56 protein-coding genes and 1 pseudogene (1 of these 57 running past the window's edge) are annotated in these 55,172 nt (G+C 66.3%); 39 read left to right on the top strand and 18 right to left on the bottom strand.

From position 1 onward, the window contains the following. The 3 genes in view from AC1DYK_RS10575 to AC1DYK_RS10565 are tightly spaced (each overlapping or abutting the next) and all read right to left on the bottom strand, a layout consistent with a single transcriptional unit that may run on beyond the window. Positions 1-114, bottom strand: the beginning of a protein-coding gene (locus tag AC1DYK_RS10575) for a c-type cytochrome (protein WP_478166243.1). It extends 531 nt beyond the left edge of the window; 114 of the gene's 645 nt are visible here — the first part of the coding sequence; its start codon is at positions 112-114; its stop codon lies off the left edge, out of view. Beyond that, entirely contained in the window at positions 111-488 is a 378-nt protein-coding gene (locus AC1DYK_RS10570) for a PQQ-dependent sugar dehydrogenase (RefSeq protein ID WP_478166242.1), read from the bottom strand. Before AC1DYK_RS10570 ends, AC1DYK_RS10575 begins: the two co-directional genes overlap by 4 nt. Further along, complete coding sequence (locus AC1DYK_RS10565) at positions 485-829, bottom strand: hypothetical protein (protein ID WP_478166241.1); 345 nt, start codon at positions 827-829, stop codon at positions 485-487. Before AC1DYK_RS10565 ends, AC1DYK_RS10570 begins: the two co-directional genes overlap by 4 nt. Positions 830-920: 91 nt before the next feature. Between AC1DYK_RS10565 and AC1DYK_RS10560 the strand changes: the two genes are divergently transcribed. Next, positions 921-1,832 carry a LysR family transcriptional regulator gene (locus tag AC1DYK_RS10560; protein ID WP_478157886.1) on the top strand — a complete coding sequence of 304 codons (912 nt, stop codon included), beginning with the start codon at positions 921-923 and terminating at the stop codon, positions 1,830-1,832. A 33-nt stretch (positions 1,833-1,865) separates the two neighbouring features. Here the strand turns inward: AC1DYK_RS10560 and AC1DYK_RS10555 are convergent, their stop codons facing one another. The 3 genes from AC1DYK_RS10555 to AC1DYK_RS10545 all read right to left on the bottom strand — a co-directional run bounded on the left by AC1DYK_RS10555 (position 1,866) and on the right by AC1DYK_RS10545 (position 4,157). Beyond that, positions 1,866-2,144 (bottom strand): hypothetical protein, encoded by a 279-nt coding sequence (locus AC1DYK_RS10555; protein ID WP_478166240.1) that lies wholly within the window; start codon positions 2,142-2,144, stop codon positions 1,866-1,868. Between the two features lie 508 nt (positions 2,145-2,652). Further along, positions 2,653-3,129 carry a GFA family protein gene (locus AC1DYK_RS10550; protein ID WP_478166239.1) on the bottom strand — a complete coding sequence of 159 codons (477 nt, stop codon included), beginning with the start codon at positions 3,127-3,129 and terminating at the stop codon, positions 2,653-2,655. A 623-nt stretch (positions 3,130-3,752) separates the two neighbouring features. Next, complete coding sequence (locus tag AC1DYK_RS10545) at positions 3,753-4,157, bottom strand: VOC family protein (RefSeq protein WP_478166238.1); 405 nt, start codon at positions 4,155-4,157, stop codon at positions 3,753-3,755. 311 nt (positions 4,158-4,468) lie between these two features. Between AC1DYK_RS10545 and AC1DYK_RS10540 the strand changes: the two genes are divergently transcribed. From AC1DYK_RS10540 to AC1DYK_RS10530, 3 genes are all read left to right on the top strand, one after another. Then, positions 4,469-4,759: a 2TM domain-containing protein gene (locus AC1DYK_RS10540; protein ID WP_478166237.1), complete on the top strand. Its 291-nt coding sequence runs from the start codon at positions 4,469-4,471 to the stop codon at positions 4,757-4,759. A 179-nt stretch (positions 4,760-4,938) separates the two neighbouring features. Then, positions 4,939-5,580 carry a hypothetical protein gene (locus AC1DYK_RS10535; protein WP_478166236.1) on the top strand — a complete coding sequence of 214 codons (642 nt, stop codon included), beginning with the start codon at positions 4,939-4,941 and terminating at the stop codon, positions 5,578-5,580. A gap of 166 nt (positions 5,581-5,746) precedes the next feature. Then, positions 5,747-5,929, top strand: coding sequence for a DUF3606 domain-containing protein (locus tag AC1DYK_RS10530; protein ID WP_478166235.1), 183 nt, complete (start codon positions 5,747-5,749; stop codon positions 5,927-5,929). Positions 5,930-6,102: 173 nt separating this feature from the next. Here AC1DYK_RS10530 and AC1DYK_RS10525 read toward each other — a convergent pair whose 3' ends face one another. Next, positions 6,103-6,609 carry a hypothetical protein gene (locus AC1DYK_RS10525; protein ID WP_478166234.1) on the bottom strand — a complete coding sequence of 169 codons (507 nt, stop codon included), beginning with the start codon at positions 6,607-6,609 and terminating at the stop codon, positions 6,103-6,105. 566 nt (positions 6,610-7,175) lie between these two features. On the opposite strand from AC1DYK_RS10525, the gene AC1DYK_RS10520 reads away from it, so the two are divergent. The 3 genes from AC1DYK_RS10520 to AC1DYK_RS10510 all read left to right on the top strand — a co-directional run bounded on the left by AC1DYK_RS10520 (position 7,176) and on the right by AC1DYK_RS10510 (position 9,645). Continuing rightward, positions 7,176-7,430 (top strand): ParD-like family protein, encoded by a 255-nt coding sequence (locus AC1DYK_RS10520; RefSeq protein ID WP_286664393.1) that lies wholly within the window; start codon positions 7,176-7,178, stop codon positions 7,428-7,430. Continuing rightward, positions 7,430-8,221, top strand: a complete 792-nt coding sequence (gene map / locus AC1DYK_RS10515) for a type I methionyl aminopeptidase (RefSeq protein WP_478166233.1) — start codon at positions 7,430-7,432, stop codon at positions 8,219-8,221. The genes AC1DYK_RS10520 and map overlap by 1 nt, the downstream gene beginning before the upstream one ends. A 182-nt stretch (positions 8,222-8,403) precedes the next feature. Continuing rightward, complete coding sequence (locus AC1DYK_RS10510) at positions 8,404-9,645, top strand: D-alanyl-D-alanine carboxypeptidase family protein (protein ID WP_478166232.1); 1,242 nt, start codon at positions 8,404-8,406, stop codon at positions 9,643-9,645. 26 nt (positions 9,646-9,671) lie between these two features. On the opposite strand, the gene AC1DYK_RS10505 is transcribed toward AC1DYK_RS10510, so the two are convergent. Then, positions 9,672-10,898: an acyl-CoA thioester hydrolase/BAAT C-terminal domain-containing protein gene (locus AC1DYK_RS10505; RefSeq protein WP_478166231.1), complete on the bottom strand. Its 1,227-nt coding sequence runs from the start codon at positions 10,896-10,898 to the stop codon at positions 9,672-9,674. A gap of 184 nt (positions 10,899-11,082) precedes the next feature. Then, complete coding sequence (locus AC1DYK_RS10500; RefSeq protein ID WP_478166230.1) at positions 11,083-11,823, bottom strand: sterol desaturase family protein; 741 nt, start codon at positions 11,821-11,823, stop codon at positions 11,083-11,085. A 1,405-nt stretch (positions 11,824-13,228) separates the two neighbouring features. Between AC1DYK_RS10500 and AC1DYK_RS10495 the strand changes: the two genes are divergently transcribed. Together AC1DYK_RS10495 and AC1DYK_RS10490 are read left to right on the top strand one after the other, a co-directional pair. Beyond that, positions 13,229-14,281, top strand: a complete 1,053-nt coding sequence (locus AC1DYK_RS10495; RefSeq protein WP_478166229.1) for a hypothetical protein — start codon at positions 13,229-13,231, stop codon at positions 14,279-14,281. A gap of 4 nt (positions 14,282-14,285) precedes the next feature. Beyond that, complete coding sequence (locus AC1DYK_RS10490; protein ID WP_478166228.1) at positions 14,286-15,503, top strand: hypothetical protein; 1,218 nt, start codon at positions 14,286-14,288, stop codon at positions 15,501-15,503. Positions 15,504-15,510: 7 nt separating this feature from the next. On the opposite strand, the pseudogene AC1DYK_RS10485 reads toward AC1DYK_RS10490, so the two are convergent. Beyond that, positions 15,511-16,024 (bottom strand): annotated as a pseudogene (locus AC1DYK_RS10485) (transposase); the annotation flags it as partial. 326 nt (positions 16,025-16,350) lie between these two features. Between AC1DYK_RS10485 and xdhA the strand changes: the two are divergent. From xdhA to AC1DYK_RS10430, 11 genes are all read left to right on the top strand, one after another. Further along, positions 16,351-17,934 (top strand): xanthine dehydrogenase small subunit, encoded by a 1,584-nt coding sequence (gene xdhA / locus AC1DYK_RS10480; RefSeq protein ID WP_478166227.1) that lies wholly within the window; start codon positions 16,351-16,353, stop codon positions 17,932-17,934. A 1-nt stretch (position 17,935) separates the two neighbouring features. Further along, positions 17,936-18,085, top strand: a complete 150-nt coding sequence (locus AC1DYK_RS10475) for a hypothetical protein (protein WP_478166226.1) — start codon at positions 17,936-17,938, stop codon at positions 18,083-18,085. A gap of 1 nt (position 18,086) precedes the next feature. Further along, positions 18,087-20,513, top strand: a complete 2,427-nt coding sequence (gene xdhB, locus AC1DYK_RS10470) for a xanthine dehydrogenase molybdopterin binding subunit (protein WP_478166225.1) — start codon at positions 18,087-18,089, stop codon at positions 20,511-20,513. A gap of 65 nt (positions 20,514-20,578) precedes the next feature. Further along, entirely contained in the window at positions 20,579-21,532 is a 954-nt protein-coding gene (locus AC1DYK_RS10465) for a LysR family transcriptional regulator (RefSeq protein WP_478166224.1), read from the top strand. A gap of 80 nt (positions 21,533-21,612) precedes the next feature. After that, positions 21,613-22,977: an NCS2 family permease gene (locus AC1DYK_RS10460; protein WP_478166223.1), complete on the top strand. Its 1,365-nt coding sequence runs from the start codon at positions 21,613-21,615 to the stop codon at positions 22,975-22,977. Between the two features lie 43 nt (positions 22,978-23,020). Beyond that, positions 23,021-24,562, top strand: a complete 1,542-nt coding sequence (locus AC1DYK_RS10455) for an ABC transporter ATP-binding protein (protein ID WP_478166222.1) — start codon at positions 23,021-23,023, stop codon at positions 24,560-24,562. Beyond that, positions 24,555-25,709, top strand: a complete 1,155-nt coding sequence (locus AC1DYK_RS10450) for an ABC transporter permease (RefSeq protein ID WP_478166221.1) — start codon at positions 24,555-24,557, stop codon at positions 25,707-25,709. Before AC1DYK_RS10455 ends, AC1DYK_RS10450 begins: the two co-directional genes overlap by 8 nt. Beyond that, positions 25,709-26,629 (top strand): ABC transporter permease, encoded by a 921-nt coding sequence (locus AC1DYK_RS10445; protein ID WP_478166220.1) that lies wholly within the window; start codon positions 25,709-25,711, stop codon positions 26,627-26,629. Before AC1DYK_RS10450 ends, AC1DYK_RS10445 begins: the two co-directional genes overlap by 1 nt. Before the next feature lie 51 nt (positions 26,630-26,680). Then, positions 26,681-27,850, top strand: coding sequence for a BMP family ABC transporter substrate-binding protein (locus AC1DYK_RS10440; protein ID WP_478166219.1), 1,170 nt, complete (start codon positions 26,681-26,683; stop codon positions 27,848-27,850). 68 nt (positions 27,851-27,918) lie between these two features. After that, positions 27,919-28,920, top strand: a complete 1,002-nt coding sequence (locus tag AC1DYK_RS10435; RefSeq protein WP_478166218.1) for an aromatic ring-hydroxylating dioxygenase subunit alpha — start codon at positions 27,919-27,921, stop codon at positions 28,918-28,920. After that, complete coding sequence (locus AC1DYK_RS10430; protein ID WP_478166217.1) at positions 28,920-29,972, top strand: adenosine deaminase; 1,053 nt, start codon at positions 28,920-28,922, stop codon at positions 29,970-29,972. Before AC1DYK_RS10435 ends, AC1DYK_RS10430 begins: the two co-directional genes overlap by 1 nt. Positions 29,973-29,987: 15 nt before the next feature. Here AC1DYK_RS10430 and AC1DYK_RS10425 read toward each other — a convergent pair whose 3' ends face one another. Further along, positions 29,988-31,340: a threonine/serine exporter family protein gene (locus tag AC1DYK_RS10425; protein WP_478166216.1), complete on the bottom strand. Its 1,353-nt coding sequence runs from the start codon at positions 31,338-31,340 to the stop codon at positions 29,988-29,990. Positions 31,341-31,509: 169 nt separating this feature from the next. On the opposite strand from AC1DYK_RS10425, the gene AC1DYK_RS10420 reads away from it, so the two are divergent. Further along, a complete protein-coding gene (locus AC1DYK_RS10420; protein WP_478166215.1) occupies positions 31,510-32,604 on the top strand; it encodes a BMP family ABC transporter substrate-binding protein in 1,095 nt (364 codons plus the stop codon). A gap of 9 nt (positions 32,605-32,613) precedes the next feature. Here AC1DYK_RS10420 and AC1DYK_RS10415 read toward each other — a convergent pair whose 3' ends face one another. Further along, positions 32,614-33,495 (bottom strand): LysR family transcriptional regulator, encoded by an 882-nt coding sequence (locus AC1DYK_RS10415; RefSeq protein WP_478166214.1) that lies wholly within the window; start codon positions 33,493-33,495, stop codon positions 32,614-32,616. A gap of 99 nt (positions 33,496-33,594) precedes the next feature. Here AC1DYK_RS10415 and AC1DYK_RS10410 point away from each other — a divergent pair, with 99 nt between their 5' ends. Further along, positions 33,595-34,197: a short chain dehydrogenase gene (locus AC1DYK_RS10410; protein WP_478166213.1), complete on the top strand. Its 603-nt coding sequence runs from the start codon at positions 33,595-33,597 to the stop codon at positions 34,195-34,197. Between the two features lie 12 nt (positions 34,198-34,209). Here AC1DYK_RS10410 and AC1DYK_RS10405 read toward each other — a convergent pair whose 3' ends face one another. Both AC1DYK_RS10405 and AC1DYK_RS10400 read right to left on the bottom strand, forming a co-directional pair. Then, positions 34,210-34,872 carry an acyltransferase gene (locus AC1DYK_RS10405; RefSeq protein ID WP_478166212.1) on the bottom strand — a complete coding sequence of 221 codons (663 nt, stop codon included), beginning with the start codon at positions 34,870-34,872 and terminating at the stop codon, positions 34,210-34,212. Then, complete coding sequence (locus tag AC1DYK_RS10400; RefSeq protein ID WP_478166211.1) at positions 34,869-36,014, bottom strand: glycosyltransferase family 4 protein; 1,146 nt, start codon at positions 36,012-36,014, stop codon at positions 34,869-34,871. The genes AC1DYK_RS10405 and AC1DYK_RS10400 overlap by 4 nt, the downstream gene beginning before the upstream one ends. Before the next feature lie 183 nt (positions 36,015-36,197). Here AC1DYK_RS10400 and guaD point away from each other — a divergent pair, with 183 nt between their 5' ends. The 4 genes from guaD to AC1DYK_RS10380 all read left to right on the top strand — a co-directional run bounded on the left by guaD (position 36,198) and on the right by AC1DYK_RS10380 (position 40,584). Beyond that, positions 36,198-37,487 (top strand): guanine deaminase, encoded by a 1,290-nt coding sequence (gene guaD / locus AC1DYK_RS10395; RefSeq protein WP_478166210.1) that lies wholly within the window; start codon positions 36,198-36,200, stop codon positions 37,485-37,487. Positions 37,488-37,541: 54 nt separating this feature from the next. Continuing rightward, entirely contained in the window at positions 37,542-38,108 is a 567-nt protein-coding gene (gene dcd, locus AC1DYK_RS10390; protein ID WP_286371529.1) for a dCTP deaminase, read from the top strand. A 67-nt stretch (positions 38,109-38,175) separates the two neighbouring features. Next, complete coding sequence (ypfJ, locus tag AC1DYK_RS10385) at positions 38,176-39,051, top strand: KPN_02809 family neutral zinc metallopeptidase (RefSeq protein ID WP_478166209.1); 876 nt, start codon at positions 38,176-38,178, stop codon at positions 39,049-39,051. Between the two features lie 75 nt (positions 39,052-39,126). Next, positions 39,127-40,584, top strand: a complete 1,458-nt coding sequence (locus tag AC1DYK_RS10380) for a DEAD/DEAH box helicase (protein ID WP_478166208.1) — start codon at positions 39,127-39,129, stop codon at positions 40,582-40,584. A 236-nt stretch (positions 40,585-40,820) separates the two neighbouring features. Here AC1DYK_RS10380 and AC1DYK_RS10375 read toward each other — a convergent pair whose 3' ends face one another. Then, on the bottom strand, positions 40,821-41,675 hold the full coding sequence (locus tag AC1DYK_RS10375; protein WP_478166207.1) for a symmetrical bis(5'-nucleosyl)-tetraphosphatase: 855 nt from the start codon (positions 41,673-41,675) through the stop codon (positions 40,821-40,823). A 23-nt stretch (positions 41,676-41,698) separates the two neighbouring features. On the opposite strand from AC1DYK_RS10375, the gene AC1DYK_RS10370 reads away from it, so the two are divergent. The 3 genes from AC1DYK_RS10370 to AC1DYK_RS10360 all read left to right on the top strand — a co-directional run bounded on the left by AC1DYK_RS10370 (position 41,699) and on the right by AC1DYK_RS10360 (position 45,671). Further along, positions 41,699-43,012 (top strand): hemolysin family protein, encoded by a 1,314-nt coding sequence (locus AC1DYK_RS10370; RefSeq protein ID WP_478166206.1) that lies wholly within the window; start codon positions 41,699-41,701, stop codon positions 43,010-43,012. Positions 43,013-43,113: 101 nt separating this feature from the next. Further along, positions 43,114-44,493, top strand: coding sequence for a type II toxin-antitoxin system HipA family toxin YjjJ (gene yjjJ / locus AC1DYK_RS10365; protein ID WP_478166205.1), 1,380 nt, complete (start codon positions 43,114-43,116; stop codon positions 44,491-44,493). A 44-nt stretch (positions 44,494-44,537) separates the two neighbouring features. Next, entirely contained in the window at positions 44,538-45,671 is a 1,134-nt protein-coding gene (locus AC1DYK_RS10360; RefSeq protein ID WP_478166204.1) for a zinc-binding dehydrogenase, read from the top strand. 41 nt (positions 45,672-45,712) lie between these two features. Here AC1DYK_RS10360 and AC1DYK_RS10355 read toward each other — a convergent pair whose 3' ends face one another. The 3 genes from AC1DYK_RS10355 to flgA form a co-directional block, all read right to left on the bottom strand. Beyond that, entirely contained in the window at positions 45,713-46,168 is a 456-nt protein-coding gene (locus tag AC1DYK_RS10355; protein ID WP_478166203.1) for a flagella synthesis protein FlgN, read from the bottom strand. Next, a complete protein-coding gene (gene flgM / locus AC1DYK_RS10350; RefSeq protein ID WP_478166202.1) occupies positions 46,165-46,443 on the bottom strand; it encodes a flagellar biosynthesis anti-sigma factor FlgM in 279 nt (92 codons plus the stop codon). The genes AC1DYK_RS10355 and flgM overlap by 4 nt, the downstream gene beginning before the upstream one ends. Positions 46,444-46,555: 112 nt before the next feature. Next, positions 46,556-47,260 (bottom strand): flagellar basal body P-ring formation chaperone FlgA, encoded by a 705-nt coding sequence (flgA, locus tag AC1DYK_RS10345; protein WP_478166201.1) that lies wholly within the window; start codon positions 47,258-47,260, stop codon positions 46,556-46,558. Between the two features lie 212 nt (positions 47,261-47,472). Between flgA and flgB the strand changes: the two genes are divergently transcribed. From flgB to AC1DYK_RS10295, 10 genes are all read left to right on the top strand, one after another. Continuing rightward, positions 47,473-47,880, top strand: coding sequence for a flagellar basal body rod protein FlgB (gene flgB / locus AC1DYK_RS10340; protein ID WP_478166200.1), 408 nt, complete (start codon positions 47,473-47,475; stop codon positions 47,878-47,880). 38 nt (positions 47,881-47,918) lie between these two features. Then, positions 47,919-48,314, top strand: coding sequence for a flagellar basal body rod protein FlgC (flgC, locus tag AC1DYK_RS10335; protein WP_478166311.1), 396 nt, complete (start codon positions 47,919-47,921; stop codon positions 48,312-48,314). 21 nt (positions 48,315-48,335) lie between these two features. After that, the gene (locus AC1DYK_RS10330; RefSeq protein WP_478166199.1) at positions 48,336-49,022 is read left to right on the top strand and encodes a flagellar hook assembly protein FlgD; all 687 of its coding nucleotides are present in this window, start codon (positions 48,336-48,338) and stop codon (positions 49,020-49,022) included. A 79-nt stretch (positions 49,023-49,101) separates the two neighbouring features. Further along, positions 49,102-50,310, top strand: coding sequence for a flagellar hook protein FlgE (gene flgE, locus AC1DYK_RS10325; protein WP_478166198.1), 1,209 nt, complete (start codon positions 49,102-49,104; stop codon positions 50,308-50,310). Positions 50,311-50,356: 46 nt separating this feature from the next. After that, entirely contained in the window at positions 50,357-51,100 is a 744-nt protein-coding gene (gene flgF / locus AC1DYK_RS10320; protein ID WP_478166197.1) for a flagellar basal-body rod protein FlgF, read from the top strand. 28 nt (positions 51,101-51,128) lie between these two features. After that, the gene (flgG, locus tag AC1DYK_RS10315; RefSeq protein ID WP_478166196.1) at positions 51,129-51,911 is read left to right on the top strand and encodes a flagellar basal-body rod protein FlgG; all 783 of its coding nucleotides are present in this window, start codon (positions 51,129-51,131) and stop codon (positions 51,909-51,911) included. A gap of 95 nt (positions 51,912-52,006) precedes the next feature. Then, the gene (locus AC1DYK_RS10310) at positions 52,007-52,678 is read left to right on the top strand and encodes a flagellar basal body L-ring protein FlgH (RefSeq protein ID WP_478166195.1); all 672 of its coding nucleotides are present in this window, start codon (positions 52,007-52,009) and stop codon (positions 52,676-52,678) included. Between the two features lie 2 nt (positions 52,679-52,680). Beyond that, entirely contained in the window at positions 52,681-53,877 is a 1,197-nt protein-coding gene (locus AC1DYK_RS10305; RefSeq protein ID WP_478166194.1) for a flagellar basal body P-ring protein FlgI, read from the top strand. 8 nt (positions 53,878-53,885) lie between these two features. Next, positions 53,886-54,878 (top strand): flagellar assembly peptidoglycan hydrolase FlgJ, encoded by a 993-nt coding sequence (gene flgJ, locus AC1DYK_RS10300; protein ID WP_478166193.1) that lies wholly within the window; start codon positions 53,886-53,888, stop codon positions 54,876-54,878. Positions 54,879-54,938: 60 nt separating this feature from the next. Beyond that, positions 54,939-55,172 (top strand): chemotaxis protein CheW (locus AC1DYK_RS10295; protein ID WP_478166192.1); only part of this gene is annotated, 234 nt, incomplete at its 3' end.

The raw sequence follows: 55,172 nt of genomic DNA, 5'->3' as shown, positions 1-55,172 counted from the left end.
CAGGCCGTAGTCGCCCGGGGCGCCCGGCTTGCCGCCCTGGGCAGCGGCGGGCAGCGCCGCGAGCCAGAACAGGGTGGTCGCAACGGTGATCGCGTGTCTTGCCGCTCTCTTCATCGGCCGCCGTAGCTGATGCGGTAGATGGCGCCGGCGTGGTCGTCGCTCACCAGCATCGAACCGTCCTTGAGCACCAGGAAGTCGACCGGCCGGCCCAGGTAGGCGTTGTTCTCGACGAAGCCGGTCATGAAGGGTTCGACCCGGGCGCCGCCCTTGCCGTCGGGCCAGGCGACCGCGATGTCGGCGTACTTGAGGGTGCGGTTCCAGGGGCCGTGGCGGGCGATGAACATCGCGCCCTGGTACTTGGGCGGGAACATCTTGCCGCGGTAGAAGGTCAGGCCGAGCGAGCCGGCATGCGGTCCGAGCAGCGCGGCCGGCTTGGCGTAGTCGTCGCAGTTCTTGCCCCAGCCTGTCGATGAGGGTCTTCGGGTCATGCTTGCCCTTCTCGGGGATCGCATAGACCTTGTTGCCGACGAACAGCGTGCTCACGAACACATTGCCCTTGGCGCCCTGGCGCAGTGCCCGCGCGTCGAGCACGCCCGAGGCCCAGGTCTCGACCTTTGAAGCCCGGCGGCAGCTTGAATCTGGCCGTCGGCAGCTGATCGGCCGCGGTCGGGATCGGGAAGGCCGGCACCGGCGCCATGCGGGCCGCGGCGTCCGTCTTCGGCCGGCCCTTGGCCCAACCGGGTTCCTCGGCCGGTGGTTGCTGGGCCCAGGCGGCGGTCGTCGCAAAGCACAGCACGGCGAGCGCCGCGCATCGACGGATCGGGGTCATCTTGTGTCTCCTTCTTGTGGGGTGGCCCGGGGCCGCCCGAAGTGTGCGGGCGCGTAGCTCCGGCTTCAATAAAATAATCGAACTAAGTAACATGAATGCCATGCATATCGATGCCATCGACCTGAACCTGCTGCGGCTGTTCGACGCGGTCTACCGGGCGCGCAGCGTGAGCCGGGCGGCCGAGTCGCTGGGCCTCACGCAGCCTGCCGCCAGCCACGGCCTGGGCCGGCTGCGCCTGCTGCTGAAAGACGCGCTGTTCACGCGGGCGCCGGGGGGCGTCGCGCCGACGCCGCGCGCCGACCGGCTGGCGGCCGCGGTGCAGTCGGCACTGGGCACGCTGGAGGAAGCGCTCAACGAGCCCGATCGCTTCGAGCCGGCCGCCTCGCGCAAGGTTTTCCGCATCCACATGAGCGACATCGGGGAGGGGCGCTTCCTGCCGCCGCTGATGGCGCGGCTGGGCGACATCGCGCCCGGTGTTCGGCTCGAGACCCAGCCGCTGCAGCCGGCGGACATTGCGCCTGCGCTCGACAACGGCCGCATCGACTTCGCCTTCGGATTCCTGCCGAAGGTCGGCGACACCCAGCGCGCGGCGCTGCTGAAGGATCGGTACATCGTGCTGCTGCGCAAGGGCCATCCGTTCACGCGCGGGCGGCGCAACAGCCAGGCGCTGCTGGAGGCGCTGCAGACCCTCGAGTACGTCGCCGTGCGCACGCATGCCGAGACGCTGCGCATCCTGCAGTTGATGAATCTCGAAGACCGCGTGCGCCTCACGGCGGAGCATTTCATGGTGCTGCCGGCCATCGTGCGGGCGACCGACCTCGCGGTCGTGATGCCGCGCAACATCGCGCGCGGCTTCGCGCAAGAGGGCGGCTATACGCTCGTCGAGCCGGCCTTTCCGCTGCGCGACTTCACCGTGTCGCTGCACTGGAGCAAGCGTTTCGAGGCGGACCCGGCGAACCGGTGGCTGCGGCAGGTGATCCGGGAGTTGTTCGAGGAGCGGTGAGGGGGCCGGGCGGTGCCGGTTCTGATTCGATGGTCACTGTAGATTGCTATCCGTTGGCACCACCTCGAATTCAAACGCCAGTGGCTGCCAGTCTTCTACCCACACGATCATCGAGTGAGGACCAATCGGATCGCCCGGCGCAGTGACCATTGCTCCATAGATAAAGCCGTCGAGCACGTTGAGCGTTAGGTCGCAGGAATGAGAGCGGCCGTCCCCTGAACTACCCGCACGGTCCCGAAGAAAAATTTTCCTGGGGGCCTCGGGCCCGGTGATGCGTGCGAGCACTCGTACTTTTCCGCTTCCCTTGTTCATGCGAACAGCGAAACCTTAGAGCAGATTGTTCGCCAAAGGCACGACATGAGACTGTTCGAAACGCAATGGAATGCCCTTGCTGTCCTTGGGCAACTTGCGAAAAACCCCAAATGTTGCCTCTGTCGGACACGTGCTGTCCTGCACCGGGGCCAAGGCACAAGCCTGCATCACCGACGCATTCGCCGCGTCGACTGCCGAGGCGGAAGCAGGCTCTTGTGAGACTTGCGCCAACGACGCAGTCGCGGCAATGAAGGACCCGACGCACAACGCAATAGCAGTTCGAAAGTTCTTCATTGCTCGCAGTAAGTTGTAAGTCGCTGGCCTTTGGCATTCTGACGAGCCAGAGTATCAATAATTTTCACCATTGATTTGAAGGTCGATTCTTGCGCGACTCGAGCAGCTTCAAATCGTTTCGGGTCTGGCACCTAGTCACCTTCGGAGAGCGGCCCAGCCCTGTTTTGCACTTTTGCATATGCGCCAGTCGCAAGTCGTCCTGTCGATGGAAGGGTCAGGGTTCGCCACGCGGAGGTGAAGTGACTCGAGCCTCACGCCACAAGCGAACAAGCTCAGCGGGATCGGGTGAGGTTTCATAGCGTGCGACACCTTCTGGGAAAACAAACCACGGGAGCGCGCTGCGTACGAACTGGTGGGCAATGGGTGTGAAGTCTTTGGCCAGCTGTAGCGTGCCTGGCCGGAGAATCGCAAGCTTTGGCCGATTGACTGGCTCAGACCACAGGCGAACTTCACATGCCGGACACACCTTGTTCTTTCGTTCTCGCCTGTCACCGGCGACTGATGAAACCAACAGAGGCGTGCCTTCCAGCAATTCAAGTGATTCGCGATGGACCCACATGGACAGAAGCAGTGCACCTCCTGAGCGGCGCTGGCAGTCCGTGCAATGGCAAGCATAGAACGTGAGTGGCTCGGCGGTCAGTTGGAACTTGATCTGGCCGCACAGACAGCTGCCTAGGTAAGGTGGCGACATGGCGACCCGGTCTATGTGTGAAACCAAGTCGTTCTATGCGGCGCGCCGACGCCGCGTATCACGCCTCTCGCCTGGGGAACAGGCTCGCATGCGGCTGGACCAAGCCCTTGATGCATCTGCGTTTTCCCTCCATGGGCATTCAGCCGATGACGCCAGTGGCAGTGACGTGAAAACCGGCGCTCCTTAGGCGTGCGGCACTGCTTGGCCATGAGGCGCGACTCTGTCACAAGCCGCGTTGCGGGTCGGCCATGGGTGACCACTCCTGCGCCGCATCCTGCCACAGGAACTGCCACGACCAAATGGCTCACTCCTGACCCACACATTGCCGCGGCTGAAATCTCCTCAAATTTGTGGAGCCGACCGATTTCCGCTTCATCGCTGATTCCATGATGGCTGTCGGCAGGATAGAGGGGGCTTTTGGAAGGCATCCAAATTCTCAATGAGTTGCAACACTTCGGGTTGACTCGGAGGCTCGAGAGAAATTTTCATGAGTTTTGCTTGTGCACCCCAGGGGGCGCCAGGCTTTTTCGATGCCGAAACCACGTATCTGTCCAAATGGGGCGATAGATGGAGGTCTGCCGCTTTTGGCTGGATTCTGTGGCCCAAGCAAGGCTGCGACGACTTCACGCACCGTCGACCATCGGGGCATGACAGGCGACGCACAGTTTGTTCCCGTCCGGGTCGCGAAAGTACGCGCCGTAGTAGTTGTCGTGGTATTGGGGGCGCAGGCCTGGCGGGCCCTCACGGGTGCCGCCATTCTCCAACGCAATTTGGTATGACGCTCGGACGGCCTCCCTGGAGGCCGCGGCGAAGGCAACCATTTGCCCATTTCCGGGGTGATGCGGCTGTCCGTCATGGGGCTTGCAGATGACGAAGAAGGGGCGTGCCCCACCTGCACTGTGCCAGCCAGCCCATGGCCTTTCTCGCTCGCAGAAGCGCAGCTCGACACCGAGACTGTCCATCACTGCGCCGTAGAAGCGCAGGGCGCGCTCGAAATCGCTGACGCTTACAAAAACATGGGAGAACACACGTGGGCTCCTCGGGTCGTTGGAAGACGGCTTCGACCGTCCGGTTTTGGCCGACTGTAGCCTGTCACCCTCCGCGTGAATCTAGAGCGAAGCACTTGGGAAGCTTTGAGCCACCCAACGAGCGAATTCATCTACGGACCCTACGGAAACAGACTGCTCGAGTCCCGGCCGATTGTTGGTGTAGCGAACGTCAGTGTGCACGCGCAGCAGTCGAACAGCTGCTCTCCTAGGTGCACACCCAGGCGGCGAGCCATGCGGTGCCAAAATCTGTTCCACTTGAGGAATCTGCTTCCCCCATACGAGGTCGCACCATGAGAAACGCCTCCGCCGACCATGACCAGCTGGAGCGACTTGCTCGCCGTCGCGCTAGCGCCAAGATGGGCTGGTACATCCATGCGTTCGTGTACGTTCTGGTGAACCTGCTCCTCATTCTGCTGGCTACCTCGCGCGGGCAGAACTGGTATGTGTATCCGCTCCTCGGCTGGGGCCTGGGCCTCCTGATACACGGCGCGGTGGTATTCCTTGTCGCGCCTGGCGGTGGCCTCTACGAGCGGGTGCTTGAGCGCGAGCGCAAATCGCTGCGGGGCGGTGACCGTCGGTGACCCGACCCGCGAGCGGCCGGTTTTGGCCGAGGCCGCGTGGAAACGCCTTTGGCACATCAGTATGCCGAACACGCGAGGCGGCGACACGCTTCATGTTAAAACCAAACTCGACCTCCCTGTGTTCGCATGCGGCAAGGGACAGTGGTCACATGACGTAGTAGAAGTTGTCCCCAGCCAGAATGAGTGCCGCAGATTTCCTCCTCGCTCCAGAAGTCCAGAAGTTGCTGAAGGTCGTTTTCGCAGCACCGACCCGCAAGTTTTCCGTCGCGGAGCTCGCCAAGAAGGCCAAGTTGGATGCCGGCGATGTTGAGCGGACACAGGAGCATCTCATCAAGAGCGGCATCCTGACCAGGCACAAGTCGGAGGCCGACGAACCTGGGACGGTCGAGGCGAACATGTCATTCGTTTTCTACAACGAGCTTCGGTCTATCGCTCTCAAGTCGTTCGCTGCCGCGGAACCCCTCCGTACGATGCTGCGTTCAAAGTTCAAGGATTCTGTTCTTCGTGCCTACATCCTCGGAGAAGGCAAGGAGGCCACGATTGAACTGCTTGTGGTGCACGGCCAGCAGGTCCCTGATGAAGTGGCAATGTCAGCGGCTTGCCGGAAGGTCTCGGCAGCTATTGGCCGGCACCTCCAGGTCCACGTCATTTCCAGCAAGCGTCACGCCGCCCTCGCCATGCGCGACGACCTTGGCCGGAAACTGGCTGCTCCCACTGCGTTCGAAATCATTGCAGAAGGTGAAACCAAGGCGAGGCGTGGCGTTGAGCGGGGAGGCTTCCTGCAGAGTGCCAAAGAGAAGCTGGTGGCCCTGGCCAGGTAGCAACGGTCTCATTGGGGGGTGTTCGCACCAGCGACCCGAACGGGCCCGGAGTGGAAGTTCGTGACGCTGAAAGCCGGCGCTCAGGCGGGTGGATCTCGTGCTCTGCGCCGCCTTGCAGATCGGTTCGCTTAAGCCTATAAAGGGCCACATTGCCTGAGGAGGCTGTATGCCTGATGACCTGAGCAATTTCCAGCCACTGGATCCAGGTCGGATCCTTGAGGAAGATTCCCTAGAGTTGCAGTACTGGTGCAAGGAGCTTCGATGCACTGAGGCGAAGCTGCGGGATACCATTTCCAAGGTCGGCAATCACGTGGCCGCGGTGCGCGAACATCTCGCGTCACGCGAGTGATTTTGCCGACGGGTCCAGTGTAGCTACCGAATCCCTCGGCAAAGGCGAACACTTGAGCCTCTGTCGGCTCGTCCTTTTGGGCTTGGCGGTGAAGGTATTCGAGGAGTTTCTCGACCTTCTCAATGCTCTCGTCCGTCCAGTCCAACCTGCCCTTTGGTCGCGTCGTTCGGCGATCAGAATCGGCGGTTGTAGGAGAACATCATTCCGGCCGTGCCCAGCAACGAGACCTGCAGCGCGTCCTTGGGCGTCAATCGGTATCCGAGGGCCGGCACGACGATAGGCGAGTACCCATTGTGATTGAACGGAACCTTGTCTTCGTAGGGTTCCACATAGCCGTACATGAGGCCGCCCACCAGCTTGGCATAGAGACTCGGCACATCGAACAGGTTGTTCCATACATAGCCGACGTACACGGTGCCCGACTTCTGCCCAAAGGAATTGCTGAAATAGGCGCCGCCCCACAACCAGCCGTCGGCGCGCTGGCGCTCCAGTCCGATCAGCCATGCGGGCTTGTGTTTCGGGTCGCTGCTGAAGTGGTACGCATAGGGCGAAAGAGTGAGTTCCCATGCGGAATCGGTCGGGATCGGGTTCGATTCTTCTGCGCGGATGGCCTGCGCGTCCAACAGGCCTAGGAGGCAAATTACAAGGCTCGCTCCGCGGGTGGTCGGTGAAAATTTCATCTGAAGCTTTTCGTTGAGTGTTGTTCTCTGGACACGATGGAAGTCGCGCAAAGCGACGCCCGCCCGCCGCCGTGGACAACTCTCGCGCCGATGTCAAACCCGCGGGGCAGGCTCCACTTTTCGAAGCCAGTTCGGCGTTCAGATAACCGGGGCCACCTCTCTACGGATTGTTGACGCATCTGAAGTTGGCGTGCACGCGCTTCGGTGTGGTTCAGGTGACGTTGTTGCGAGGGCGCCGCGAAGTTCGTTCTCGCCCCACCGACCCTCGTTCTTGGCGAGGCATCGGCCTTGAGCCAGAAGGGAATCTTCTGTCCGACCAGCGTGCCCTTGTTCCACGGCTCGCGATGACACGTCGAAATTGCTTCCAAGATGAGCTCCGGTAAGAGGATGGAGACCCAGTCTGCGCCGGCGACGGGCATGACGGGTCGCACTGGCCTCCCTTCTTCGGGTAGGGGCCAAAGCGGACTTCAGGGCCTCGTCGTGCCCATCCCATCGGACAACGCCAGGACATACAAAACATATACATTTAATATATAATTCGTAAACGTTTTGTATAGAGGTCACTGATGGGTATCGTAAAGATTTCGGACCTGATGCACGAGAACCTGCGAGTGGCGGGGAACGCCCTTAGCAGGTCTATCAATGCACAGGCAGAGCATTGGATGCGAGTCGGCATGCTGACCGAGATGCACCCGGAGTTGGACCACCGAGAAATTTGCCAACTGCTGATACGGGCTGAACTCGCGGGGGGCCTGGACATCGCCGGGGCTGTCACGGCCCAACTTGGCAAGCCGCGCGCATCCTCCACTGGAAAACACTAGTGGCTCGCGGCACTTCCATCAAGTCCGCCGAGGACATCAGAATGGCGCGGCGGGCCGGCGGGCTTGCCGCAGAGGTTCTCGGCATGGTCGAGCCCTACGTGGTGCCGGGGGTGAGCACGGAGACGCTCGACCGAATCTGCCACGAGCACATCGTGAATATCCAGGGCGCCATTCCAGCCAACGTGGGGTATCTCGGGTATCCGAAGACCATCCTCACCTCCGTCAACCAGGTGGTTTGTCACGGCATCCCCTCGTCCGACAAGATTCTGAAGAAGGGCGACATCATCAACATCGATGTCGCCGTCATCAAGGATGGCTGGTTCGGCGACACCAGCCGCATGTACTTCGTCGGAGCCCCCAGTGTGGTGGCTCGGCGCCTGGTGGAGACGACGTACGAAGCAATGCTGGCTGGAATCCGGCAGGTCAAGCCTGGAGCGACTCTCGGCGATATTGGCCATGCCATTCAGTCGGTCGCTCACCGGGAGCACTTCAGCGTGGTGCGCGAATACTGCGGGCACGGGATTGGTCAGGTCTACCACGAAGAACTGCAAGTGCTGCACTACGGGCGGCGCGGGGAAGGGCTCACGTTGGAACCAGGGATGGTTTTCACCATCGAACCGATGCTCAACGCAGGCAAACGCGAAACCAGGCAACTGGCCGACGGGTGGACAGTCGTGACAAAGGACAGGTCTCTGTCCGCCCAGTGGGAACACATGGTCGCTGTGACACCCGAGGGATATGAAGTGCTTACGGCTTGGCCAGGAGGAACAGGTGCCTACTCGCCGATTTGACGCTCAGTTCGAGCGAGGCTTGGCCTTGGACAACTGCATCGATGCGGCACCCCGGCCCTGGCCTCTGTGCAGGTGTTGCGGCTGAAATTAACTGAACTTGCACTGCGATCTTCGATCCTCTATGCACGAAACGAAAATCGACGCTTGATCCGCCACAATCTCCGTTCTTCCCCTGAGCACCCATGAAATCCAAGACTTTCCCCATCCTCCCGGTCGTCCTCGCAATCGCCGCAGGCGCCCTGGTTCCCAGTTCGATGTCCTTCGCAGCCTCCCACGCCGCCAAGCGTGCAACCCATGCGAAGCCCGCGGCCGCGGCGCCTGCCTCGGCGCCAGTCGCTGGACAGACCGCTGTCGCCGGCGGCGCGCCAGCCATCCCCGCCAAGGCGTGGCTGCTGATGGACTTCGACTCCGGCGAGGTGCTCGCCTCGGCCAACCCCGACGAACCGCTGCCGCCAGCCTCGCTGACCAAGATGATGACCAGTTTCCTGGTCGAACAGGCCCTTCGCTCAGGCAAGCTCAAGAAAGACGACCTTGTGACGGTCAGTCAGAACGCCTGGTGCCGTGGCTCGAGCACCGAGTCATGCATGTACCTGCCGCTGAACAGCCAGGCCACGGTGATCGACATCCTGCGCGGCATCATCGTCCAGTCGGGCAACGACGCGTCCAAGGCGATCGCCGAGCATATGGCCGGCTCCGAAGAGGGCTTCGCCAAGCTCATGAATGCCGAAGCCCAGCGCCTCGGGATGACGCACACGCATTTCATGAACGCGACGGGCCTGCCCGACCCGGAGCACAAGGCATCCGCGCGCGACCTCGCGATCCTGGCGCGTGCGATCATCCGCGACAGCGCCGACTACTACCCGATCTACGCGGAACGCGAGTTCAAGTACAACAATATCAGGCAGGGAAATCGCAATGCCCTGCTCTACACCGATCCAACGGTTGACGGACTGAAGACCGGGCACACCCAGGACGCGGGCTACTGCCTCGTCACTTCGTCCAAGCGCAACGGGATGCGCCTCATCACGGTGATTCTCAACACCAACAGCGCGCAGGCGCGTGCCGACGAGACGCGCACGCTGCTCGGGTGGGGCTTCAGCAACTTCGAGAAGGCCACCCCCATTCAGCCGAACACGGTCGTGACGAAGGCCAAGGTCAGCTTTGGCAAGGTCGACACTGTCGACGCGGCTCTGGGCTCGCCCTGGACGGTGACGGTGCCGCGCGGCCAGCAAGTGAGCACCAATGTGCAGATCAAGCCGGACCTGCAGGCGCCGGTGGCCAAGGGTGCGGTGATCGGCAAGGTGATCGCGGAATCCAACGGCAAGCCGGTGGGAGAAACGCCGCTGATCGCGCAGGCCGAAGTGGAACGCGCGGGGTTCATGCTGCGCACATGGCAGCACGCGGCCAAGTTGTTTGGCAAATGAACTCCTCCAGAGCGCTTGAAGAAATCCTAGCCATCCAAGAGCGCGTCGCGTAAGAACTTGAGCATTCTCGGCCAGGAGTCCTGTCGCGCACGTGCTGTCCCTTCCGGCGTTCCACCCATGTCCATTTCCTCCCCCGACACTGGATGCTTTGACCTGAGTATCGTTGTCGGACCATTTGGCCAAGCAATGCTGTGTCCCGCGCCCGCGTACGCCAGGTGCTCCACGCGGTGGCGGAAGCCGTGCTGCTTGAAGCGCTCTACAGCGAACTCCGTCAGTTCGGTCGACGGCCAAAGTTTGTCGTCGAGGCCGGTAATCATGAGAACAGGCCCGTTGATTTTCTCTACCCGAATGGATGCCTTGCTTGCGTACGCGGCATCCTTCAACGGGATGAAATACCAGTCGAAGCTGTCCTCTCGTGCGCTCCCGTCGGCCAGTGCCCTGTTCCATTGCTCATAGGTAAGCGTCCTGGCGTACGGAATTTCCTGCCCGTTCAGCGTCCAGGCACCGTGCCCGCTTTCAGGGTACGCCGGCCACAGGATGCCGCTGGGCACATAGGCGACCACCGCACGAATTTCGGGGTAGGTCGCACCGAGAAGCAATGCCAACTCGCCGCCTCGCGAGACACCCACGACGCCTATCCTGTTCGCCGCGACGGATGTCTGTGCTGATAGCCATTGCAGCGCCGTGCCGAAGTACTCGAGCGGAATGCGGTCGAGCGTTTGCGGCAAGCCTTCCGCGTTGAAGTACGCCAGCGCGAGTGCTGCGTAGCCATGAGATGCCAACAGGGCTGCCATTTCCTGGGACCAGGCCAATCCTCCGTTGGAACCTCCGACCACGAGCACAGCCCCGCGCGGACCGGGTTGGTCGGGCTCAAACATCTTTCCGAAAAGCCCTCTGTCTCTGACCTCGCGCGTAACAACACCGGGACCGGCGAAAACGCGCCTTATGGGGTGGAAGATGGGCGGTGCGCCGTCCGGCCCTTCTGCGGTGAGCGTTGCCACCAGCGAGTCCTTGCTCATGCCCTCGAAGCCCTTGGCAAGGTCTCCGTGCACCGGCGCACGAGACCAGAAAAGCCCCATCGCATCAACGCCCTGGTACGAGCCCGAAACGGGTGCGTGACCGCTGAGATCCACAACTCCGTTTGAATCTGCCGCAAAGGTGGCACTCGAACACAGAACGACATCGTTGAAGCTACTCCAGAGCTTCAGGGTGATTTGCGCGCCGGGCTGAAGCGTGCAGAACGCGAATGGCAAAGGTCTTGTCGACGAGGCAGGTTTGGGGCAACGTGTCGAACTTCATGGGCCGTATGGGAATGTCGGGTCTTGGCGGTCGCATTCTGCCTGCTGCCCTCTACCGGAACAGGTGAAGAGGACGCGGACGTTTGCTGTTGGCCGCGTTCAATGTTGACCCATGCATCCTGCGTGGGCAAGCCGTTGCCTAGAGGCCAATGGCCAGCTTCGCGATGGGCACCTTTTCACCGATGCCAAACCTCAGCGTGTCGGGAGGCATGTCTTTCGGGCTGGTGAACGTTCGGAACATCCTGTCCCATATCGAGAGCAACACGCCGAAGTTGCTTCCATGGTGCAATGGGTCGTCACTGTGGTGGATGTGATGGCTTTGCGGTGTGACCAGGATCCAGTCAACGCCGCGCAGGCGCCAGCTCACGTTCATGTGCATCCAGCCGTTGGTCATGGCATAGAAGAAGAACAGCCCATTGGCCAGCCAGAATGGAGACACGCCGAGAATCGGGCTCGCAAAGATGTAGGGAAGATTGAATATTGCTTGCTGGAGGATGGAGGTCCTGCTACCCGCCAGCCAGTACATGTGGGTTGGCGAATGGTGCCAGCGGTGCACCCGCCAGAGGGGCTTGAGGTGCACCAGTCGGTGCATCCAGTAGGCGCCAAAATCCGCGACCAAGAGGTAAAGCACCAGCCGCACGGGGAATGGCCAGGCGCCTATTGCTGCGGGCCAAGGGCCATAGACGCCTGTCCAGACATTCAGGTAGCTCGCCACGCGCCGCGTCACGAGTGCGAAGAAAAGAACAGCAATCAAGTCCGCAAGCAAGACCTTGCGCCATTCGATCCGCCGTGCGCCCCAGCGCCACTCGATCCAACCGAATACCGCGACCTGAAACAAGAACAGCAGGCAGAGAAAAATGAACTGCCGCAAGGTAATCATGAATTGACGCCACTGATGTTGAATTGAGAAGACATGCCGGCAACGACAAGAAGAAGCGCGTTCTCGAAGCGAGACTATTCGTGCAAGACTGGCACCGGCATTCTCAACGGTGAATGCCTCCCGACTCTCACGCGATCACGGTGAATACATTGCATGCCTGCCGTGAATCGCCAGTCCCCGATCCGAGCCGGTAGCACGCACCGAGCTGCGAAGGCGTAGCGAACAACGGCGGCGGATGAAGGGCGAGCGAAAGCGCATGACACCGTTTCCAAAGTCGAAGCCGTAGCATGCACGGCTACGGCGTGGGCCCGGCGCGCCGGAGCCAGCCGCGACGGGTCATTTTGGGAAATCTGTCACGGTCGGCCTCGTCGCTGGCGGCCGACCCGCCACGTTTCGTGAGAATTGCGCGCGCTGCTCGCCGTGCTCAACGCCGAACTGGAACGGCGCACCGAGCCGGTCGATGCCGCGATACGTTCGCTGGGCAAGGCCGTCAAGGCCCTCAAGGTGCAGGACGCCCGTTGAAGGAGTCTCACGATGGAGGCGGGGGCGGCTCATGCCGACGGTGTACGCTGCTCCGCAAATGCCCCCCGCCTTCGGCCTCCTTCTTTATTTCGATGCGCAGAGCACACCATCGACGTGATCCGTCACGGCGGTCGTCGATCGGCCGGAACCACCCCTGTGACCCGATGTCCTCGGCACGCGCCCCGAATGTCCAAGCCAGCCAGGGCCCAATCCGTATGGATACACCGCCCGCGTCCCCCCGTCACGCAAGCGCTCGTCACTTGCCCTGCACATTGCCAACGAGTTCTGGCAGCCTCAAGGAACTGCGTCGCGCCTGTTGGGCGCTCGGGTCCAACGACGTCGAGCACTTGCGCACTAACTATGACAGTCGTACTTGTCCAGCAGGTTCAAAGTTGCTGTGCATCTCCGGCGCGCTGTGCTCACGGTTGCTGGCCGCCCATCGAGGGACGCATCCTGAGCGGCTGCTTCGGAGCAATCGCTAGGACCGCATTAGGCCCAAGGACTAAACCGCTCTCGCGGTAGTCCGTCGCTGAGGCCGCGGTAGCTGGCAAACAGTGCGTCCCCGTCTATGTCGAGGAGCGAGGCAATTGGCCTCGTTCTTTCAACACTCCCCCGACACGGCCACCGCAGAGGACCTGCGGCCCTTCCAGTTGCACATGGTCGATCAAGGCGTCTCATCGAACTGGTGATGCCGTATCCGGCGAGCACCACCCTGAAGTCATGACTGGCGTATTGACTGCCCCTGTCGCTATGGAAGATCAACCCTGACTACTTGGCGGGATCCTTCTGGCTCATTCGCCCGGTGGACAGTGCTAAATAGAAAATTCAATCGAATTTTTGGACTCTTCTGATTGACACGCCGAGGACGAAAAATTCACTCTCCATGTGTTCTTCCTTGCTGGCAGAACGAAAAAATCAACTGGAGAAGAAAGTGAATGATTTTGTACGATACGTGCTCTCGATCGTTCTGTTCTGCGCGGCAAATTTGAGTAGCGCCGCCAACCTGCTACCGGGCTATTCGCTATATCCGGGCCAAGGTATCTATTCGGATGATGGTCGCTACCTACTCGTCATGCAGGGCGATGGCAACCTCGTCTATTACAGGACCATCGATGGGGGAGTCCGATGGGCCTCCTACACCAACGGTCGAGGAGGGTATGTGGCGCCAATGCAAGGCGACGGAAATTTTGTTGTATACAACAGCGGGTGGGGCGCCGTCTGGAATTCAGCTACGCAAAATCACCCAGGCGCATACGTCGCGGCTCAGAATGATGGCAATCTCGTTATTTACTGGAACGGACAGGCGCTTTGGAATATCGGCCAAGACCCGGATTTGAATAAGCCGGAACCGAGACGGGCGGGCGATGTGGTAGGCCGCACCCTTGCGAGTTTCATTGCCTTCCCTGGGCATGTTGGTTATTACGACGGAAGCAATATCTACCAAGTGATGAACGAATTGCTGGTCGTGCAATACGTGTCGGTTGCTAATTTCAAGGCAACAGTGGCGTCGCAGGGACCTGCCGCATACTGGGGCGCGGGCTACCCGAACATTCCGTTCTTTTACGTCAAGGGTTGCTTCGAGGTCAATTGCAGAAACAACGCCGGTCAAGTGTTGCATAGCCGTGCCGCCATGAATATGCGCGCATATCAGATATGGAGAATAGGCGCCACCTACACGCTTTCAACCGCAGCAATGCCGGCGCTTCCGGCAGACGCAACCCACGCATTGCAGAGAGGGAAATATCGCTGCGATACCTACGTGTTCGATATCTACAGTATCTTCACTGGCGGTGGTGAAACGGATGTAAAGGGGAACCCGATTCAGTCACATTCCAATTTGCCGTACGAACGATGGATATTTTTCTTACATTCCGACCTGATCGGAGCCATACTTCCTACAGTCATGTTTGATAAGCTGAAAAATTTCCGGGGGTGACCGTATGAAAAAAATTCACTGGACCCTGCTCGGATTGGCTTGTGTTGCGGGAATTCTCTCTCTGTATCGCAACCACTGGCTGGAAGCGCCGCAGGCCGGCCTCTCGACGACGCAGCCAAAGGCCATCTCGGCCCCGGTTGTCAACAACAGCGCGCCGACGACGAACGGCGCCATCGAGTACCGCGCCAACGTGGCAATTGCGGCCTCGAAGATCGACGAGCAAAATCCATTGCGCTTCTATAAGCCGACGACGGGGATCGCTGGGCGCATCGCGTTGGAGGAAATATACGCGAAGGGCATTTCCGCGACCCCCCAGTCCGCAACGCTAGCCCTCGGGCTCTTGCGCGGCGGGAAATTGAGTGACGATGAAAAAATCGCAATGACTTCTATTCTTTCCGCGATTTATAACCGGGAGAACACATCTGGGGCGAATCATGATATCGCGCTCGAATTGAAAAAGATGGCCTCCGATTCCAATAAGAGCGTCGCGCACGATGCAGCCATGTATTATGCTGGCCTGGAGTATATGCCGGGCACTGAGTACGTTTTGAAGGATGCCCTGAAAAGCGGAGCCCTGGACACCGATTCGTATTTTCGCGAAATGGCAAACCTCATCCCAAGCGCGCCACCAGAGAAGCAAAAGGAGTTCCTCGCGGAAATTCGGGCATCGAAGAATCCGCTCGCCTCCTCCGTCCTGGCGAACGCTCTTAATAGCGGCCAGGACTTCAACGCCGCGCCATTCCTGAAATCTTCCGATGACATGGCGAAGCTGCTGCGAGACACCGAGCCTCCGTTCGATGATGCGGTCGGGAAGTTCGGGGGCGTGGATGCCTTGCGCTATGTGGATTGGCTGCGCGCGAGCGCCACAATCGAAAGTGCGAAGACGGGGCGCAGCATGGACGACATCATCGTCTCCAAACTGAGCGAGCCGGGCACCGATGCGCGCAAGACCCTGGTCTATCTGTCTTCGCCCGAGGCGATGCCGCTGCTTGCCGAGGCGGCGCCAGATTCGCAGGTGCAGAAGTTGGCGGCCGTCGCGCGGCTTCATTCCAACCAGAATCCCGGCAATAGCGACATGGCACAACTCGCGGACCAGATTGAGGCCCGCATGAAGAACCCACCACCCCCGACTGCCAAGCCCTTGTTCACCATGCCCACGGGGCCGGTGATGCCTCCAACTTCCACACCCCAAGCGCCGCAGACCATGCCGAGGCAACCCTAAGAACTGATCCGTAAATGAGGTGACCCGGCAGGATGATTTTGCGTAGGGCGATGATGTGGCGGCCAGGTAGTTGAGAGCCAGGAAGGTGTGCTCCAGCTTTTCGTAGCGCCAGCAGTTTCCTGAACCTGTCGAACCCGCCGTGACGTGCTTCGACCACCCAGCGACGGGCCTTCTTCTTCTTCTTCGGATTGCGTTTCTTCTCGTCGACCTCGCTCTTGCGGTCCACCACATGCGCGATGTAGCCATGGGCCAGGATGATCCGCATGGCGTTCGTGCCCCGATATCCGGCATCGGCGCACGGATGCTTGGAACGACGCTGCTTGGGCGTTGCCCGCTTGACCATACTGCCAGCCAGTACCGCCCTCCACTTGCGTCACGTCATTCACGTTGGCCGCGGTCACGACGGGCGACAAGGGGACACCACCCCCGTCCACCAGCAGGTGGAGCAGCCTACTTAATTGGCGGATAGATCCGCGCAGCCCCACGGTCCGCGAGCGCTCGGAGGGCGGATTGGGGTGAACCGGGGCGGGCTCACGCTGACAGTGTGATCCGTCACATCGGTCTTTGATCGACGATCACCACGGAGCGTTTCCCGTGCCGGGGCCACCCGGTGTCCTCGGTACGCGCCCCGAACGCCCCAGGGACCATCGGATGCGGGCCTGGATACCGACCCCGCCCAGGTCCACAATGGCCTCTGACTCAAGGGTTTTCCCCAGCGTCACATACCGGCGCCCACATAAGAGATATGGCGGCGACCGTATGCATGAGGCGCCGCAAAGAACTAACTTCCAGTTGGCCCGATTCTTGATCGCTCCAGAGCGTTGACTAAGACACCCACGAGACCCGCATGACCCCGAGCACCCAACCCATCCGCTTCTTCCACCGCGGCCGGATCGTCGACGTCGGCGGCGTGCATCCGACCCGCTCGGTGCTCGACTGGCTGCGCGAGGATGCCCGCTGCACCGGCACCAAGGAAGGCTGCAACGAGGGCGATTGCGGTGCCTGCACCGTGGTCATCGGCGAGCTGGCCCAGCCCGGCGAAACAAATGCGGTGGGCGGCCTGCGGCTGCAGACGGTCAACGCCTGCATCCAGTTTCTGCCGACGCTGCACGGCAAGGCGCTGTTCACGGTCGAGGACCTGAAGGCGCAGTGCAGCCACGGCCGGGATCCGGCCCAGCACGACAAGCATCCGGTGCAGCGCCTGCACCCCGTGCAACAGGCGATGGTCGACTGCCATGGCTCGCAGTGCGGCTTCTGCACCCCCGGCTTCGTGATGTCGCTGTGGTCGACCTACGAGCATCACCAGGAAGGCGGCAGCCGGCCGACCCGCCAGCAGCTGGCCGACGAGCTGTCGGGCAACCTGTGCCGCTGCACCGGCTACCGGCCGATCCTCGATGCCGGCCAGCGCATGTTCGACCTGCCCGGTGTGCGGCTCGACACCGCGCCCGTGGTCGAGGCCCTGTCCACCCTGAAGCGCGACGGCACCTTCGACTACGCCGCGCCCCTGGGCCAGCGGCTGGACCATTTCCACGCCCCGACCACCCTGGCCGAACTCGCCGCCCTGCGCGAAGCCAAGCCGGGCGCGCAGCTGCTCGCGGGTTCGACCGACGTCGGCCTGTGGGTCAACAAGCAGTTCCGCGATCTCGGCGACATCATTTCGGTGGGCGACGTGGCCGAACTGAAGGTGATCGAGGAGCGCGCAGACGCCCTCTACATCGGCGCCGGCGCCTCGCTCGAGAGCGCCTTCCGCGCGCTGGCGCAGCGCGCGCCCAGCCTGACCGACGTCTGGCTGCGCTTCGCCTCGCCCCCCATCCGCAATGCGGGAACCATGGGCGGCAACGTCGCCAACGGCTCGCCGATCGGCGATTCGCCGCCGGTGCTGATGGCGCTGGATGCCGAGATCGAGCTGCGCCGCGGCGAGCACGTGCGCCGCATGCCGCTGCCTGATTTCTACGTCGACTACATGAAGAACCGGCTCGAGCCCGGCGAGTTCGTGCAGGGCATGTCGGTGCCGCTGGCGGCGCTCCGGCGGCAGGTCAGGGCCTACAAGATCAGCAAGCGCTTCGACTGCGACATCTCGGCCTTGTGCGGCGGCTTCTCGATCGCGCTCGACGGCGATGTGGTCAAGGAAGTGCGCCTCGCCTTCGGCGGCATGGCCGCCACGGTCAAGCGCGCCGCGCGGGCCGAGGCCGCACTGACGGGCAAGCCCTGGACCCAGGCCAGCGTCAACGCCGCGAAGCTCGCGCTGGCGCAGGACTTCAAGCCGCTGACCGACATGCGGGCCAGCGCCGACTACCGCCTGCAGGTGGCGCAGAACCTGCTGCAGCGCCTGTGGCTGGAAACACGCACCACCGACCCGCTGCCGGTGGAAGCCACCAGCGTCTGGAGCGTGATGCCCCATGCCGCCCTCGACGCCGTGCAAGGAGCCTGAAATGAAACTCACCCCCGAAGCGCCTTTCGGCGCCTCCCCCTCAAGGGGGCAACACCAGCGGCCCGGCAAAGCCGGTTCCGCGGTGTTCCTTGCCTTTGATTGCGCCGGTTTCACGGGTCGTGGGGCGCGCCAAGCGCGCTGGAGCAACTGACATGAACAAACCCCTCGACCCCAGCCTGCTCCAGCCCGCGGAAGCCTTCGCGGACTACCTCACGAACGCGGCCGCCCGCATCGACGAGCGCGCCGAGGCCAAGGCGCACGACGACGGTGCGCGGGTGGGCATCAGCCGGCCGCACGAGTCGGCGCAGCTGCACGTGGCCGGCGAAGCGACCTACATCGACGACATCCCGGAACTCGCGGGCACGCTGCACTGCGCGCTGGGCCTCTCGCCCGCGGCCCGCGGCCGCCTGAAGGAGATGAAGCTCGACGCCATTCGTGCGATGCCGGGCGTGGTGGCGGTGCTCACGGCGGCCGACATTCCGGGCAGCAACGACTGCGGCTCGATCGTCCATGACGATCCGATCCTTTGCGGCGGCGACATCCGCTACCTGGGCCAGCCGGTGTTCGCGGTGATCGCCGAGACCCGCGACGCCGCACGCCGCGCCGCGGCCCGCGCCGGCGACGCGCTCGAGATCGACGCCGAAGCGCCGGTGCTGACGCCGCAGGACGCGCACGCCAAGGGCCAGTACGTGGTGCCGCCGATGCACCTGGTGCGCAGCACGAACGAGGGCGGCGCGCAGGCTGCGATCGCGAAGGCGCCGCACCGGCTCAAGGCCGAGCTCGACGTCGGCGGCCAGGAGCAGTTCTACCTCGAAGGCCAGATCAGCTACGCGATCCCGAAGGAGGGCGGCACGATGCACGTGTACTGCTCGACCCAGCATCCGAGCGAGATGCAGCACCTGGTCGCGCACGCGCTGCACCTGCACGCCAACGAGGTCCAGGTCGAGTGCCGGCGCATGGGCGGCGGCTTCGGCGGCAAGGAGTCGCAGTCGGCGCTGTTCGCCTGCGTGGCGGCGGTGGCGGCCAACAAGCTCAGGCGTCCGGTCAAGCTGCGGCTGGACCGCGACGACGACTTCATGATCACCGGCCGGCGCCACTGCTTCTGGTACGAGTACGAGGTCGGCTACGACGACGAGGGCCGCATCCTCGGCGCCGAGATCACGATGGTGTCGCGCGCCGGCCACTCGGCCGACCTGTCGGGCCCGGTGATGACCCGCGCGCTGTGCCACTTCGACAACGCCTACTGGCTGCCCGACGTCGCGATGCACGGCTACTCGGGCAAGACCAACACGCAGAGCAACACGGCCTTCCGCGGCTTCGGCGGCCCGCAAGGCGCGATCGCGATCGAGAACATCCTCGACAGCGTGGCGCGCGAACTGGGCCGCGACCCGCTCGACGTGCGACGCATCAATTTCTACGGCAAGGGCGAGCGCGAAGTCACGCCCTACGGCCAGCGGGTCAGCGACAACATCATCCACGAGCTGGTGGCCGATCTCGAAGTCACCAGCGGCTATCGCGCGCGGCGCGAGGAGATCGCGGCCTTCAATGCGAAGAGCCCGGTGCTCAAGCGCGGCATCGCGCTGGCGCCGCTCAAGTTCGGCATCTCGTTCAACGTCAAGCACTTCAACCAGGCCGGCGCGCTGGTCCATGTCTACACCGACGGCTCGATCCTCGTGAACCATGGCGGCACCGAGATGGGGCAGGGCCTCAACACCAAGGTGGCGCAGGTGGTGGCGCACGAACTCGGCGTCAGCTTCGAGAGCGTGCGGGTCACGGCAACCGACACGCAGAAGGTCGCCAACACCTCGGCGACCGCCGCGTCGACCGGCGCCGACCTCAACGGCAAGGCCGCGCAGGACGCGGCGCGCCAGATCCGCGAGCGGCTGGCCGCCTGCGCCGCGGCGCGCCACGGCGGCGAGGCCGGCGCGGTGCGCTTCGCCAACGACAAGGTCGAAGTCAACGGCCGCACGCTGCCCTTCGCCACCGTGATCGGCGAGGCCTACCTCGACCGCGTGCAGCTCTGGTCCGACGGCTTCTATGCCACGCCGGGGCTCAGCTGGGACAAGGACAAGATGTTCGGCCGCCCGTTCTACTACTTCGCCTACGGCGCGGCGGTGAGCGAGGTGATCGTCGACACGCTGACCGGCGAATGGAAGCTGCTGCGCGCCGACATCCTGCACGACGCCGGCAAGTCGCTGAATCCGGCCGTCGACATCGGCCAGGTCGAGGGCGCCTTCATCCAGGGGATGGGCTGGCTCACGACCGAGGAACTGGTCTGGCACCCGAAGACCGGCCTCCTGACCACCCATGCGCCCAGCACCTACAAGATCCCGACCGCCAACGACTGCCCGCCGGTGTTCAACGTGCGGCTGTTCGAAGGCCAGAACTTCGAGGACTCGATCCACCGCAGCAAGGCGGTCGGCGAGCCGCCGCTCCTGCTGCCGTTCTCGGTCTTCTTCGCGATCCGCGACGCGGTGTCGGCGGTGGGCGGCCACCGGGCCGATCCGCCGCTGCGCGCGCCGGCCACCAGCGAGGCGATCCTGAAGGCGATCACCGCGGTGCAGCAGGCTGCCGCCTGAGGGCGTTTCCATGTGAATGCAGCGCTGTATAACTGCCCGCACATTCCAGACCACGGCGGGCAGACATGAGAGACCAGGCGCTTCTCGACAAGATTGATCTTCATCTCATCCGGGTTCTACACACCGTGCTGACCGACCGCAGCGTCTCGCGTGCCGCCATCCGATTGGGGATGTACCAGCCCGCCGTCTCCGCCGCCCTCAAGCGGCTGCGCGAGCTCTCGGGCGACCCGTTGCTGGTGCGCTCGGGCTCGGGCATGGTGCCGACCGATGCCGGACTGCGCATGATCGAGCCCGCTGCGGCGATCCTGCGCTCGGCCGAGGTGCTGTTCAGCGACGCCCGCGGCTTCGATCCGCAGACCGCGGCCACCACCTTCCGCATCGCCGCCAGCGACTACATGGACCCGCTGTTCCTGCCGATGCTGGTGGCGCAGATCAAGAGCCAGGCGCCGCTGTGCCACATCGAGATCCATCCGCTGTCGTCCGACTCGGACTATCACTCGCACCTGTCGCTCGGGCAGGTCGACCTGGTGATCGGCAACTGGCTCAAGCCGCCGGAGGACCTGCACATGGCGCGCCTGTTCGGCGACGACATCGTTTCGCTGGTCAACAAGGACCATCCGGCGGTGCGCCGCGGCTGGGACCTGGAGAGCTGGCTCGCGGCCGAGCACATCGCGCCGACGCCCACGCATCCGGGGGCGCGCGGGATCATCGACCAGATGCTCGACGAGATGGGGCGGCAGCGCAACATCATGGCGCGCTGCGCCCATTTCGGGCTGATCCCGGACATGGTGGCCTCGAGCCTGCTGGTGCTCACCACCGGGCGCCAGTATTGCGAGCGCTTCCTCGACCGGCTGCCGGTCGCGATCCTCGACTGCCCGGTGCCGCTGCCGCGCCTCATGTACTACCAGCTGTGGCACGAGCGCACCCATTCGTCGAGCTCGGCGCGCTGGCTGCGCGAGCGCACCAAGGCGGTGGCGGCCTCGCTGCGCCCGCCGCCCGCCGCGACCGGACCCGAATAGACCGATTCGTTTGTCGCGCCGGCGTCGCGACCCCTGCAGAAACGCCACGGACCCCAAGAAATGAGACGGAGACACAAGCGATGAACCGGACAGAACAAGTGCTCGACCTCGAGCAGCACGGCAGCGCGCCGCAGCCTTCCGCGGCCGGCTGGGCCGAGCGGATATTCAAGCTCAGGGAGCACAACACCACGGTGCGCACCGAGCTGGTGGCGGGCCTCACGACTTTCCTGACGATGGCCTACATCATCTTCGTCAACCCGTCGATCCTCGGCGACGCGGGGATGCCGAAGGACGCGGTGTTCGTCGCCACCTGCCTGATCGCCGCCCTGGGCACGGGCATCATGGCGCTGTACGCCAACTACCCGATCACGCTGGCGCCGGGCATGGGGCTCAATGCCTATTTCGCCTATGTGGTGGTGCTGCAGATGGGCTTCACCTGGCAGGCGGCGCTGGGGGCGGTGTTCGTCTCGGGCTGCCTGTTCCTGCTGGTCACGGTGTTCAAGCTGCGCGAGCTGATCATCCGCGGCATCCCGCATTCGATCCGGGTGGCCATCACCGTCGGCATCGGGCTCTTCCTGGCGATCATCGCGCTCAAGAGCGCGGGCATCGTGGCGCCGTCCAAGGCGACCTACGTCACGCTCGGCGACCTGCACACGCCCGAGGTGGTGCTGGCGACCCTGGGCTTCTTCCTGATCGTGGTGCTCGACCGGCTCAAGGTGCCGGGGGCGATCCTGATCGGCATCATCGCCGTCACCGTGGCCTCGTTCTTCTTCGCCGGCAACGTCTTCCACGGCATCTTCGCGGCGCCACCCTCGATCGCGCCGACCTTCCTGCAGCTCGACATCAAGGCGGCGCTGTCGGGCGGCATCCTCAACGTGATCCTGGTGTTCTTCCTGGTCGAGCTGTTCGACGCCACCGGCACGCTGATGGGCGTGGCGCGGCGCGCCGGCCTGCTGGTGCCGGCCAAGATGGACCGCCTCAACAAGGCGCTGCTGGCCGACAGCGGCGCGATCTTCGCGGGTTCGCTGCTCGGCACCTCCAGCACCACCGCCTATGTGGAGAGCGCGGCCGGCGTTCAGGCGGGCGGGCGCACCGGCCTCACGGCGCTGACGGTGGCGGTGCTGTTCCTGGCCGCGCTGGTGATTTCGCCCCTGGCCGGCGCGGTGCCGGCCTATGCGACGGCGCCGGCGCTGTTCTTCGTGGCCTGTTTGATGCTTAGGGAATTGACCGAACTCGACTGGGACGACACGACCGAGGTGGTTCCGGCGGCCGTCACGGCGCTGACCATGCCCTTCACCTATTCCATCGCCAATGGCCTGGCGTTCGGCTTCATCACCTATGCGGTGCTCAAGCTGTTCACCGGCCAGGCCACGAAAGTCCACTGGATGGTCTGGCTGATCGGCGGCGTGTTCCTGTTCAAGTTCATCTATATCGGCGGACACTGACGACAATGCGTCGCTAAAACCCAAAAAGAAGCCAGGCACAGGCATGACAATCCACAGACTCCAGCTCGCGCACATCACGAAGCGCTATCCCGCGGTGGTCGCCAACAGCGACGTCTCGCTGACGGTGGCGCCCGGCGAAACCCACGCGGTCCTCGGCGAGAACGGCGCCGGCAAGTCCACGCTCATGAAGATCATCTACGGCTCGGTGAAGCCCGATGAAGGCAGCGTGATGTTCAACGGCCAGCCGGTCAACGTGCGCAACCCGCAGGAGGCGAGGGCGCTGGGCATCAGCATGGTGTTCCAGCATTTCAGCCTGTTCGACACCCTGACCGTGGCCGAGAACGTCTGGCTCGGCCTGGACAAGAGCCTGGCGCTGGCCGAGGTGGTGCGCCGCGTCCAGGGCAAGGCCGCCGAGTACGGCCTGGACATCGACCCCTCGCGGCCGGTCCATACGCTGTCGGTCGGCGAAATGCAGCGGGTCGAGATCATCCGTGCGCTGCTGACCAACCCCAAGCTCCTGATCCTCGACGAGCCGACCTCGGTGCTGACGCCGCAGGCGGTGCAGAAGCTGTTCGTGGTGCTCAAGAAGCTGGCCGCCGAGGGTTGCAGCATCCTCTACATCAGCCACAAGCTGCACGAGATCCGCGAGCTGTGCACCGCCTGCACGGTGCTGCGCGGCGGCAAGGTGACGGGCGTGTGCAACCCGCAGAACGAATCGAACGAGTCGCTGTCGCGGCTGATGATCGGCGCCGAGCCGCCGCCCCTGCAGCACCGGCCGGTGCATGCGGGCGCGGTGGCGCTGCAAGTCAAGGCCCTGAGCCTGGCGCGCGAGGACCAGTTCGGCGTCGACCTCGACGGCATCTCGCTCGACGTCCGGGCCGGCGAGGTGGTGGGCATCGCGGGCGTCTCGGGCAATGGCCAGAAAGAGTTGCTCTATGCGCTCTCGGGCGAGGACACGCGGGCCGAGGCCCGCATGATCGAGGTCTTCGGCCAGCCGGCGGCGCACTTTCGGCCGCGCCGCCGGCGGGCGCTGGGCCTGCATTTCGTGCCCGAGGAAAGGCTGGGCCGCGGCGCCGTGCCGACCCTGGCCCTGGCGCAGAACATGCTGCTGACGCGCAGCAACGCGGTCGGCCGTGGCGGCTGGATCCGCACCCGCGCGCTGCAGCAGCACGCCAGCGACATCATCAAGCGCTTCAACGTCAAGGCCGGCGGGCCGGGCGCGGCGGCGCGCTCGCTGTCGGGCGGCAACCTGCAGAAGTTCATCGTCGGTCGCGAGATCGATGCCAATCCGAAGATCTTCATCGTCTCGCAGCCGACCTGGGGCGTGGACGTGGGCGCCGCGGCGCTGATCCGCGGCGAGATCCTGGCGCTGCGCGACGCCGGTTGCGCGGTGCTGGTGGTCAGCGAGGAGCTCGACGAGCTGTTCGAGATCAGCGACCGGCTCTACGTGATCGCCAAGGGGCGGCTCTCGCCCTCGATCGCCCGCGCCGCCGCCACGGTGCCGCAGATCGGCGAGTGGATGAGCGGTCTCTGGGACAAGTCGCAGCACGCCGCCACGGCGGCGACGGAGGTGGCCCATGCTTAAGCTCGAACCCCGCCCGCAGCTGTCGCGTTTCTGGAGCTACGGCTCGCCGATCCTGGCGCTGCTGATCACGGTGCTGATCGGCATGGTGCTGTTCGCCCTGCTCGGCAAGGACCCGGTCAGGGGCCTCGCCGTGTTCTTCTGGGAGCCGATCAAGAGCGGCTATGCGCTGGGCGAACTGATGGTCAAGGCGACGCCGCTCTTGATCATCGCGCTCGGCCTCGCGGTCTGCTTCCGCTCCAACGTCTGGAACATCGGCGCCGAGGGGCAGTTCGTGTTCGGCGCTCTCGCGGCCGGCGGGGTCGCCTTGCTGGCCGACAAATCCACCGGCGGCTGGATCGTGGGCCCGATCCTGGTCGCGGGCATCCTGGGCGGCATGTTCTGGGCCGCCATCGTGGCCTTCCTGCGAGACAAGTTCAACGCCAACGAGATCCTCGTGAGCCTGATGCTGGTCTACGTCGCGGTGCTGCTGCTGGGCTACATGGTCTACGGGCCGTGGAAGGATCCGCAGGGCTACAACTTCCCGCAGACCAAGACCTTCGAGGCGGTGACGCAGATCCCGCGGCTCATGAAGGGCTCGCGCGTGAGCATCGGACTGCTGATCGCGCTGGCCGGCTCGGCGGCGCTGTGGGTCTTCCTGTTCCGCACCCGGGCCGGCTTCGCGCAGCAGGTCGGCGGGCTGGCGCCGGCGGCCGCGCGCTATGCGGGCTTCTCGGCCCGGCGCGCGGTCTGGATCGCGCTGCTGACCTCGGGCGGCGCGGCCGGCCTCGCGGGCGCGCTCGAAGTGGCGGGCCCGATCGGCCAGCTCACGCCCTATGTGCCGGCGGGCTACGGCTTCGCCGCCATCATCGTGGCCTTCGTCGGCCGGTTGCATCCGGTCGGCATGATCTTCTCGGCGATCCTCATGAGCATGTTCTACATCGGCGGCGAACTCGCCCAGTCGCGGCTCGGGCTGCCGAAATCGCTCACCGGCGTGTTCCAGGGCCTCTTGCTGTTCACGCTGCTGGCCTGCGACACGCTGATCGCCTACCGCATCAGCCGCAAGTCGGCGCCCAAGGCCATCGCCGCGACGGCGGGCGGCACCGGATCGCTGCAGGCCAGCACGCCCCTGACCGCACCTGTTGCCCGCCCCACGGAAGGAGCCGCATGATGGACAGCTACGCACTCCTGCTGGGCTCCACGCTCAGCGCCGGCACCGTGCTCGCGATCGCCGCGCTGGGCCTGCTGATCAACGAAAAGGCCGGCATCGTGAACCTCGGCGCCGAGGGCATCATGCTGTGCGCCGCGATCGCCGGCTTCGCCACCGTGGTGGTCACGCGCAGCACCTGGCTCGGCTTCCTGGCCGGCATGGCGGCCGGGGCGCTGCTGTCGGCCTTCTTCGGCGTGCTGGTGATCTGGCTCAACACCAACCAGTACGCCACCGGGCTGGCGCTGAGCCTGTTCGGCGTCGGCTTCTCGGCCTTCGCGGGCATCAATTTCGTGCAGGCCAAGCTGCCCGAGAGCGTGTCGTACGCGCTGCCGGTGCTGGGCGACATCCCGCTGGTCGGGCCGGCCCTGTTCCGCCATCACCCGCTGGTTTACTTCGCGGTGCTGCTGACGATCGGGCTGATCTGGTTCCTCTATCGCACCCGCGCCGGCCTGGTGCTGCGCTCGGTCGGCGAGTCGCCGGAATCCTCGCATGCGCTGGGCTACCCGGTGCGCCGCATCCGTTTCCTGGCGGTGATCGCCGGCGGCGCGCTGTGCGGGCTGGCGGGCGCCTACCTGTCGACGGTCTACACGCCGCTCTGGGTCGAGGGCATGGTCGCGGGCCGGGGCTGGATCGCGCTGGCGTTGACCACCTTCGCGACCTGGCGGCCGGTGCGGGTGCTGCTGGGCGCCTACCTGTTCGGCGGTGTCTCGATGCTGGGCTTCCACCTGCAGAGCACCGGCGTCAACATTCCGAGCCAGTTCCTCAGCATGCTGACCTACATCGCGCCGATCGTGGTGCTGGCGCTGATCTCGCGCAACCCGGCCTTCATCCGCGTCAACATGCCGGCCTCCATAGGAAAACCGTTCTACCCCGGCTCATAATCACGTTTCGTTTTGTTTCTCCGTCAACCTGTCCTTCGAGGATGTCAAACAATGAATGATCTGAACAAGCGTTCCCTGCTCAAGCTGGCCGCCGTCACGGCGGTCGCTTCGGCCGCCCTCATCGGCTGCGGCAAGAAGGAAGAAGCAGCCGCGCCGGCCGCCGCACCCGCGGCCCCGGCGCCGAGCGCTGCGGCACCCGCGCCGGCGGCACCGCTGAACATCGCTTTCGCCTACGTCGGCCCGGTCGGCGACGGCGGCTGGTCGTTCGCGCACGACAACGCGCGCAAGGCGGTCGAGAAGGAATTCGGCGACAAGATCAAGACCACCTTCGTCGAGAGCGTGCCCGAGAGCGCTGACGCCGAGCGTGTGTTCCGCGACATGGTCAGCCAGGGCAACAAGCTGATCTTCGGCACCACCTTCGGCTACATGGAGCCGATGCTGAAGGTCGCGGCGGACAACAAGGAAGTCAAGTTCGAGCATGCCACCGGCTACAAGACGGCCGAGAACATGCGCACCTACGACAGCCGCACCTACGAGGGCGCCTACATGGCCGGCGTCATCGCGGGCTCGATGACCAAGAGCAACACGCTGGGCGTGGTCGGCTCGGTGCCGATCCCCGAGGTGCTGCGCAACATCAACAGCTTCACGCTGGGTGCGCAGTCGGTCAACCCGAAGGTCACGACCAAGGTGGTGTGGGTCAACGAATGGTTCAGCCCGCCGAAGGAAACCGAGGCCGCCACCGCGCTGATCAACGGCGGCGCCGACGTGCTGTTCCAGAACACCGATTCGCCGGCCGTGCTCAAGACCGCGCAGGAAAAGGGCAAGCGCGCCTTCGGCTGGGATTCCGACATGACCGCCTACGGCCCCAAGGCCCACCTGGGCTCGGCCGTGATCAACTGGGCGCCGTACTACACCAAGGCGGTGCAGGAGATGCTCGACGGCAAGTGGGCCACCGGCCAGACCTGGTGGGGCGTGAAGGAAGGCGCGATCGACCTGGTGTCGATCGCCGAGGACGTGCCGGCCGAGACCAAGGCCAAGATCGAGGAAATCAAGAAGGGCCTGAAGGACGGCAGCTTCTCGATCTGGAAGGGTCCGATCGTCGACCAGGACGGCAAGGAAGTGGTGGCCGCCGGTGCGGTGGCCGACGACAAGTTCCTGAGTGGCGTCAACTTCTACGTCAAGGGCGTCGAAGGCAAGGTGCCGGGCGGCGAAAAGAAGTAATCGAAGGCCCCGGATTCCGGTGCGAAGGGTTGTCCTTGGGGCAACCCTTTTTCGTTTGAGGTTCCACGATGATTGAAAGACGACTCTGGCATCCGGTGGTGCTGGCGGACCAGGTACGGGATGCGCCGCTGGCCGTGCGGCTGCTCGGCGAAGACCTGGTGCTGTGGCGCGACGAGGCGTCGGCCGTTCACGCCTGGGCGGACCGCTGTCCGCACCGCGGCGCGCAGCTCTCGCTGGGCCGCGTGGTGGTCTGCGAAGGCGGTGGCGCGAGCCTGGAATGCCCGTACCACGGCTGGCGCTTCGAGGCCGGCGGCCGCTGCACCCGGGTGCCGGCGCTGCCGGACTTCGTGCCGCCGGCGACGCACCGCGTCACCGCCCATGCGGCGCGCGAAGCGCAAGGACTGGTGTGGGTCCGGCTCGAGGCGGCGGAGGCGGGCGATGATGCGCCGCCCGCTTTCGCCGCGGAGGACGACCCGCGTCTGCGCAAGCTCAACTGCGGCCCCTACGAGGTCGAGACCAGCGCGCCCCGGCTGGTGGAGAATTTCCTCGACATGGCGCACTTCGGATTCGTCCACGAGGGCTGGCTCGGCGCCCGCGGGATGACGGCGATCGACGACTACCGGGTCGAGCCGACGCCGCGGGGCCTGCTCGCGACCGGCTGCAAGGCCTGGCAGCCGCAGTCGACGGTTCATTCGACCGCGCCGGCGCAGGTCGAGTACAGCTACGAGGTCATGGCCCCCTATGCCGCGGTGCTGACCAAGGTGCCCGAGGCCGCGAGCGTCGGCATCGACGACTACCGCGAATCGATCGCGCTCTACATCTGCCCGGTCGACCCCGAGCGCAGCCGGGTCTGGTTCCGGTTCGCGACCGCCGACTTCGAGCGCGACGACGCGGCGCTGCGGGCCTTCCAGGACACGATCTTCCTGCAGGACAAGCCGGTGCTCGAATCGCAGCGGCCGCGCCGCCTGCCGCTGGACCTGCGGGCCGAACTTCACACGGTGGCCGACAAGGCCTCCTCCCTCTACCGCCGCCACCTGAAGACGCGCGGCATCACCTTCGGAGTCTGTTGATGAACCCGCCCCGCCGCACCGTTCCCGACATCGCCGCCGACCGCCTGCCCGCGCTGCTGCGCGCCATGCCCAAGGCCGAACTGCATATCCACATCGAGGGTTCGCTCGAGCCCGAGCTGATCTTCGCGCTGGCGCAGCGCAACGGCGTCGCCATCCCCTATGCGAGCGTGGAGGCGCTGCGCGCCGCCTATGCCTTCACCAACCTGCAGACCTTCCTCGACATCTACTACGCCGGCGCCAGCGTGCTCCTGAAGGAGCAGGATTTCTACGACATGGCCTGGGCCTACCTGGAGCGCGCGGCGGCCGACAACGTGCTGCGCACCGAGATGTTCTTCGACCCGCAGACCCACACCGAGCGCGGCGTCGCGATGCAGACCGTGATCGACGGCCTGCACCGCGCCTGTGTCGACGCCAAGGCGAAGCTCGGCGTCGATGCCGCGCTGATCATGTGCTTCCTGCGCCACCTGAGCGAGGAGGACGCCTTCGCCACGCTTGAACAAGCGTTGCCCTTGCGCGACCGGTTCATCGGCGTCGGCCTCGATTCGAGCGAGCTCGGCCATCCGCCCGAGAAGTTCGCGCGCGTGTTCGCGCGCTGCCGCGAGCTCGGCTTCCACCTGGTCGCCCATGCAGGCGAGGAGGGACCGCCGTCCTATGTCTGGAGCGCGCTCGACGTGCTCAAGGTGGAGCGCATCGATCACGGCGTGCAGAGCACCAAGGACGCCGCGCTCATGAAGCGCCTGGCCCAGGACCGCATTCCGCTGACCGTGTGTCCGCTCTCCAACCTCAAGCTCTGCGTCTTCCCCGACCTGGCGCAGCACAACCTGCGCGCCTTGCTCGACGCCGGGCTGGTGGCGACCGTCAACTCGGACGACCCGGCCTATTTCGGCGGCTACCTGAACCAGAACTTCACCGAGACCTTCGCCGCCACCGGCCTCACCGCGCAGCACGCCTGGCAGCTCGCGGCCAACAGCTTCGAGGGCAGCTTCGTCGACGCCGCCGCGAAGCGGGCCTATGCCGACCGGCTCGACGCGGTGTTCGAGTCCTTCGTCTGAGCCCGCACCGGACGTTCAGCGGCGCAGGCGAAGGTAGCGCAGCATGACGTCCGCCATCGTGCCGGCGCGCTGCAGCACCGGCTCGAACAGCGCGTTGTAGACGCCGGTGCCGATCACCGAGCCGAGCGCGATCGCCACGATCGAGAACAGCGTGGCGACGAAGTTCTCGAGCCCCGCGAGCCGGTCGTTGCCGACCAGTTCCGCCATGCCGATCAGGCCCAGCGAGCCGGGGACCAGCAGCCACAGCGCGGGTGTGAAGGTGACCATGGACGGCGGGCCACCCAGCCGGTACTGGACCATGTAGGAGGCCGGCGTGATCAGCAGCGCGGCGAAGAAGCCGCTCATGTAGCCGCCGAAGATTGCGTTGCCGACCAGTTGGCCGGCCTGTGCGACGCACAGCAGCGCCAGCAGCCAGGGCAGGGTGCTCAGGCGGGCCGAATAGTGCAGCGTGTGGCCGATGCCGAACAGGAACACCCCGAGCCACGGCGCCCAGGCCCGGACGGCGACGTCGGCCACCGGCACCAGCAGCGTGTCCGGCGGCAGGCCGATGATCGAAGCGGCCGCCAGCATGCCGAGCACCAGGAACACCAGCTGCAGCAGGCCGGAAACGAGGCGGGTGCCGCCCGAGACCACGTCCCCGTAGGCCAGCTCGATGGTGGCGATGGCGAGCGTGCCGCCGGGCAGGAAGGTGACCAGCGACGCCACCAGCACGTAGATCGGACTGGCCGCGAAGCCGTGGCGGGCGGCCAGCAGCGACACCAGCGTCACCACGAAGGCCGCCACCGTGGGCAGCAGCGTGGTGATGACGCCGCGGTTGCGCGCCAGCACCTTGAGCACGCCGACCACCAGGCCGAAAAAGGCCGCCGCACCCACCACGTCGGCCGAGGGCCGCAGCACCAGCGCGATGCCCACGGTCACCAGCACATGGCCCAGCACCCCCCACGCCAGGCCGAGAGGCGGCTGCATCGCGAGGATGGCGTTGATGCGCTTGAGCCCTTCGGCGGGATCGATCGGCGCCCGCTCGGCATCGCGCGCCAGCTCGTAGGCGGCCTCGATCTGGTCGAATCGCAGCACCAGGCCCTGCTCGGCGGTGAATTCGATCTGCTGCACCTCTTCGTCGGCGAAGTTCACGAACACCACGGTGGGCAGCGCCAGCACGTTGAAATGGTCGACCTTGTAGGTCTGCGCCAAGCGCCGCAGGCTGGTCTCGACCACGCCCGCCGCGGCCCCGGTGGCCAGCAGCAGGTGGCCCAGGCGCAACAGGAAGCGCAACAGGCGCCGGCGCTCGCGCAGCTGGCGCTCGGCGTCGGCCGGCGAGACGGTGGCGACCGCTGCGGCGGCGTCCGGCATCGTGGCGTCTATCGCCATGCGATCTGCTTGCGGGATCGATGGCATCGGTGTGATCGCTGCATGAGTGCCCATCCTTGGTGCCCGCATTCTGCCGCGCCACGGCGTGGCCGAGGCTGCGGGTAAAATCGCTTCCGGCGCTGCTGCCCCGCAGCGTCTCTTTCATTCTGGGGCCATGTAGAGGAATACCATGTACAAAAACCTCGCAGCCGCGCTCGCGGCCGCCTGTTTTTTATCGCCTTCTTTTTCCCAACCCGCGCCGGCGGCCGATCCGTTGAGGATCGGCTTCGTCTACGTCGCGCCGGTGACCGACGCCGGCTGGGTCCGCCAGCACGAGGACGGCCGCAAGGCGGTCGAAGCCGCGCTCGGCGCCAAGGTGAAAACCACCTATGTCGAGAACGTCGCCGAGGGCGCCGACGCCGAGCGCGTGATCCGCGACCTGGCGCGCCAGGGCAACAAGCTGATCTTCACCTCCAGCTTCGGCTACATGGAGCCGACGCTCAAGGTGGCGCGCGACTTCCCCGACGTGAAGTTCGAGTCGATCACCGGCTACAAGACCGCGCCCAACGTGGCGATCGCCAACGCGCGCTACTACGAGGGCCGCTACCTGGCCGGCGTCGCCGCCGGGCGCCTGACCAAGACCCACGTCGCGGGCTACGTCGCCGGCTTCCCGATCCCCGAAGTGCTGCAGGGCATCAACGCCTTCACGCTCGGCATGCGCTCGGTCGATCCGAAGGCGCAAGTCAAGGTCGTGTGGCTCGATGCCTGGGTCGATCCGCCGAAGGAGCGCGACGCCGCGATGACCCTGTTCAACCAGGACGTCGACGTGATCGCCTTCCACACCGGCTCGACTGCGGTCATGGCCGCGGCGCAGGAGCGCGGCAAGATGGCCGTGGCCTACCACTCCGACATGCGCAAGGTCGCCCCCGATGCGCAGATCGTCGCCGTCACCCACCAGTGGGGCGGCTACTACACCGAGCGCGCCCGCGCGGTCCTCGACGGCAGCTGGAAGAGCGGCAGCGTCTGGGGTGGCGTCAAGGAGGGAATGATCCGGGTCGGCGACTTCGGCCCCAAGGTGCCGAAGGTGGTGCAGGACGAGGTGCTCGCGCGCCAGCAGGACATCGCGGCCGGCCGGCTGCAGCCTTTCCGCGCCGCGGCCGACGTGCGCGACAACGAGGGCAGGGTGGTGATCGCGAAGGGCCAGAGCCTGAGCGACGAGCAGATCCTCAACATGAACTGGCTGGTCGAGGGCGTGCAAGGCAGGGTCGCGCGCCGGACGCCCTGAGCCTTTGCGTCAGCCCAGTCGATCCACTACGAAATCAACGAAGCTGCGCAGCTTGGCGCTCGGCCGCGCCTCGGGCAGCCGGACGATGGATACGTTGCTGGCCGGCAGCTCCCAGTCCGGCAGCAGTTGCACGACCTGGCCCGCTGCCAGCGCCGGGGCGAGCAGCGGGTCGGCCTGGACGATCACGCCGACGCCCTGGATGGCCGCGGTGAGCAGCGCCTGTCCATTGTTGCTCACCAGGGGGCCGTTGACCCGCACGTGCACGGTCTCGCCCGCGCGCGTGAAGCGCCATGAATGCGCCGGGCCCCAGGCTGCGAAGGACAGCAGCGGCAAGGTCTCCAGCGCCGAAGGATGATGCGGCGCCCCGTGGCGGGCGACGAAGTCCGGGCTCGCGACCGCGAACAGGCGCGAGCGCGCCAGCGGGCGCGCGACCCACCGGTCGTCCACCGGAGCGCCCGAGCGCACGCCGCAATCGAAACCTTCCTCCGCCAGGTCGACCACCCGGTCGTTGAGATGGAGCTCCACCCGCACCTGCGGATGCGCCGCCATGTAGTCGCCGATGACCGGCATCAGCCGGTGCGCGCCGTAGGCCACGGGCGCCGTGACCCGCAGCGTGCCCTGCGGCACCGCGCGCAGCGTTTCGGCCACCCCGTCGGCGGTGTGCACGCTGGCGAGCACGTCGCGGCAGCGCTCCAGGTAGGCCGCGCCGATCTCGGTCAGCCGGTGGCGGCGCGTGCTGCGCTCGAGCAGGCGCGCGCCGAGCTGGGTTTCGAGGGCCTGGATGTGCTTGCCGACCATCACGGCCGAGAGGTCCAGGCTCCGTGCGGCGCCCGCGAAGCTGCCGGCATCGATGGCGGCAACGAAGACTTCCATGGCGCGCAGCTTGTCCATATTCCGAACTATAAGTTTCGAATGATCGAAGCAAAAGACCATTTATCGAATAAATGATTCGTAAAACAATGGCCTCGTCTCATTGATCTGGAGTTCCCTATGAAGATTCTTCTTGTCGGCGCGAGCGGCGCCGTTGGCAGCGCGGTCGCGTCGGCCCTGGCGCCCCGGCACGAGGTCGTCGGTGTCGGCCGGCGGCATGGCGCCCACCCGGTCGACATCACGAGCGATGCCAGCGTGGCCGCGCTGTTCGATGCCGTCGGTCCGGTCGACGCGATCGTCTCGACCGCGGGCGGCCTGTTCTTCGGCCCGCTCGAGGCGATGCGCCCGGTCGATTTCAACCTCGGCCTGCAAGACAAGCTGCTCGGCCAGGTGCGGCTGGCGCTGCTCGGCCAGCACGCGCTGCGCGACGGCGGTTCGATCACGCTGACCACCGGCATCGTGGCCGACGAGCCGATCCGCCAGGGGGCCAACGCGACCGCGGTCAACGCGGCGGTCGAGGGCTTCGTGCGCGCGGCCGCCATCGAGCTGCCACGCGGCCTGCGCATCAATGCGGTCAGCCCGACGGTGCTGACCGAATCGCTGGCGGACTACGACGGCTTCTTTCCCGGCTTCGAATCGGTGCCCGCCGCGCGCGCGGCGCTGGCCTACGTCCGCAGCGTCGAGGGGGCGCAGACCGGGCGCGTCTACCGGGTCTGGCAATGAAGTGCGGGCGGGTCAGTCGACGAAGCCGCTGGCGCGATGGAAGTAGGCGGCGTCGGTGGGAAGGCCCTTGACCCGCACCGCCGGCTGACCCGCATAGACCGCGAATTCCTCGGTGTGGGCCTTGTTGAGGACGGAGCCCGCGCCGAGCACCGATCGGTCGGGCAGCGCCGCGCCGCCGAGCACCGTGACCCGCGTTCCGACCAGGCAATAGGCACCGATGCGGATCGGCTTGCAGTCCTGCCGGCCGTCGACCACGTGGATGCCGTGCGTGATGAGCTGCGAGTGGTAGCCCGCGATGGTCGTGAAGGCGCCGATCTCGATCCTGTCGGTGCAGTCGATGATGTGCGACTTCGTGATCGCGGCGTGCTCCCCGAGCACGAGCACCGGATCGCGCTGCGTTCGGTGCCTGAAGTGCCCACCCGCGAGCGCATGCCCGGTGATCCAGTTGGAGCGCTCGATGATGGAGTGCGCACCGCACTCCAGCCGTTCCAGATGGATGGCGACGTTCAGGTGGCCGATGTAGGCGCCTTCCCCCATGACCAGCCGGCCCGGAAAGATGTAGGACAGGCCGATGCGCGCGCCGTCCGCGATCTGGTAGCCCCAGAAGCGGCGCAGCACCCAGCGCTTCAGCACCCAGGGAAGGAACACCACCCCGAGAGACAGCACCTTTCTCACGGCTGCTGCCCGCGTTCTTCGATCGCGCGCCGGTAGGCGGCCACGTTGCCGGCGGCCATCTGCGCCGGGGCGTAGAGCTCGGCGTTGGCGAGACCCTGGCGGCGCATCTCTTCCAGGCGGGGCGCCGCGCGCTCGATCGCGGCGGCCATGGCGGCGGGATCCTTGGGGTCCACGTAGACGGCGCCGTTCCCGCCGATCTCGTTCATCGGCGCGAGATCGGAGGTGAACACCGGGCAGCCGCACGCCTGCGCCTCGATCACCGGCCAGCCGAAGCCTTCCTGAAGCGAAGGAAAGAGCAAGGCCGTCGCGCTGGCGTAGACCGCGCGCAGCGCCTGGTGAGAGAGGCCTTGCACCGCCGTGATGCGGTCCGCGACGCCATGCTGGCGCGCCAGTTCGACCAGATCGGGCCCGGGCTCGGGCCCGACGAAGACCAGTCGCTCGACCATGGCGGGCCTGCCCTCGGCGGCCGCGCGCTGCCGCAGCGCGATGAAGGTCTCGAGCACCCTGCGGCGGTTCTTGCGGGGCAGTTCCAGGCCGACGTGGAGCAGGTAGGGTTCCCCGGCGGGGATCCCCAGGCGTGCGACCAGCGGCTGCGCCTCTTCGGGCGGTACCGGAGAAAAATCGTCGTTCAGTCCGTGGCGTGCGGTCGTCACCCTCGACTCCCGGACCACGTCCAGGGCGATCAGTTCGCGCCGGGTCAGGTCCGAAGCGCAGGCCACCACGTCGGCGCGCGCCAGTCCCTTGACGATCAAGCGCTGGAACAGCCGGCCGCTCCAGCCGACGTTCCAGCCCTCGACCATCCCCTGGGCGGCCTGCACCGCGATCACGTCGTGGCAACTGATGACATTGGGCCTGCTGTCGACCCATGGGATGTACATCGCGTTGGAATGGTCGGTCACATGGACGACGTCGGCCCAGCGCGCATGGCGCGCCAGCGAGGGGATGAAGAGAATGAACTTGTCGACGTAGCCGAACCACTTGCGCCAGCGCCCCGAGCCGGCGAAGCGCTGCACGCGCGGGGGCGGGGCGACCACGCGCACCTCGCAGCCAAGGCGGGGAAGCTCGCGTTCGAGCACACGCCGGAAGGCGAGCATGCTGGTCTGGGCGTCGGGTTCGTAGTTCGCGACGAGAAGCACTTTCATCGTTCGGGGGTGTCGCTGGCGTCGCGAGCTGTCATCCTGTAAGAAAAAGGGTTGCGGGATTATGTTCGACCGCTGGACGGATCGACGCCGCCGGTCCCGCGGGCAGTCGGCCTCTTTGTGACATATAGCCTCCATACGAGCAAGCACATTGCATCCCGGCGTTGCCGCCTTACCCTCGGGGGCATGCAAGCCTACCGTGCCTCTCTTTTGCGATTCGACGCCGCCGGCCAGCCGGTTTTCGACTCCGACGGCCTGCTGGTCGTCGGCCCCGACGCCCAGGGTCGCCAGCGGGTGCTGGACGCCGGCGCCTTCGCCGACGTCGCGGCCCGCCATCCCGCCGTGCCGGTCACCCACTGGCCGGGCCGGATACTGGCACCGGGTTTCGTCGACATGCACATCCATTTTCCGCAGACCGACATCATCGGCGCGCCCGCCGACGGACTGCTGCCCTGGCTCGAGAACTACACCTTCCCGGCCGAGAGCCGGTTCGCCGATCCGGTCCATTCGGCCGAGGTGGCGGAGGTGTTCTTCGACGAACTGCTGCGCAACGGCGTCACCACCTCGCTGACCTTCGCGACCTCGCACCCGCAGTCGGTCCAGGCCTTCTTCGAGGCGGCCCGACGGCGCCAGCTGCGCATGATCACCGGAAAGGTGCTGCAGGATCGCCATTCGCCGGACGGCGTGCGCGACGAGACCGAACAAAGCCTGATCGACACCGAGGCACTGATCCGCCAATGGCACAACCGGGATCGCCTGGGCTACGCCATCACCCCGCGCTTCGCCCCCACCAGCACCGATGCGCAACTGCGCGGTGCGGGCGAGCTGGCGGCGAAATATCCCGACACCTGGGTTCATTCGCACGTGGCCGAGAACAAGGACGAGATCAAGTGGGCGCGCGAGCTGTTTCCGAAGGCCCGTTCGTACCTCGACGTCTACGCGGGCTTCGGCCTGATGCGCGAGCGTGCCGTCTACGCCCACTGCATCCATTTCGACGACGACGACCGGCGCCTGATGCGCGAGACCGGCACCGCCTCGGCCGTCAGCCCGACCAGCAACCTGTTCCTCGGCAGTGGCTTCTTCGACTTCGAGGGCGCCGACCGCATCGGCTACCCCTACGGCCTGGCCAGCGACGTCGGCGGCGGCACCAGCTTCAGTCCGTTCGCGACCATGCTGGCCGCCTACTACGTCGGCCGCGAGGGCCAGACCAAGCCCGGCGTCAGCATCGCGCCGTCGCAGCTCTGGTGGCGCCACACGGCCGGCGCGGCGCGTGCGCTGGGCCTCGACGGCGTCATCGGCAACCTGCAGCCGGGCTGCGAGGCCGACTTCCTGGTGATCGACCCGAAGGCGACGCCGCTGCTGGCACGCAAGACGGCGCTGGCGAACAACCTCGAGGAACTGCTGTTCTCGCTGATCGTGCTGGGCGACGACCGGCTGATCGAGCGCACGGTGATTTCCCAGGCCTTGCCGGGCTGAGCGGACCCGGGGGCGCCGCTGCCTAGAATAGCGGCCCCTAGGAAGGACCCCGACATGAGCATCAAGAGCGACAAGTGGATCCGGCGCATGGCCGAGAAGAACGGCATGATCGAGCCCTTCGAGCCGGGCCAGATCCGCGAGCAGGACGGCCACAAGATCATCAGCTACGGCACCTCGAGCTACGGCTACGACATCCGCTGCGCACCCGAGTTCAAGGTCTTCACCAACATCCACAGCACCGTGGTCGACCCGAAGAACTTCGACGAGAAAAGCTTCGTCGACTTCCACGGCGACAGCTGCATCATCCCGCCCAACAGCTTCGCGCTGGCGCGCACGGTCGAGTACTTCCGCATCCCGCGCAACGTGCTGACCATCTGCCTGGGCAAGAGCACCTATGCGCGCTGCGGCATCATCGTCAACGTCACGCCCTTCGAGCCCGAGTGGGAGGGCTATGTCACGCTGGAATTCAGCAACACCACGCCGCTGCCGGCCAAGATCTACGCCGGCGAGGGTTGCGCCCAGGTGCTGTTCTTCGAGAGCGACGAGGTCTGCGAGGTGAGCTACAAGGACCGCGGCGGCAAGTACCAGGGCCAGCGCGGCGTCACCCTTCCGAAAGCCTGAGGACGAAGGTCCTGGCGAGCGCGTACCATCCTGCGATGGCCGGCTGGCAGGCCGCAAGGAGCGCGAGATGAGATGGGAAGGCAACGAACAATCCGACAACGTCGAAGACCGCCGTGAAGGCGGTGGCGGGGGCGGCCTGCCGATCGGCGGGCGCGGAATCGGCATCGGCACCATCGCGGTGGCCTTGATCGCCGGCTGGGTCTTCGGCATCAATCCGCTGACCGTGCTGGGCCTGCTGAGCGGCGGCGAGCCGGCACCGCAGGTGCAGCAGCAGGGGCCGGCCCACAAGCCGCCGCCCGGGGACCGCGAGGCCGCCTTCGTCTCGACCGTGCTGAAGAACACCGAGGTGGTCTGGAGCGAGCTCTTTCGCCAGAACGGCGGCAGCTATGCGCCCGCGCGGCTGGTGCTGTTTCGCGGCGCCACGCCGACCGCCTGCGGCACCGGGCAGTCGGCCATGGGGCCCTTCTACTGCCCCGGCGACCAGAAGGTCTACATCGACCTGGGCTTTTTCGACACGCTCAGGAACCAGCTCGGTGCGCCCGGCGTGTTTGCGCAGGCCTACGTCATTGCCCACGAAATCGGCCACCACGTGCAGGACGAACTCGGCATCACCGGCAAGGTCGACCAGATGCGCTCTCGCCTGAGCCCGGCCCAGAACAATGCCATGAGCGTGCGCGTCGAACTGCAGGCCGACTGCCTGGCCGGCGTCTGGGCCCACCACTCGCAGCAGTCCAAGCAGTGGCTGGATCCCGGAGACATCGAAGCGGCCATGAATGCCGCCCAGAAGATCGGTGACGATGCCCTGCAGCGCTCCGCCGGCCGAGCCGTGGTGCCCGACAGCTTCACCCACGGCACCAGCGCCCAGCGCCAGCGCTGGTTCGGGGTCGGCTACAAGTCCGGCAACATGCAGGATTGCGACACTTTCGCCTCCAAGTCCCTCTAGTTTCGGGGCGGGAAAAGCGACAGTTACCGTGCTGTCACTGTCGTTTTTCGCCAAAGTGCGACAATCGAGGGCTTCATGACAAGCTCCTTCTCCAATCTTTCCCTGGCCGAACCCCTCGCGCGCGCCGTCGCCGAGATGGGCTACGAGACAATGACGCCGATCCAGGAACAGGCCATTCCGGTGGTTCTGTCGGGCCAGGACGTGATGGGTGCGGCGCAGACCGGCACCGGCAAGACGGCGGCGTTCTCGCTGCCGCTGCTGCAGCGGATGCTCAAGCATGAGAACACCTCCACGTCGCCCGCGCGCCATCCGGTGCGCGCGCTGGTGCTGCTGCCCACGCGCGAGCTGGCCGACCAGGTCGCCCAGCAGGTCAAGCTCTACGCCAAATACACGAACCTGCGCAGCGCGGTGGTGTTCGGCGGCATCGACATGAAGCCCCAGACCCTCGAGCTCAAGAAGGGCGTCGAGGTGCTGGTCGCCACGCCGGGCCGGCTGCTCGATCACATCGAGGCCAAGAACGCGGTGCTCAACCAGGTCGAGTACGTGGTGCTCGACGAGGCCGACCGCATGCTCGACATCGGCTTCCTGCCCGACCTCCAGCGCATCCTGTCCTACCTGCCCAAGCAGCGCACCACGCTGCTGTTCTCGGCCACGTTCTCGCCCGAGATCAAGCGCCTGGCCGGCAGCTACCTGCAGAACCCGGTCACGATCGAAGTGGCGCGGCCGAACGAGACGGCCTCCACGGTCGAGCAGCATTTCTACAGCGTCAGCGATGACGACAAGCGCCGCGCGCTCAAGCAGATCGTGCGTCAGCGCGGCATCACGCAGGCCTTCGTCTTCGTCAACAGCAAGCTGGGCTGCGCCCGGCTGGCGCGCTCGCTCGAGCGCGAAGGCCTCAAGACCACGGCGCTGCACGGCGACAAGAGCCAGGACGAGCGCCTGAAGGCCCTGGCGGCCTTCAAGGCCGGCGAGGTCGACCTGCTGGTCGCCACCGACGTCGCCGCCCGCGGCCTGGACATCAAGGACGTGCCGGCGGTGTTCAACTTCGACATCCCGTTCAATGCCGAGGACTACGTGCACCGCATCGGCCGCACTGGCCGCGCCGGTGCTTCGGGCCTGGCGGTGAGCTTCGCCAGCGGCGGCAACGACGTGCGCCTGGTGGCCGACATCGAGAAACTGATCAAGAAGAAGATCGAGCTCGAGCCGGTCGAGTTCGAGGAAGACCGTCCGCGCGGCCGCATCAACGACGGGCGCCGCCACTGGCGCGAAGAGGGCGAGGCCGGCGACGCGCGCGACGTGCTCGACACCCTGGAGCGTCCGCGCGAGCGCGCCGATTCGCGCCCGGTGCGCAGCACCCGCCCGCACCGCGCGCCCGCCGGGCCGCGCGACCCCTTCTTCGAGCAGCCCTACGAGGCCCCCGTGCGCGAGGCCGAGCCGGCCTGGGAGGCCGCCGCCAAGGCCGCCCCCGCGCGCGGCATTTCGGCCAACATCAAGACCAAGCGCAAGGTGGCTGCGCTCTTCAAATCTAACTAGGCTCGCCCCCAGGTTGCCCCGCACTTCGTGTCGGGGCGCCCACCCCCTACCGGGGGCAACACCAGCGGCCCGGCGAAGCCGGTTCCGCGGTGTTTCACCAACGGGCCTGGCTGCGCCGGCCGATGAATCTGGGGCTGGGGTTTTTCTACGGCTGCGCGCAGCGCGCCCGTTGGTGGGCAGTCGCGGAACCGGCTTCGCCGGGCCGCTGACTGCGCCCCCGGTAGGGGGTGGGCGGGCTACACGAAGTGAGCCCAACCTGGGGGCGAGCCATTACATTCGACTTGGATCAGCTCCCGGTCCCGCAGCGTCGCGCCGATGCGCACTGCGCTGAGGCAGCCGCCCCAGACGCAGCCGGTGTCGGTCGACAGCAGGTCGGGCCGCGACAGCCAGCCGAGCGTCGACCAGTGTCCGCAGGCCACCGTGGCCGATGCCGTCCTGCGGCCGGGCACGTCGAACCACGGCATGAAGCCTTCGGGCGCGGCCGCCGCGCCGTCCTTGCTTTCAAACTCCATCTGGCCCTTGGCCGTGCAGAAGCGCAGCCGGGTGAGGGCATTCACGATCACGCGCAGCCGCTCGCTGCCCGACAGCGCGTCGCTCCATTGCGCGGGTTCGTTGCCGTACATGGTCCGCAGGAAGTCGACCAGCGACGGACCGCGCAACACCGCTTCGAGTTCGGCCGCGCAGGCCATCGTGTCCTCGACGCTCCATTGCGGCAGCACGCCCGCATGCACCATCAGCAGGTCGCCGCCGCCCACGCGCTGGTGCAGCGCCATCGGTTGCTGGCGCAGCCAGTCGAGCAGGGCCGCGCGGTCGGGCGCATCGAGCACGGCGGCCAGGGTGTCCCTGCGGCCGGGCTTTTGCGCACCGTGGGCGACCCCGAGCAGGTGCAGGTCGTGATTGCCCAGCACGCTCCGCGCTGCCGCGCCGTAGCCCTGCACGCGCCGCAGCACCTCGAGCGAGGACGGCCCGCGGTTGACCAGGTCGCCCAGCAGCACCAGGGTGTCGCGGCTGGGGGAAAAAGAGATGTCGTCGAGAAGGCGCCGCAGGGGCTCGTCGCAGCCCTGCACGTCACCGATCAAGTAAAGTGCCATGATCCCCATTCTCTCCCGCCTTCATGGACGTTTTTCTCCTGGCTTTGCTGACCACGCTCAACGCGTTGTTCGCAATGTCCGAAATGGCCTTGTCCACCAGCCGCCGCGCACGCTTGGCGGCGCTGGCCGAGACCGGGGACGCAGGCGCCGCCGCGGCGCTCAAGCTGATGGAGGATCCGACGCAGTTCCTGTCCAGCGTGCAGATCGGCATCACGTCGATCGGCATGCTCAGCGGCATCGTGGGCGAGGCGGCCTTCGCGGAGCCGCTCGCCGATTGGATGCGCCAGTTGGGCATGGGCGCCGGCACTGCGAGCGTCGCGTCGACCGCGGTGGTGGTGAGCTGCATCACCTTCTTCACGATCGTCTTCGGTGAGCTGGTGCCCAAGCGCATCGGCCAGCTCTACCCCGAGCCGGTGGCGCGCTTCGTGGCCCGGCCGATGCGCGGCCTCGCCACCGGGGCCAAGCCTTTCGTGCTGTTGCTGTCGAGCGTCACGGCCGCCATTCTGAAGCTGCTGCGCATCGACTCGAACGCGGCGCGGGTGGTGACCGAGGAAGAGATTTCCGCCAGCCTGGAAGAGGGCGTCGACGCCGGCGTGATCGAGATGCACGAGCACCAGATGGTGCGCAACGTGTTCCACCTGGACGATCGGCGCCTGTCGTCGCTGATGGTGCCGCGGGCCGACATCGAATGGCTCGAGGCCTCGTCCACGGTGGCCGAGAGCCTGCAGAAGGTGTCGGCGGCCGGCGCGCTCAACCTGGTGCATTCCTGGTACCCGGTGTGCCGCAGCTCGCTGGACGACGTGGTGGGCGTGATCAGCGTGGCCCACTTGCTGCGTCTGGGTCCCGCGCACGAGGGCCCGGTGGAGCAGGCGGCCCAGCCGGCCGTGTTCGTGCCCGAGACGCTGACCGGCATGGAACTGCTCGAGCAGTTCCGCTCGCGCGCCGGAAGGCTGGTCTTCGTGGTGGACGAGTACGGCGTGGTGCAGGGCCTGATGACGCCGCGCGACCTGCTGGAGGCGATCACCGGCGAGCTGCAGGTGGCGACGCATGCCGAAGCCTGGGCCCGCGAGCGTCCCGACGGGGTCTGGGAGCTCGACGGGCTGATGCCGGTCTCGGAACTGCGCGCGCGGCTGGGCATCCGCGAGCTGCCGGACGAGGATCGCGGGCGCTACAACACCGTGGCGGGGCTTTTGATGTTCGTCTCGGGCCAGCTGCCGGAGGTCGGCGAGCGGATCGACTGCGCGGGCTGGTGCTTCGAGGTGGCGGCGCTGGAGGGCAGGCGGATCGACCGCGTGCTGGCATTCCCGGACGCGGGGGCGGCCGATCTCGCGCCTTGAGTTTCGAATCGCTCGAGAATCTTCTCGAAAAATAGGGGTCGTGACGCTGAATTCTCCTGTGGGAGAATGAAAAGAATCTTCTCAAGAATCTTCTCATCGTCATGGAATCCCGCCATCGCGCCGTTCCCGACCGATTGGCCGCCGCGCTGGCGCGACGCCCGAGGGCCAGTGCGGCCGAACTGGCTGGTGGGATGGGCGTCAGCGTGCCGACCTTGCATCGCCTGCTGCAGGCGCTCGGCGACCGTGTCGTGAGCGGCGGCAAGGCGCGCCGCGCACGCTATGCCTTGAGGCGTCCGCTGCGCGGCGACCCTTCCGATCTGCCCTTGTACGAAATCGATGGCGACGGCCGGGCCACGCTCGCCGCGTGCCTGGCACCCTTGGCGCCGCAGGGCGCGCTGATGCCGATCGAGGCCGCCGGCTGGCCGGTGGTCGACGAGGCGCGGGACGGCTGGTGGGACGGGCTTCCCTATCCGCTGTACGACATGCGGCCCCAGGGCTACATGGGACGTCAGTTCGCGCGCGCGGAACATCAGCGGCTGGAGGTGTCGTCGGACCCGGGCGAATGGTCGGACGATGACATCCTGTTCGTCCTGAGTCGCAGCGGCTCGGACGTGAGCGGCAACCTGATCCTGGGCGACCTGGCCTGCGAGCGCTGGCTGCAGGCCAAGGGTTCGGAGCCCGAGCCGATCCCGGGCGCCAAGGTCGGCGCCGCCTACGTGCGGCTGGCCGAACAAGCCATCGCCCAGGGCGTGCCGGGATCGAGCGCTGCGGGTGAGTTTCCCAAGTTCTCGGCGCTGCGAGACCTGGACGGACAGGCGACGCCCCATGTGCTGGTGAAGTTCTCCGGGGCCGACGGCTCGCCCGCGGTGCGGCGCTGGGCCGACCTGCTGGTGGCCGAGCACCTGGCGCTGGAATGCGCCGCGACGATGCCCGGGGTCGAGAGCGCGCGCAGCCGCGTGGTCGCCCAGGCGGGCCGCACCTTCCTCGAGGTGGAGCGCTTCGATCGCCTCGGCAGCTTCGGCCGCAGCCGCCTCGTGAGTCTCGACACGGTCAATGCCGCGTTGATCGGGGAAAGTGCGGTCGACTGGACCCGCCTGGCGGCCCGGCTGGCCGGCCTCGGATGGCTCTCGGCGCAGGATGAATCGCGCATCCAGCATCTCTGGTGGTTCGGACGGCTGATCGCCAACAGCGACATGCATCTGGGCAACCTCAGTTTCCGGCCGCAAGGCGCCCTGGCGCTGGCGCCGGTCTACGACATGCTGCCGATGCTCTATGCGCCGCTGGCGGGCGGGGAGTTGCCGGGCCGGGCGTTCCTGCCACCGCTGCCCTTGCCCGCCCAACGCGCGTCATGGACCGCCGCTTGCGAGGCGGCACTGATGTTCTGGAGGCGGGTATCCGCCGACAGGCGCATCAGCGAAGCCTTCCGCAAGCTCAGCGCGAACAACGCCGTGCTGCTGCGGCAGCGCGCCGAGCAAGCCTGATCCACCGCTCCTATACTGGCCCGCCCAGCCCGGAGACGCCCCCCATGACCCTGCCCGCCACCACCCTCCAGCTTCGCTCCCTCGTCAGCCGCAACGGCGAACTGACGCTGTCCCTGACCGAGGAGGCGATCCCCCAGCCCGCCGCCCACGAAGTGATCGTGCGAGTCGAGGCCGCACCCATGAATCCGTCGGACCTCGGCCTGCTGTTCGGCGCCGCGGACCTGCGCACGGCCAAGGCGTCAGGCACGGCGTCGAGGCCGGTCGTCACCGCCAGCATTCCGGAGGCCGCGAGGAAGAGCATGGCCGGACGCCTGGACCAGTCGATGCAGATCGGCAACGAGGGCGCCGGCGTGGTCGTGGCCGCCGGTGCCTCGCCGGAGGCCCAGGCGCTGCTCGGCAAGACCGTGGCGGTGCTCGGCGGCGCGATGTACACGCAGTACCGCTGCATCGCCGCCGCCCAGTGCATGCCGCTGGCCGAAGGCACGACCCCGGCCGAGGGCGCGTCGGCCTTCGTCAACCCGCTCACCGCGCTCGGCATGGTCGAGACCATGCGGCGCGAGGGCCACAAGGCGCTGGTGCACACGGCCGCAGCCTCCAATCTCGGCCAGATGCTGAACCGGATCTGCCTGAAGGACGGCATCGCCCTGGTGAACATCGTGCGCAAGAAGGAGCAGGAAGACATCCTGCGCGCGCTCGGTGCCAAGTACGTGTGCAATGCCGCCTCGCCGACCTTCATGCAGGAGCTGACCGATGCGCTGGTCGCCACCGGCGCCACCCTGGCCTTCGACGCCATCGGCGGCGGCACGCTGGCGGGCCAGATCCTGACCTGCATGGAAGTGGCGCTGAACAAGACCGCGGTCGAGTACAGCCGCTATGGTTCTCCCACCCACAAGCAGGTCTACATCTACGGTGGCCTCGACCGCGGGCCGACCGAGTTCACGCGCGGCTTCGGCATGGCGTGGGGCATGGGGGGCTGGCTGCTGTTCCCGTTCCTGCAGAAGATCGGGGCCGACGGGGCGGCGAAGCTCAAGGCGCGCGTGGCGGCCGAGCTCAAGACCACGTTCGCGAGCCGCTACACCGCGGAGCTCTCGCTGGTCGAGGCGCTGAGCCTGGACCGGATCGCGGTCTATTCCCGCCACGCGACCGGCGAGAAGGCCCTGCTGAATCCCAACAAATAGAGACACCCCCAGCGCCGCAGGCGCATCGGGGGTGTTTTGTGCTACCCCAGGGCGAGGCGGTTGCCGCCGCCGCTCGCCGTCTTGCGAGCACCGTCCGGGCCATAGAACAGCTGGACGCTCGATTGCAGGAAGTGCAGGGCGCGCTGCGTGAAATCGAGGTGCGAGTGCACCATCGAGCCGTTGCGCAGATTGCGTGCCTTGGCCTCTTCGGCCAGCGCCAGCAGGCAGACCCAGGCCTGGCGCGTGGGCTCGCCGGCGGCCGCCGCGGCCGCATCGGCGCCGTCCGGTCCGGGTTCGAATCCCAGCGCCACCTGTGCGGTCTCGCGCTGGCGGTCCAGCGTGGCCATGCGGTCCAGCAGCGCGACTTTCTGTTCGGTGAGCGCGGGCAGTTCGCCGAAGCGGGCATTCGCCATGGCTTGCTCTTCCTGGTCGAGGACGCCCAGGAACTCCTCGACGCAGGATTTTTCTGCGTGCAGGTAGAGCAGCATGGTGTTCATGGCTTCAGTCCAGGGTCGAGCAGGTCGCGCACGCTGGCCAGCAGGCCGCTGGCGATCCGCTCGGGGTGGACCTCGTAGCGACCGGCGCGGATGTCCTCGCGGATCGCCGCGACGCGGGCAGCGTCGAAGTCGCTGCCACCGGGCGCGCTGGGCATGGCGTGAACCTGTCCCGTGACCGGCGCCGCGGCGCCAGCGACACCGCTCGTGGAGGCGGCAGCCGCCTTGGCCGGGCGGTTGAAAGGCGTGGCCGAGGGGCCGGGGGGATCGATTTTCAAGATGATTCCTCAATGGGCTGACCCGTATATCGGCGGACGCAGCAAGAACTTTAGGCTGAAGTTTGCACAAATTTCGATCGGCAGCCCAGGTGGAAAACCAGACCGGTTCTATCTACTGGGCCAGCCGGATCTGCCCGTCTTCGGCGGCCACGCCGGTGAGCAGGCGGCCGTCGCGGGTCTTGGCCTGTACGGTCGCGCCGACCTCGGCCCGGGTCATGGCCTTGCCTTCGGTGCTGACCATGAAGCCCTGGCCTTGCGCCACCAGCTGCACCGTCTGGCCCTGCTGGATCACGACCACGCCGCGCATCAGTTCCCTGCGCAGCGGCGCACCGGCGGCGATGCGGTTGGCGGCCACCACGCCCTGCAGCGCCGAGGCGTCGGTGATCACCGAGCGCGGCAGGTCGCCGAGGTCGCCGCTGCGCTCGACCACGTCGGCGGCGCCCAGGGCCTCGCCCGCCTCGATCGCGCGCGCGGCGGCGTAGTAGCGGCCCTCGACGGCGACCTGGGCCGGCACGAACCGGGTCCAGGCGCTGTCGCCGCGGCAGCGCAGGCCGATGGAGATTCGTCCCCGGGGCGTCGTGCCGTTGGGCAGGAAGGCCTCGAAGTCCTCGCAGGCCGGCAGCGCGCCCGCGAGCTTCACGCTGAACGTGACCTTGCCGGGCAGGCCGGTGGTCTGCTTGTGCAGCAGCCGGTCGATCGCGGACCGCGCGCCCTCGGGCAGCGCGGGCGCTGCCGCTGCGGGCGAAGCGCCCGCGAGTGCCATCAGGCCGGGCAGCACGATGCGCGAAAGGCGTTTCCAGGATGGGCGTTGTGGCATGGGCGGTCTCTCGCAGACGCGCAGGTGCTTGAAGAGAGGGAAGCGCACCGGCGCCAGGTGATTCTAGGAATCGATCCCTCGGGGCGATGGCGCGAAGTACCGGCGAAATGCCCCTTTGTTCAGCCCATTGCAAACGCGATGCGTGCATAGACTCGCTTTCCATCAGTCGCCATGCCGTCTTGTGCGGACGCGATGCCAACCGATGGAACCACATGATCGACAAGCTCGATGCGGCACTCAGCTTCAACCGCGAGGCTCTCAATCTGCGGGCCCAGCGCCAGGAGGTGCTGGCCGCCAATATCGCCCACGCCGACACGCCGAACTACAAGGCGCGCGATTTCGATTTCGCGAGCCGGCTGACGCAGGCCGTGGAGCAGGGCCGGCAGTCGCAGTCCTTTGCGCTCGCGACCACCTCGTCGCGTCACATGGCCGGCGAGGCGAAGGCGATGCCCGACCAGGATCTGCTCTACCGCGTGCCGAGCCAGTCGAGCATCGACGGCAACACCGTCGAGATGGATGCCGAGCGCATCAACTTCGCCGACAACGCGCTGCGCTACGAGTCCAACCTGACGGTGATCGGCGCCAAGATCAAGACGCTGCTGGCCGCTGTGCAGCAGTAGGAAGACGAAAGAACGCCATGCCGTTTCCCAGCACTTCCATGAACATCTTCAACGTGGCGGGTTCCGCCATGGCCGCGCAATCGCAGCGCATGAACGTGACCGCGAGCAACCTCGCCAATGCCGAGAGCGCGGCCGCTCCCGACGGCCAGCCCTACCGCGCCAAGCAGGTGGTGTTCGAGGTCGCGGCCTCGGGCCGGCAGGACATCGGCGGCGTCAAGGTCGCCGGCGTGATCGAGGACTCGGCGCCCGCCAAGCTGGTCTTCGACCCCCGGAGCCCGCACGCCAATGCCGACGGCTTCGTCGCGATGCCCAACGTCAACGTGGTCGAGGAGATGACCAACATGATCTCGGCCTCGCGCAGCTACCAGGCCAATGTCGAGGTCCTCAACACCGCCAAGACGCTGATGGTCAAGACGCTGACCGTCGGCCAGTAAACAACATCCCAGAAAGCTTCCATGGCCATCTCCGATACCTCTTCCATTTCCGGCGCCAATGCAGCCAGCGCAGCGGCTGGCACCGCCGGCGCCTCCAATGCCGACAGCGAGCAGCGCTTTCTCAAGCTGCTGGTCACGCAACTCAACAACCAGGACCCGCTCAGCCCGATGCAGAACGCCGAGCTGACATCACAGCTGGCGCAGATGAGCACGGTGAGCGGCATCGAGAAGCTCAACAGCACGCTGTCGGGCCTGGTGAGCCAGACCGGCTCCAACCAGGTGCTGCAGGCTGCCTCGCTGATCGGCTACAGCGTGCTGTCGCCCGGCAACACCCTCGCCACCAAGGCGCCCGAGGAGGGCAAGGACCCGGCGGTGCAGGCCTTCGCGGTGCAGCTGCCCGGCTCGGCCGGCGATGTGCAGATCAAGATCGTCGACGCCACCGGCAAGACCGTGCGCACGATCGAGGCCGGCTCGATGACCGAAGGCGTCAACGCCGTCACCTGGGACGGCAAGGACGACGCCGGCAACGTGGTGCCGGCGGGCAGCTACAAGTTTGCCGTGGCCGCCAGCAACGGCGGCACCGCCGTCCAGGCCACGGCGCTGACCTTTGCCCAGGTGGCAGCGGTCAAGCAGGGCGCCAGCGGCGTCACTCTCGAACTGGCATCGGGCCAGAGCATCGGGCTGTCCGACGTGCGGATGTTCCTCTGAGGAGCGTCGCGCGTTTTCATCCGCCGGCGGCTTTCCGGCCGCGGGCCCTCTCTTCAATGCTTCGAACCAAGGATTCATCATGAGCTTTTCCCAAGGCGTCAGCGGGCTCGGCGTGGCCGCCGCGAACCTCGATGTGATCGGCAACAACATCGCCAACTCGGGCACCATCGGCTTCAAGTCGGCGGCCGCGACCTTCCAGGACATCTATGCCGGCTCCCGGATCGGGCTCGGCGCCTCGGTGTCGGGCATCGTGCAGAACTTCACGCAGGGCGTGACGCAGAGCAGCAGCCGTCCGCTGGACGTCGCGATCCTCAGCGGCGACGGTTTCTTCCGCATGTCCAGCACCAGCGGCGAAGTCATGTACACGCGCAATGGCCAGTTCACCAAGGACAAGGACGGCTACATCGTCAACGCCAATGGCCTGCGCCTGACCGGCTACGGCGTCAATGCCAGCGGCGGCATCAACGGCGGCACGCCGTCGGCCATCCAGATCCCGACCCAGGCCATGATGCCGAATGCGACCACCGGCGTCGATGCCGAGTTCAATCTCGACTCGCGCAGCACGGTGCCGACAAAGACGCCGTTCGACGCGACCGATTCGGCCACCTTCAACTACTCCAACGCCGTCGGACCAGTCTACGACTCGCTGGGCAATCCGCATGACCTGTCGGTCTACTTCGTGAAGACCGCGGCCGGCTGGGACGCCCACGGCACCTACGACGGCACGGCGATCACCGCCGGCGCGCTGTCCAGCATGACTTTCGGTCCCAACGGCAATCTCACGGCGCCGGCGGGCGGAACGATCGTCCTCCCGGCGAAGAACTTCGGGAACGGCTCGTCGCCGGTCAACATCACGATCGACCTCACCGGCACGACGCAGGTCGGCGCCTCCAACGGCATCAGCAAGCTGAGCCAGGACGGCTACACCTCGGGCGTGCTGACCTCGTTCTCGATCAATCCGGACGGCACCATCACCGGCAAGTATTCCAACGAGCAGTCCAAGCTGATGGGCCAGGTCGTGCTGTCGTCCTTCGCGAACCCGAACGGGCTCGAGCCGAAGGGCGACAACATGTATGCCGAGACGCAGGCCTCGGGCTCGGCCCTCACCAGCACCCCGGGCGAAGGCACCAAGCAGGGCTCGCTGGCCGCGGGCGCGCTCGAGTCCTCCAATGTCGACCTGACGTCCGAACTGGTCAACCTGATCGTCGCGCAGCGCAACTACCAGGCCAATGCGCAGACCGTGAAGACGCAGGACCAGGTGATGCAGACGCTGATGAACATCCGCTGACGCGCGGCCCTGAGCAGACGCAGTCCCTCACTACCAGGAGCACACAGTGGATCGAATGTTGTATGTCGCCATGAGCGGCGCCAAGCAGGCCATGGAACAGCAGGCCTCGGTCGCCAACAACATGGCGAACGTCTCGACCCCGGGTTTCCGGGCGCAGATCAACAACTTCCGCGCCGTGCCCGTGGTGGGCGAGGAAGCGCCGACGCGCGCCTTCGTGGCCGCGACCACCCCGGGCGCCGACTTCACGCATGGCCCGCTGACCGAAACCGGCCGCGACCTCGACGTCGCGGTGCGCGGCGAAGGCTGGCTGGTGGTGCAGACGCCGGGTGGCGGCGAGGCCTACACCCGCGTCGGCAACCTGCAGGTCGGTGCCGACGGCCAGGTGATGACCATGGGCGCGCGGCCGGTGGTGGGTGACGGCGGTCCGCTGGTGATCCCGCCCGGCTCGACCGTGACCATCGCATCCGACGGCTCGATCGCGGCGCGTGGCGCCGGCGATCCGGCGGTGGGCGTGGCCGAGGTCGGGCGCCTGAAGCTGGTCAACCCGCCCGTCGCCAGCCTGGTGCGCGGCGAAGACGGTTTGTTCCGCATGCGCGACGGGCTGCCGCCGGCCGAGGCCGATGCCAACGTGGTGGTCGCCGCCGGCATGGTCGAGGGCAGCAACGTCAATCCGGTCGAGGCCATGGTGGCCATGATCGCCAACGGTCGCAGCTTCGAGATGCAGATGAAGTCGATCCAGACCGCCGACACCAACGCGCAGTCGGCCAACAAGCTGCTGGCCTACGGCTGAGCCGCAACACCCCCGCAGGAGTAATTCAATGATTCGTTCCCTCTACGTGGCCAAGACCGGCCTCGAAGCCCAGCAGACGCAGCTCGACGTGGTGTCGAACAACCTGGCCAACGTCGGCACCACCGGCTTCAAGCGCAGCCGCGCGGTGTTCGAGGACCTGATGTACCAGAACCTGCGCCAGGTCGGCGGCCAGACCTCCGACCAGACCCGCCTGCCCTCGGGCCTGCAGGTCGGCACCGGCGTGCACGTGGTCGCCACCGAGCGCATCCACGCGCAGGGCAACATGACCAAGACCGACAACCCGAAGGACGTGGCGATCAACGGCGCGGGCTTCTTCCAGGTGCTGATGCCGGACGGCACCACCTCCTACTCGCGCGACGGTTCCTTCCAGACCGATCGGGACGGCCAGCTCGTGACCGCCAGCGGCTTCACGATCCAGCCGGCGATCACGATCCCGCAGAACGCGACCAGCATGACCGTCGGCCGCGACGGCATCGTCACGGTCACCCAGGCCGGCAGCACGGCCACGGTGCAGGTCGGTCAATTGCAATTGGCCACCTTCCTGAATCCGGCTGGCCTCGAGAGCAAGGGCGAGAACCTCTACAACGAAACCGATTCGTCCGGTGCGCCGAATCTCGTGAACCCGGGACTCGACGGCGCCGGCATCCTGAGCCAGGGCTATGTCGAGGCCTCGAACGTCAACGTGGTCGAGGAACTGGTCAACATGATCGCGACGCAGCGCGCCTACGAGATCAACAGCAAGGCGGTCCAGAGCTCCGACCAGATGCTGCAAAGGCTGGCGCAACTGTGATCACCCCCAGGCTTGCCCACTTCGTGTGGCCGCCCACCCCCTCGCCGGGGGCAACACCAGCGGGCCGGCAAAGCCGGTTCCGCGGTGTTCCTGGAATGGGACCGCTGCTTGCGATGGGTGCGGTGCTGCTGGCCACGGGCTGCGCGCAGATCCCGCGCGATCCGCTGGTGCACCAGCCGATGACGGCGCGTGCGGAACCGCAGGCGATCTCGCCGGCGCGCGAAGCCAGTGGCTCGATCTTCCAGGAAACGAATCGCAGCGTCGCGCTGTTCGAGGACCGCCGGCCACGCAACGTCGGCGACATCCTGACCATCGTCATCAGCGAGAGGCTCAACGCCAGCAAGAACTCCGGCGCCAACGCGAGCCGCGACGGCAGCGTCTCGGCGGCCTTCGACTCGATTCCCAAGGTGCTGGGCGGACTGCTGCGCGACCAGGACGCCAAGCTCTCGGGCAAGAACGCACTCGTCGCCAAGGGCGGTGCCAACGCGGCCAACACCTTCACCGGCGTGATCACGGTCACGGTCGTGGACGTGCTGGGCAACGGCAACCTGCTGGTCAGCGGCGAGAAGCAGATGGGTATCAACCAGGGCACCGAGTTCATCCGCTTCTCGGGCGTGGTGAACCCGCGCACGGTGACCGGCAACAACACCGTGCTGTCGACACAGGTGGCCGACGCGCGCATCGAATACACGGCCAAGGGCTACATCGACGAGGCGCAGCACATGGGCTGGATGCAGAGAATTTTCCTGAACGTGATGCCCTTCTGACCATGACACATTCCCTGTCCAGTCCACCTCGCGTGGCCACCCATTCGCAGGACGGCGCGCCGGCGCCGCGGCGCTCCCGGATCCCGGCCTTCGTCAAGGCGGCAGCCGGCGTCGGCTTCGCGGTGCTGTTCGCGCTTTGCCTGCCTCCGCCCGCGAAGGCCGAGCGCCTGAAGGAGCTCGCCAGCATCCAGGGCGTGCGCGACAACGCCCTGATCGGCTACGGCCTGATGGTGGGCCTCGACGGCACCGGGGACCAGACCATGCAGACGCCGTTCACGACCCAGAGCCTGAACAACATGCTGCAGCAGCTCGGCATCACGATCCCGCAGGGCGTGAACATGCAGCTCAAGAACGTCGCCGCGGTGATGGTCACGGCCACGCTGCCGTCGTTCGCGCGGCCGGGACAGACCATCGACGTCACCGTGTCCTCGATGGGCAACGCCAAGAGCCTGCGCGGCGGCACCTTGCTGATGACGCCGCTCAAGGGCGTGGACGGCGCGGTGTACGCGATCGCCCAGGGCAACATGGTGGTCGGCGGCGCCGGCGCCTCGGCCAACGGCAGCAAGGTCCAGATCAACCAGCTCAGTTCGGGCCGCATTCCCGCCGGCGGGACCGTCGAGCGCGTGGTCGAAGCCGCGGTCGGCGGCGACGGCGGTCTCACGCTCGAACTGATGCGCTCCGACTTCGGCACCGCGCAGCGCGCGGTCGAGGCGATCGACCGCCAGTTCGGCAGCGGCACGGCCGAGGCGGTCGACGCCCGCGTGATCCGCGTGCGGGCGCCTGCCTCCGCGCAGGCGCGGGTCGGATTCCTGGCCCGCCTCGAAGGCCTGGAAGTCACGCCGACGCAGGCGGTGGCCCGGGTCGTGATCAACGCGCGCACCGGCTCGGTGGTGATGAACCAGGCGGTGCGGGTGAACGACTGCGCGATCGCGCACGGCAGCCTGTCGGTGGTCATCAACACCGAGCCGGTGGTGAGCCAGCCGGGGCCGTTCTCGAGTGGCCGCACGGTCGCCTCGCAGGTCTCGGAGATCTCGATCAACCAGCCCGGCGGCGCGCTGCAGATGGTGCGCGGCGGCGCCTCGCTGGCCGACGTGATCAAGGGGCTCAACTCCCTGGGCGCGAATCCGATGGATCTGGTGTCGATCCTGCAAGCCATGAAGACGGCCGGTGCCCTGCGCGCCGAGCTCGAGATCATCTGAGGCCGGACATGGCGATCTCCGCAGCCAATTCAGGGTCGGGCAGCGACGCGGCCAGCCGCGCCGGCGCGCTGGACCAGCGCTTCGCGCTCGATGTCCAGGGTGTCGATGCGCTGCGGCGCACCGTGCGCACCTCGCCCGAGGAGGGCCTCAAGCAGGTCTCGCGGCAGTTCGAGGCCATGTTCATGAACATGGTGCTCAAGAGCATGCGCGAGGCGACGCCGTCGAGCGGCCTGCTCGATGGACAGAACGAGAAGATCTACACGTCGATGCTGGACCAGCAGCTGTCGCAGAACCTTTCGGGCCGCGGCCTGGGGCTGGCCGAGGCGATGCTGGCGCAGCTGCAGCGGGCGGCCTCTGCCGGCGCGGGCGATGGCGATCCGAATCCGGCCGGCCTGTCGCTGGCGCCGCGCGGCGGCCTGCCGCTGTCGCCGCAGGCCGGCATCCCGCTTGGCTCCTCGCCTTCGACGCCGACCGGCCGCGTCGACCTGAGCGCCTACCAGGTCAACAACGACCGCTCGGGCGGTGCGGCTGGGGCGGTCGCGTCGTTGCAGGGCCACGTCGACAGCTTCGTCAACCGCATGGGCGCCTCGGCGCAGGCCGCGAGTGCCGCCAGCGGCGTGCCGGCCCCGCTGATCCTGGCGCAGGCCGCGCTCGAATCCGGCTGGGGCAAGCGCGAGATCCGCGCCGACGACGGCACGCAGAGCTTCAACCTGTTCGGCATCAAGGCCGATCGCAGCTGGCAGGGACCGGTGGTCGAGACCACCACCACCGAATACGTGGATGGCGAGCCGCAGCGCATCCGCGCGAAGTTCAGGGCCTACGGCTCCTACGAGGAAGCCTTCACCGACTACGCGCGCTTCATGACCCGCAATCCGCGCTACGCCAACGTGCTGGCGACCAACGACCCGACCGAAGCCGCGCACGGTCTGCAGCGCGCGGGCTACGCGACCGATCCGCAGTACGGCCAGAAACTGGTTCGCATCATGCAGAAGTTCGTCTGAGCGCCGGCGCGAGCACGGCGTTCCTCGTTCGAACAACCCTTCACAGCCCAAAGGAATCCCATGGCAGAGATCACGAGCCTTCAAACACATGCGGGTGGCGCTGCCTCCGCGGCCCTCGCGAACGCGAACCGGCTGGAGGTGGTCACCTTCACGCTGGGCGAGGAGGAATACGGCATCGACATCCAGCGGGTGCAGGAGCTGCGCGGGTACGACGCGGTGACGCGGATCGCGAACGCGCCGGAGTACATCAAGGGGGTGGTGAACCTGCGCGGGATCATCGTTCCGATCATCGAC

This window comes from Variovorax sp. P2_H12 (assembly GCF_056403395.1).
Note: the sequence above shows the minus strand (reverse complement) of the source record. Positions and strands in the feature narration are given on the sequence as shown.

Coding starts and splice junctions, on each gene's coding strand:
- AC1DYK_RS10570 (WP_478166242.1), bottom strand. CDS start 488: ATGACCCGAAGACCCTCATCGACAGGCTGGGGCAAGAACTGCGACGAC.
- AC1DYK_RS10445 (WP_478166220.1), top strand. CDS start 25,709: ATGGACAGCTACGCACTCCTGCTGGGCTCCACGCTCAGCGCCGGCACC.
- AC1DYK_RS10465 (WP_478166224.1), top strand. CDS start 20,579: ATGAGAGACCAGGCGCTTCTCGACAAGATTGATCTTCATCTCATCCGG.
- AC1DYK_RS10555 (WP_478166240.1), bottom strand. CDS start 2,144: ATGAACAAGGGAAGCGGAAAAGTACGAGTGCTCGCACGCATCACCGGG.
- xdhA (WP_478166227.1), top strand. CDS start 16,351: ATGACCCCGAGCACCCAACCCATCCGCTTCTTCCACCGCGGCCGGATC.
- AC1DYK_RS10355 (WP_478166203.1), bottom strand. CDS start 46,168: ATGAACACCATGCTGCTCTACCTGCACGCAGAAAAATCCTGCGTCGAG.
- AC1DYK_RS10450 (WP_478166221.1), top strand. CDS start 24,555: ATGCTTAAGCTCGAACCCCGCCCGCAGCTGTCGCGTTTCTGGAGCTAC.
- AC1DYK_RS10330 (WP_478166199.1), top strand. CDS start 48,336: ATGGCCATCTCCGATACCTCTTCCATTTCCGGCGCCAATGCAGCCAGC.
- AC1DYK_RS10380 (WP_478166208.1), top strand. CDS start 39,127: ATGACAAGCTCCTTCTCCAATCTTTCCCTGGCCGAACCCCTCGCGCGC.
- flgC (WP_478166311.1), top strand. CDS start 47,919: ATGAACATCTTCAACGTGGCGGGTTCCGCCATGGCCGCGCAATCGCAG.
- yjjJ (WP_478166205.1), top strand. CDS start 43,114: ATGGAATCCCGCCATCGCGCCGTTCCCGACCGATTGGCCGCCGCGCTG.
- AC1DYK_RS10360 (WP_478166204.1), top strand. CDS start 44,538: ATGACCCTGCCCGCCACCACCCTCCAGCTTCGCTCCCTCGTCAGCCGC.
- AC1DYK_RS10540 (WP_478166237.1), top strand. CDS start 4,469: ATGAGAAACGCCTCCGCCGACCATGACCAGCTGGAGCGACTTGCTCGC.
- AC1DYK_RS10370 (WP_478166206.1), top strand. CDS start 41,699: ATGGACGTTTTTCTCCTGGCTTTGCTGACCACGCTCAACGCGTTGTTC.
- AC1DYK_RS10525 (WP_478166234.1), bottom strand. CDS start 6,609: ATGAAATTTTCACCGACCACCCGCGGAGCGAGCCTTGTAATTTGCCTC.
- AC1DYK_RS10455 (WP_478166222.1), top strand. CDS start 23,021: ATGACAATCCACAGACTCCAGCTCGCGCACATCACGAAGCGCTATCCC.
- AC1DYK_RS10495 (WP_478166229.1), top strand. CDS start 13,229: ATGTGTTCTTCCTTGCTGGCAGAACGAAAAAATCAACTGGAGAAGAAA.
- ypfJ (WP_478166209.1), top strand. CDS start 38,176: ATGAGATGGGAAGGCAACGAACAATCCGACAACGTCGAAGACCGCCGT.
- AC1DYK_RS10420 (WP_478166215.1), top strand. CDS start 31,510: ATGTACAAAAACCTCGCAGCCGCGCTCGCGGCCGCCTGTTTTTTATCG.
- AC1DYK_RS10565 (WP_478166241.1), bottom strand. CDS start 829: ATGACCCCGATCCGTCGATGCGCGGCGCTCGCCGTGCTGTGCTTTGCG.
- AC1DYK_RS10475 (WP_478166226.1), top strand. CDS start 17,936: ATGAAACTCACCCCCGAAGCGCCTTTCGGCGCCTCCCCCTCAAGGGGG.
- AC1DYK_RS10510 (WP_478166232.1), top strand. CDS start 8,404: ATGAAATCCAAGACTTTCCCCATCCTCCCGGTCGTCCTCGCAATCGCC.
- AC1DYK_RS10410 (WP_478166213.1), top strand. CDS start 33,595: ATGAAGATTCTTCTTGTCGGCGCGAGCGGCGCCGTTGGCAGCGCGGTC.
- AC1DYK_RS10425 (WP_478166216.1), bottom strand. CDS start 31,340: ATGGCGATAGACGCCACGATGCCGGACGCCGCCGCAGCGGTCGCCACC.
- AC1DYK_RS10430 (WP_478166217.1), top strand. CDS start 28,920: ATGAACCCGCCCCGCCGCACCGTTCCCGACATCGCCGCCGACCGCCTG.
- AC1DYK_RS10415 (WP_478166214.1), bottom strand. CDS start 33,495: ATGGACAAGCTGCGCGCCATGGAAGTCTTCGTTGCCGCCATCGATGCC.
- AC1DYK_RS10520 (WP_286664393.1), top strand. CDS start 7,176: ATGGGTATCGTAAAGATTTCGGACCTGATGCACGAGAACCTGCGAGTG.
- xdhB (WP_478166225.1), top strand. CDS start 18,087: ATGAACAAACCCCTCGACCCCAGCCTGCTCCAGCCCGCGGAAGCCTTC.
- AC1DYK_RS10435 (WP_478166218.1), top strand. CDS start 27,919: ATGATTGAAAGACGACTCTGGCATCCGGTGGTGCTGGCGGACCAGGTA.
- AC1DYK_RS10375 (WP_478166207.1), bottom strand. CDS start 41,675: ATGGCACTTTACTTGATCGGTGACGTGCAGGGCTGCGACGAGCCCCTG.
- flgG (WP_478166196.1), top strand. CDS start 51,129: ATGATTCGTTCCCTCTACGTGGCCAAGACCGGCCTCGAAGCCCAGCAG.
- flgA (WP_478166201.1), bottom strand. CDS start 47,260: ATGCCACAACGCCCATCCTGGAAACGCCTTTCGCGCATCGTGCTGCCC.
- AC1DYK_RS10400 (WP_478166211.1), bottom strand. CDS start 36,014: ATGAAAGTGCTTCTCGTCGCGAACTACGAACCCGACGCCCAGACCAGC.
- flgE (WP_478166198.1), top strand. CDS start 49,102: ATGAGCTTTTCCCAAGGCGTCAGCGGGCTCGGCGTGGCCGCCGCGAAC.
- AC1DYK_RS10310 (WP_478166195.1), top strand. CDS start 52,007: ATGGGACCGCTGCTTGCGATGGGTGCGGTGCTGCTGGCCACGGGCTGC.
- AC1DYK_RS10490 (WP_478166228.1), top strand. CDS start 14,286: ATGAAAAAAATTCACTGGACCCTGCTCGGATTGGCTTGTGTTGCGGGA.
- AC1DYK_RS10530 (WP_478166235.1), top strand. CDS start 5,747: ATGCCTGATGACCTGAGCAATTTCCAGCCACTGGATCCAGGTCGGATC.
- flgB (WP_478166200.1), top strand. CDS start 47,473: ATGATCGACAAGCTCGATGCGGCACTCAGCTTCAACCGCGAGGCTCTC.
- AC1DYK_RS10560 (WP_478157886.1), top strand. CDS start 921: ATGAATGCCATGCATATCGATGCCATCGACCTGAACCTGCTGCGGCTG.
- guaD (WP_478166210.1), top strand. CDS start 36,198: ATGCAAGCCTACCGTGCCTCTCTTTTGCGATTCGACGCCGCCGGCCAG.
- AC1DYK_RS10460 (WP_478166223.1), top strand. CDS start 21,613: ATGAACCGGACAGAACAAGTGCTCGACCTCGAGCAGCACGGCAGCGCG.
- AC1DYK_RS10305 (WP_478166194.1), top strand. CDS start 52,681: ATGACACATTCCCTGTCCAGTCCACCTCGCGTGGCCACCCATTCGCAG.
- AC1DYK_RS10535 (WP_478166236.1), top strand. CDS start 4,939: ATGAGTGCCGCAGATTTCCTCCTCGCTCCAGAAGTCCAGAAGTTGCTG.
- flgJ (WP_478166193.1), top strand. CDS start 53,886: ATGGCGATCTCCGCAGCCAATTCAGGGTCGGGCAGCGACGCGGCCAGC.
- AC1DYK_RS10440 (WP_478166219.1), top strand. CDS start 26,681: ATGAATGATCTGAACAAGCGTTCCCTGCTCAAGCTGGCCGCCGTCACG.
- AC1DYK_RS10550 (WP_478166239.1), bottom strand. CDS start 3,129: ATGTCGCCACCTTACCTAGGCAGCTGTCTGTGCGGCCAGATCAAGTTC.
- AC1DYK_RS10500 (WP_478166230.1), bottom strand. CDS start 11,823: ATGATTACCTTGCGGCAGTTCATTTTTCTCTGCCTGCTGTTCTTGTTT.
- dcd (WP_286371529.1), top strand. CDS start 37,542: ATGAGCATCAAGAGCGACAAGTGGATCCGGCGCATGGCCGAGAAGAAC.